This window comes from Salipiger marinus, from assembly GCF_035481585.1.
Lineage (GTDB): Bacteria > Pseudomonadota > Alphaproteobacteria > Rhodobacterales > Rhodobacteraceae > Salipiger > Salipiger marinus.
Window position 1 is genome coordinate 1 of record NZ_JAYKSL010000021.1, and the last position, 55,453, is coordinate 55,453.

Sequence of the window (55,453 nt, forward strand, 5' to 3'; positions counted from 1 at the left end):
ACAAAACGTATCTCTCTACACGATCCAAATTACCGCAATAAACAAAACATCGCGGTAACAAAGCGCATAAGCGCAATCGGCGCGGGATGGAGCAGCCCGGTAGCTCGTCAGGCTCATAACCTGAAGGTCGTAGGTTCAAATCCTACTCCCGCAACCAAAAAACAAAACATATCAGAAGCTTGCATGGCGCCCACGAGGCGTTTTTTGCATTTGCACCGGCTCTGTTGCACAAAAGAGCTGATTGCCGGTGTTCCCCTTTCCCCGGACAAACCTATCCCACGGCCTCTGTGACTGGGATGCCGAGCGCGGTATAGCCGTTCAGCACGGCGATACGGACCTGTGTTTCGGCGTGCAAAACTGGCTCTGACTCAATTTCTGTGACGCCTTCATGCCGAATGCTGGAGACGTGCAAGAAGGAGGTCGATACCAGNACAGGCGGATTCCCCATGCCATCCCAGGGGAATAGCGGGCAGCCACGACGAAGACCCCACAATGCCGCAGCCGGCAGAAGTTGAGCTACTCCCTGGAAATCGGACAGTGACGGAAGCTACGATCTCACGTTTGCTGGTCTCCAAGGACGAGGAGATCAGAAATGCGGAAGCGCAGGAACCATGACGCGGGTTTCAGGGCGCGCGTGGCGCTTGAGGTGAGCTCACTGTGTCGGATCCGGCGGCCGAATACGGCGTGCATTCGACGATGATCCACCAGTGGGAGAAAGTGCTGCTCGACGGGGCCGCGGCTATCTTCGAGCGCGGCGGCAAGACACCCGCGGCGGAGGTGGATGAGGAGTTGGTCCGGTCGCAGCAGGCCAAGATCGGAGAGCTGGCTGTCGCCAACGGTTTTTTGTCACGAAAGCTCAAACCGGGGACCAGCAAGTGAGGCGTGGGATGATTGAGCGGGGCCACCGGCGTTGGCGATCGTGGCGCAATGCCGCCTGCTGTCGATCTCGCGCTCGTCTCTCTGGCATGAATCGGTCGGAGCGACGGAGCAGCACCTCGAGCTGATGCGGGTGATTGACCAGCAGTTCCTCGACACGCCCTTCTACGGCGTCCGGCAGATGACGTGGCAGCTGCGCAAAGATGGGCATGGCGTGAACCAGAAGCGCATCAGGCGTCTGATGCGGCTCATGCGTCTGGTGCCGATCTACCAGAAGCCCGACACCAGCACGCCGAGAAAGGGCCACAAGACCTATCCCGGTCTGCGCGTGGACCGCCCCGGCCAGATCTGGCGCGCTGATATCACCTTCCTGCCGATGCGGCGCGGCTTCCTTTGCCTCGTGGCTGGTTCGCCCGAAAGGTTCTGGCCTGGCGCATCTCGAACACGCTGGAGGCCGACTTCTGCGTCGAGGCGCTGAACAGGGCCATTCGCTGCCTTAAGCGCCTGGGGTCATGAATACGGATCAGGGTTCACAGTTTACATCCTTCGCCTGGACCAACCGCCTGAGGCGGGCCGGCACCCGGATCTCCATGGACGGCAAAGGGAAGTGCATCGACAACGTCTTCATCGAGCGCCTCTGGCGGTCCCTGAAATCCAAATGCGTCTACCTGCACGCTTGGGTAACCGGATCGCAGGCCAAAGCCGCCATCGGCCGCTGGATCATATTCTGCAATCACAAGAGGCCAAACCCCGTCTTGGGCGGGCAGCCGACACTGACGGACGGAACTGAACGCCGTTGCTCGCGCACTGAACACGCGACCCATGAAAACGCTAGGCTTGGCAACACCGGCAGAGGCTCTCGACCGGCTGCTCAATCAGGGCATGATCGAAGGTGGTGCGACGACCGGTTGAAGCCGTCCAATACCTGCCCGTGCGTGACACCGAGCGGCTGAATGACGTCGGCATCGAGCCTTCGTTTGGCAGCGTCGGAGACAGCTACGACAACGCTTTGGCGGAAACGATCAATAGTCTCTTCAAGGCCAATCCACCGCTGCGGACCGATGCGCAGCTTCGACACGGTTGACGACGCCACTCTGGAATGGGGCGACTGGTTCAACGCCCGCCGCGGGAAACATCCCGCCAGCGGAAGCCGAGGCCAGCTTCTACGCGACAGACACTGGAAACTGAAGGCATGGCTGCGTGGCTGACGTCAACCAGCCTCAGGCAAACTTCGTGTCGTCCCGTGCGGGCGGCTGAGCCTTCAGGAGGGGCGTATTCGCCTAGGCCGGGCGGGTTCTGGGGGAGCTGTGCGTGGGCGTGCCGGGGGAGGCGCGGCCTTGGGGGGCCGCGCCCTGTGGGTCTGTCCGGGGGTCAGTCCTGTCCGGCGGTGCTGGCGGCCTGCTGCATCCGCTCTTCGATGTTCAGAACGCTCAGGCCCTTGAGGATGTCGATGGCATAGGCCAGCTGGTAATCCTCTTCGCGCAGGGCTGCGGCCTCTTCGGCCTTGGTGCGCTCTTCTTCGATCTGGCGGATCTCGTCTTCGGACAGGCTGTCATTGTCCAGACGGCCACGCAGTTCCGCCTCGGACCGGCTGAAGCCTGCGGGGGCCTCTTCGCCCTCGTCCTCGGGGTCGGGCAGGCGCTGTTCCACCACGATGTCGGGGGAGACGCCAAGCGCCTGAATCGACCGGCCCGAGGGCGTGTAATAGCGCGCCGTGGTCAGCCGCATGGCGCCGTCGCCGCGCAGCGGCATGACCGTCTGCACCGAACCCTTGCCGAAGCTCTTGGTGCCCACGACCACCGCGCGGCGGTGATCCTTCAGCGCGCCCGCCACGATTTCCGAGGCCGAGGCAGAGCCGCCATTGATCAGCACGACCATGGGTTTGCCTTCGGCCAGATCGCCCGCCTCGGCGTTGAACCTTTCGCCATCGGCAGCATTGCGGCCCCGGGTGGAGACGATTTCGCCCTTGTCGAGGAACGCGTCCGACACCTTGATCGCCTGCGTCAGCAGACCGCCGGGGTTGTTGCGCAGATCGAGCACGATGCCTTCGACATTCTCCATGCCGCCCGCTTCGGCCACCCGCTCTGCCAGACCTTCTTCGAGATTGGGGAAGGTCTGGTCGTTGAAGGTGGTGACGCGCAGCACCACGGTATTGCCTTCAAGCCGGGTGCGCACCGCCGTCAGCTTGATGGTGTCGCGGATGATCGACACCTCGAAGGGCTCGTCGCGGCCTTCGCGCACCACGGTGATGAGGATCTCGGACCCGACCGGCCCGCGCATCATCTCCACCGCCTCGTCAAGGTTGAGGCCCAGCACGGATTCGCCATCGACATGGGTGATGAAATCGCCCGCCTCGATGCCCGCTTCCTGTGCAGGGGTGCCGTCGATGGGCGAGACCACCTTCACGAAGCCGTCTTCCTGCGTGACCTCGATCCCCAGACCGCCGAATTCGCCGCGGGTCTGCACCCGCATGTCTTCGGCGTCATTGGGGGCAAGATAGCTGGAATGCGGATCAAGCGAGGTCAGCATGCCGTTGATCGCGGCCTCGATCAGTTCGCCCTCGTCCACTTCCTCGACATATTGCGACCGGATGCGTTCGAAGATGTCGCCGAACAGGTCAAGCTGTTCATAGACATTTGTGGTTTTTGCGGCTTCCTGCGCCAGCAGCGGCCCCACGAACTGGGTCGTCGCCACCACGCCTGCGATCGTGCCACCCGCGGCGGCCATCAGAAACTTCTTCATGCCCAATTCATCCCTTGTCGCTGGCGAACCACTCTAGCGGGTCCACGGGGGCGTCGCCTTCCCTTACCTCTATATACAGCGTCTCCGTGCGTCCAGCGCCGGAGGCTTCACGTGACGGTGACGGATCCTCGCCCGTGCCGGGCTCGTCGCCGCCCATCAGCCCAACCGGTGCGCCTTCGGGCAGGATCTCGCCGGTCTGCGCATAGGTGGTGTCGAGCCCGGCCAGCACCAGCAGCAGGTCGGGCTGCGGCTCCAGAATGGTGACCAGCCCGTAATCCAGCAGCGGACCGCTGTAGCGCACGGTGGCGGCGGCGGGGGTGGTGACCAGCGCCCGCGACCGGGTGGCCACCACGATGCCGGGGCGGCTGACGCCTGCGGCATCGGCTTCCCCGGCCCGGCGCAGGATTTCGCCCCGCACGGGCAGGGGCAGGCTGCCGCGCCGCGCCGCGACGGGCGGCAGGTCGGCGGGGGTTTCGTTCGTGGCGATCTCCGACAGGCCGGAGGCGAAGCCCTCCAGCGTTTCGGTGGCGGCGATCAGGATGGCGGTGCGCACCGGATCCTCGGTGAACCGCTTCGGCAGGGCGGTGCGGTCGGCCACGGCCTGACTCAGCTCGGTGCGCGCGGTCTGCACCCCCGCCAGCCCGTCGCGCAGGGTGGCGGCGGCGTTTTCCTGCAGGGCGCGCAGATCGGCCACCTCGGTCAGATCGGCGCGCAGCTGCTGCGCCTCCTGCGCCAGACCCGGCGTGACCGAGGCCAGCATCATCCCCGCCCGGGCCGACCCCACCGGCCCGTCGGGATGCAGCAGCGCCTGCGGGCCGGACGCGGTGCCAAGCGCCGACAGCACCCCCAGAAGCTGCGAGATCTCGCCCTCCTGCGCGGCCAGACGGCGGCTGAGTTCGGTTTCGCGGATCGCGGCCTCGCGCAGCCCGTCGCGCAGGGCTGCCAGCCCCTCCTCATAGGCCTGCACCGTCTGGGTCAGCGCCCGCACCTGGTCACGCGCGCTTTCCGCAGCGTCAAGCTGCACCGAGGCTTCTTCCAGCGCGCGGGCGGCGTTGCGCGCCGCCTGCGCCTGATCCTGCGCCACGGCGGGGGCGGCCAGCAGAGCAAGGACCAGCGCTGTGCGGATCATTCCCCGATCAGGCTCTTGCCCGTCATCTCGGCGGGCTGCGGCAGGCCCATCAGCTGCAGCAGCGTCGGCGCCACATCGGCAAGGATGCCGTCGCGCAGCGTCGCGCCCTCGGGCCCGCCGAACAGGATCACCGGCACCGGGTTGGTGGTGTGGGCGGTGTGGGGGCCGTTGGTCTCGTCATCCCACATGGTTTCGCAATTGCCGTGATCGGCGATGACCAGCATCGCGCCGCCCGCCTGTTCCAGCGCGGCCAGAACCTGTCCCAGACCGTCATCCACCGCCTCGCAGGCGCGGATCGCGGCGTCCAGATCGCCGGTATGGCCGACCATGTCGGGATTGGCGAAATTGGTCACGATCAGATCGTATCCCTGTCCGATCACCTCGACGAATTTCGCGGCCACCTCGGGTTCGCTCATCTCCGGCTGCAGGTCATAGGTGGCGACCTTCGGCGATTGCGGCATGAAGCGGTCTTCGCCTTCCTCCGGCTCTTCCTTGCCGCCGTTCAGGAAGAAGGTGACATGGGGGTATTTTTCGGTCTCGGCCAGACGGAACTGCCGCAGCCCGTGCTGCGCCACCCATTCGCCCAGCGTGTTGACCAGCACGCGCTTGGGATAGGCGGTGGTCATGAAGCTGTTGTGGCGGCTGGAATATTCCACCATCCCCAGCAGCGCCGACAGATCCGGCAGATCGCGGGCAAAGCCGTCAAATTCGGCATCACCGATGGCCGACAGGATCTCGCGCGCGCGGTCGGCCCGGAAGTTGAGACAAAAGAGCCCGTCCCCCGCCGCCACCCCGGCATAGTCCCCGATGACGCTGGGCAGGATGAATTCGTCGGTCTTGTCGTCGGCATAGCTCTGGGTCACGGCGGTGACCGCGTCGGGGGCGGCAACGCCCTGACCCCGGATCATCGCATCATAGGCGCGTTCGACCCGCTCCCAGCGGGTATCCCGGTCCATGGCGTAATAGCGCCCGATCACCGTGCCGATGCGGGCGCCTTCGGGCAGGCTGTCGGCCAGATCGGCCACAAACCCCTTGCCCGAACTGGGCGCCACGTCGCGGCCATCGGTGATGGCATGCACCACCACGGGCAGGCCGCGATCGGTCAGCAGGCGCACCGCCGCCTTGATATGGGTGATATGGCCATGCACCCCGCCATCGGACACCACGCCCATCAGATGCGCGGTGCCGCCCGCCGCCTTCACGGTTTCGGCAAAATCCACGATGGCGGCATTGTCGAAAAAGCTGCCATCCTCGATGGCCAGATCGATCTGGCCCAGATCCATCGCCACCACTCGGCCCGCGCCGATATTGGTATGGCCCACCTCGGAATTGCCCATCTGTCCCTTGGGCAGGCCGACATCGGGGCCAAAGGTGGTCAGCGTGGCATGGGGGCAGGTGGCCAGAAGCCGGTCCATGGTCGGCGTCCGGGCCAGCGCGGGCGCGTTATAGGCGGTGTCTTCGCGCAGGCCCCAGCCATCAAGGATGGTCAGGACGACGGGTTTTGGTGCGGTCATGTCAGGCGCCCTTTCTTCGGGAAGTCCCCCAAGCTCTTAGCAGGCCCGTGCCCGCTTGTGGAGAGCGCGCGCCCCCCCCGGTCAGTGCATATGCCCGGCATGGCTGTGGGCGGTGGCATCCGCCGCGCCGATTTCCACATGCGCCTCCAGATGCAGGTCGCCGAAATGCACCTCCAGATCCAGATCGCCGCCGTCTTCCAGCGGCTGCGGCAGATCCGACAGGCGCAGCGCCAGCACCTTTGGCGCCAGCATCAGCTTCTGCCCCGGTCCCAGCGGCAGGGCGGGCAGCACGGTCCATGTCTCGCCCGTGGCGCCATAGCCGAAGCCCACCAGATCCAGCGGCTGGCCAAGCGCCTCGCCGCCGGTCAGCACCACCTCGGATCCGGTGGCGTTTTCGATGTCCATATAGACCAGCGCCGCATCGCCGCGTGGCGTGGCGGCGGCCCAGGCGTGGATGACGCGCAGGCCCTCGGCCTCTGCGACATGGTCGGCATGGTCATGGTTTTCGGCAAGCGCCGGGGCGGCGAGCAGGCACAGGGCAAAAGCAGAAAGGGCGGCGCGCATGGGATACCTCTAGGTGCGAAGGTCGGACAGAAGCGGGCGGCGCACGGCCAGCCACGCGGGCAGCAGGGCCATCAGCAGCGTGACGCTGACAAATCCCGCCACCAGATGCAGTTCCGGCCAGCCAAGGCCTGCGGTCACCAGCACGTCGGTGCGGGCGGTCACCAGCGCCGAAAGACCACGTGCCGCGACAAATCCCAGCGCCAGCCCCAAGGCTGCCCCGCTGAGGATCAGGGCGGCGCAATAGCTCCAGACCACGGCGAAGACAAAGCGCAGCGGCGCCCCGATCGCCCGCAGCAGCGCAAGGCTGCGCGCGATCAGCCGGACAAGGATCATGAGGCCGATCAGCACCGACAGCGCCACCAGCACCTGCGTCAGCCCTGCCATCAGCGACATGGCCGACCGGATGTCGCGCATCAGCCCGTGCAGCTGCGCCAGAACCGTGCCCGGGAAAAACGCCATCATGTCGCTGCGGGTAAAACGCGAGCGCAGCGCGTAATTGCCCCACAGCTCGGTGGCGCGCACCAGCACGGCGGGAGTGCCGGGCATATACTCGGCATCGAAGGGCGGGCCGATGCGGTCGGTGCCGGGCGCGTGGCCGCTGGCAAGGCCATGCACCTCCCACACGCCCTCGACGGGCACAAGGATGGCGCGGTCCCACGGGCTGCCGGTGGCGGCCATGCGCCCCGTCACGGTATAGGCGTGCCCGGCATGGGCGTCGCCTTCGGCCATGGCGCCATGGCCATGCGCCGGGGTGAAACTGTCGCCGACATCCACCGGCGCAAAGGCGCCTGCCACCGCCTCCTGCGCCGTGGCAAAGCTGCGCCCCTCGGCCAGCGGCCCGGCAAGATGGGTCACGAACTCTGCCGTGGTGCCCACGACCGGCGCGCCCGCATGGCTGTCGCCAAAGGCGATGGGGGCGGCCAGCGCCACGCCTTCGGTCGCCGCGATCTCGGCATATTGCGGGCCGGTGATCAGCGCCATGTCCGAAGGCTGCAGATAGACCGAGGCCAGCATCACCGTCACCTCGCTGCCCGGAGCCGCGACGATCAGGTCGAATTTTTCGGCGGCGCGGGCCGATCCCTGCCGCAGCCCGCGCTCCTGCGCCAGCAGCCCGACACCTAGCCCCACCGACACGGCGATCAGCAGCACGAACAGCCCGTTGACCCAAGAGAACCGCCGCAGCATCGCGCCGACCAGCGGCAGCGGGCGCAGCCCGCGCATCACCCAAAGCCCCAGCAGCAGGCCCGGCGCGACCAGCGCCAGCGCCAGGGCTGCATCCTGCGCTGTGGCGGGCAGCGACATCCACAGATCACGCATGGCTGTCCTCCGCGATGCGGCCATCGGCCAGCCGCAGCTGCCGGGTCATGCGCGCGGCAAGGCCTGCATCATGGGTGACCACGATCAGCCCGCGCCCGTCCTGCTGCGCGAGCCGCACCAGATCCGCCCCCAGTGCATCGGCATTGGCCCGGTCCAGCGCGGCGGTCGGCTCATCGGCCAGAATGACCGGCGGATCGCCCGCAAGCGCGCGCGCGACGGCGATGCGCTGCCGTTCGCCGCCCGAAAAGCTGTCCACGGGGCGCGCGCCCGCCTGTCCCAGCCCCAGCCCGGCCAGCCAGCGCGCGGCGGCGGCGCGGATCGGCGCACGGGCGGCGCGCGGCGCAAAGGCGCTGGCCAGTGCGGCATTGCCAAGCGCCGACAGTTCCTCGAACAGGTGGCAGTCCTGAAACACCAGCCCCAGCCGGTCGCGGCGAAAGGCGGCGCGCGCATCTTCGGACAGCGCGGCAATGTCGGTCTCGCCCCAGATCACCCGGCCTGCATGGGGGCGCACCAGCCCCGACAGCACGTGCAGGAAGGTGGATTTGCCCGCCCCCGAGGCGCCGGTCAGCGCAAGGCTCTGCCCGCCGGGCAGCGCCAGATGGTCGATGGCCAGCAGCACCCGGCCTTCGCGGCTTTGCACGCGCAGCCCCTCTACCCGCAGATCCGGGGCCCTCATCGCTCAGATCCGCCGGAAGGTGGCGTCGGTCAGCCGCACCTTGGAATAGAAGCCCAGCTCGGGGTCGACCTCGTCGCCCAGTTCCAGCACGCCTTCGACCACGATGGGCACGTTGAACGGCACCACGTCGACGATGCGCTTGGCATAGACCGCCAGAATGTCATCGGGCCATGGCATCCCCGGCTCGCAGAACGGGCAGACCGCCATGGGGCGCTTGGTCAGCACGAAGAACACCGAATCGGCCTTCAGCGGCGGCGCCATGAATCCTTCGACTGCCAGCCGCCCGCCTTCGGCGGAGAGCGCCGCGTCGGAAAAGCTCAGATCCTTGTTGTAGAGATCGCGCAGGAGGATCGGGCCGTCCTGCGCGACGGCGCGGGGGGCAAGCAGCGCAAGCGGCAGCGCAAGCAGATGGCGTCGGTTCATGGCATGTCCTTTCGCGGCAGATATGGCGCGGGCATGTGACACCCGCATAACGTCCGGCAACGGCACAGGCCCCGGAGATGATCCGGGGCCTGCACATCCGTAACGCAGCGCCGGGATTATTCGGCGGTAACGGCGTGGTTCATCACGTGGAAGATCACGTTCTGCTCGATCACGCCGCCAAACAGATGCGACCAGGGGCCACGGGCAAACACGGCCACGTCTTCGCCCGAATGGGTTTCAGAGGACATGGGGATCAGCGCCTGCTGCAGGTAGTCGGGATCGGTCGCTTCTTCTTCGGTCAGGTCCGGACGGCTGCCCGAGAAGGTGCCATCGGCCTGTTCGATCAGCACCGACCCGGCGCCGTTCAGGTAACCGGCCACGGTGTAGGGCTTGCCATCGGCGCCAAGGTTCGGCGTACCGTTATGTTCGATGCCCGCTTCGTTTTCTTCCATGCAGAGACCGACGATGTTGGAACCGCGCCCGCAATAGCCGTTGAAGGAGATGGCGTGCTCGTGGTCGGCGGTGACGATGATCAGCGTGTCTTCGGCATTGGTCAGTTCCATCGCCTTGGCGATGGCATCGGCAAAGGCCTTGCCGTCAGCCAGCACGCGATAAAGGTTGCCTTCGTGGTTGGCATGGTCGACGCGGCCCGCTTCGATCGACAGGTAGAAGCCTTCGTCATTGGTGGACAGGGCTTCGATCGCGGCTTCGGTCATCTCCGCCAGCGAGGGCTCGCCGGTGCGGTCATGTTCGTATTTCATGTGGCTGGCCTCGAAAAGGCCAAGGATGGGCGCGTTGTTGCCTGCGGTCAGGGCAGAGAAATCCTCTTCGCCGAACACGACCTGCGCGCCGAGCCCGGTGGCTTCTTCCACCAGATTGCGGCCATCGGTCCGCTTGCCGGTCTTGCCTTCCACATCAGTCACGTCGGTCGGCAGGAAATGCGCGCGGCCCCCGCCGAAGGCCACGTCGATCACGCCCGCCTGCATCTGGTCGATCAGCTGTGCGGCGATGTCCTTCTGCTCGCAGCCTTCGGGCAGGGCAGAGTTGTCTTCCCAGTCGCGGCTCACGGTGCGGGCATAGACCGCCGCCGGGGTCGCGTGGGTGATGCGCGCGGTGGAGATGACGCCAACCGACTTGCCCATCTCGGTCGCGATTTCCGAGAACAGCTTGGTCCCGGCATCAGCCCCAGCGGCGCAGTCTTCGACAGCCACGGTGTCCATGATGTTGATCATGCCGTTCTTGCCCTTGACGCCCGAGTTCATCGCCATGGCGGTGGGGGCGGAGTCGGGGGTCTGGCCGTTCGAGGAATAGGTCTTCACCAGCGCGACATGCGGGAAGGTTTCGTGCGGCTGGACATACTCATCCCCCAGACCGCCTTCCTGCTGGCCGGAGAACAGGCGGATGGCGTAGTTGGTGCCCACGCCGTTGCCGTCTGCGGTGAACAGGATCACGTTCTTGGCGGTCGCGGTGTTCGGCTGCACGGCCAGACGCTCGGCGATGGTGTCCTGAGCGGCCTGATACCAGTCGGACCCGGCCTGCGGCAGATCCTGAGCGGAAGCGACAGTGGCAAGGCCGAGGATGGCGGCGGTGGAAAGGAGAATCTGTTTCATGATTGGGCTCCATGACAATCTGCGCGGACCCTAGGAGCGTCAGGTGACAGATATGTGATCCAGCCGGATTTTTCCTTTGATTTTGCGACGTTATAACATTGCATTGAAACCTGCGGGGGCGACCGGAAAGGGCGCCGCGCCCCGCACTCCGGTCCGGAGGCGGGGGCGCGGCCTGTGTCAGTCGGCGCGGTGCCAGTCGGCGATGTTCCAGATCTGGCTGTCCCAGCTGTTCATCCGCACGCCTTCCAGCGTCGCCGCCTTGCCCGAGATGGTGTGGCGGTGGATCAGCGGCAGGATGGAATAGGACTCCACAAGCAGGTCGTTCATGGCCCGCCCGATCCGGCCCCGGTCCTCCAGCGATCCGGCGGTGCGGAATTCCCGGATCAGCGCCTCATAGGGGGCAGAGCAGAAGCGCTGGATGTTGTTGCCCTGCCACTGCGTCGCGGGCGAGGGGATATTGGCGCAGCTCCAGTTGCCAAGGAAGGCTTCGGGATCCTGTCCCTTGGCGTTGTCCGTATACATCTGGACATCGGCAAAGAATTTCTGCCGCGTGTCGGGCGAGCCGGGATCGCCGCCAAAGAACACCGAAGCGTCGATGTTGCGCAGCTCCGTCTCCACGCCGATCTGCCGCCACCAGTCCTTGATCAGCGCCTGACTGTCCTGCCGCACGCCATTGGTCGAGGTCTGGAACAGCAGCGACAGCTTGCGCCCGTCGCGGTCGCGGATGCCGTCCCCATCGCTGTCGGTCCAGCCCGCCTCGTCCAGCAGGGCGGCGGCGCGGTCCAGATCCTGCGTCGCACAGTCCGCATGGGTGTCAGAGGCGTAAAGCGCGGGCGTTGGCACCACCGCGCAGCCCGGCACCCCCGCATCGCCATAAAGCGCCTCGGCGATCACCGCGCGGTCGATGGCCAGCGACAGCGCCTGCCCGACCCGTGGATCGGTAAAGGCCGGATGCGCCCCGCCCGCCACGGTGGCGCGCGCCTCGCCAAGCGCGGGGTCGGGATCGGTCTGGTTCAGGAACAGGAACTCCACCGCCGGACTGTCCGAGGTGATCACCTCGCCCGGGCCGCCGGTCATCTGCGCCAGAATGTCGGGCGACAGCTGCAGGTTCCACGCATAATCCACCTCGCCCGTCTGCAGCACCGCCCGCGCCGCAGAGGCCGGATCGCCGCCGCCCTTGATCGTCACCGTGGCAAAGGCGGGCTTGTCCGCCTCGCGGTATTCGGGGTTGAGCGTGTAGGTGATCACGTCATTGGCGCGGAACTCCTCCACCCGGTAGGGGCCGGTGCCGATGGGATAGGTGTTCTGTTCGGTGCATTGCGCGACGCGGGCGCCGGTGCAGTCGGCAAACTGCGCCTCCTGCAGCAGCGGCGCTTCGGAACTGACAAGGGCGGTATAGGGATAGGGCTTCGGTTCCGAAAAGCGGATTTCAACGCGCCGCTCGTCCAGGGCCACCACCTCCTCCACCCCGTCGAACAGCGACAGCGCGGCGCAGCCGCTTTGGTCATCCGTGCAGTAGCGCCATGTAAAGATCGCGTCCTGCGGCGTGACCGGGCTGCCATCGGCCCATGTCAGCCCCTCGCGCAGGGTCCATGTGATGCGGGTCAGGTCGGCGCTGACCCCGCCGTTTTCCAGCGTGGGAATGCTTTCGGCCAGCACCGGCACCAGCGCGCCGGTCTCGTCGAAACGCGCCAGCGGCTCCAGCACCAGCGAGGCGGCCTCCACCTCCTTGGCGATGCCCGACAGATAGGGGTTCATCGTCGACGCGGCCTGCCAGTACAGAATGCGCAGGTCGCCGTCGCTGCCGCGTTCGGCGGTGGCGGTCATCGGAAGCAGCGTCAGCGCCGTTCCGACCATCCATGAAAAGGTCTTCATCTGGGCTCTCCTGTCGGTGTCTGTGCCGGTCACCTTGCGCGGCCGGTCGGTGTTGGCTCCCGCGATGCGGCGGGCGCAGAGGCGGGGCGGGTGTATTAAATGTTGCGTAGTCTTCATGATTCCGTCAACTTGTATCAAACGGTACACAGGAATTACTGCGTCTTCCCATGACATCCTCCGATGATCTTGCCGCCCGGCTGCGCAATTCGGCTGTATCTCAGGCCGAGCGGAAGCTGGCTGCGGCCTTTGCCGAAAACTTTCCCGCCAGCGCGCTGGGCACGGTCGAGGCACTGGCTGGGCGCGCCGGGGTCAGCGGCCCCACCGTGCTGCGCTATCTGGCCAAGCTGGGCTTTGTCCGCTTCGCCGAATTTCAGGCGGCGGTGAAACAGGAGGTGGACCGGCAGCTAGGCTCGCCGCTGGTGCAGATGGACCACCCCGCAGAGCAGGCGGGCGGGGCAGGGGATCACCTTTATCGCCGGGTGCTGCTGATGCAGGCGGAAAGCTTCCGCCGCATGGCCGAACGGGTGGTGCCCGCCGAATTCGACGCCATCGCCGATCTGCTGGCCGATCCGAAACTGACCATCCGGCCGCTGGGCGGACGCTACAGCCGCAACCTTGCGCAGCGGCTGGCGCTGCAGCTGGGGCAGGTGCGGGCCAATGTGGCGCTGCTGGAGCAGCCGCTGGGCTTTGCCTATGACGCGCTGGTGGATCTGGGGCCGCGCGACGTGATCGTGCTGTTCGATTACCGCCGCTATCAGGAGGATCTGCTGCGCTTTGCCGAAGGCGCCCGGGCGGCGGGGGCGCGGATCGTGCTGCTGACCGATTTCTGGCGCTCTCCGGTGGCCGCGCTGGCAGAGGCGGTGCTGACCGCGCCGGATCAGTCCGCCTCGCCCTTCGGGTCGCGGGTGGTGCCCACGGCGCAGGTCGAGGCGCTGGTGGCGGCGGTGGTCGACCGCGACCGCGACGGCGCCAAGGATCGCCTCGCCCGGCTGGAGGCGCTGCGCCGCAGCGGAGATCCGGCATGATCGAGGCACCCGTCCTGCTGAACCCCGAAGGCCGCTTCCCCGGGCTGATCGTCGTCGATCACGCAGGCACCGCCACGCCCGCCCGCTTTGGCGCGCTGGGTCTGGCCGAGAACTGGCGGCACACCCATCATTTCTGCGATCTGGGCGTGGCGCCGCTGGCCCAAGCGCTGGCGCAGCGGCTGGATGCGCCGGTGCTGCTGGGCACGGTCAGTCGGCTGGTGATCGACCTGAACCGCTGGCTTGACGATCCGCGCTCGATCCTGACGCAGGTGGAGGGCGTGCCCGTGCCCGGCAATGTCACGCTGGACCCAGCAACACGCCGGGCGCGGCAGGACGCGATCTTCTGGCCCTATCATGCCGCGATCACCTCGGTCTGGGACCAGGTCACCCGCCGCCACCGCAATCCGCTGTTTTTTGCCCTGCACAGCTGCACCCGGCAGTTCGGCGGGCAGCGCCGCCCGTGGGATGGCGGCACGATCTGGAACGAGGCGCCGACGCTCGCCCATCCGCTGCTGGAGGCGCTGGGCGCGCGCGGCCTGACGCTGGGCGACAACCAGCCTTATTCCGGGCGCGAAGGCGCCTACACGCTTGACCGGCACACATGGGGCAGCGGCTATCGCGCCTGCGGGTTCGAGGTGTCCAATGACCTGCTGGAGACGCCGCAGGGGCAGGCGGACTGGGCCAACCGGCTGGGCGACGCGCTGTCCACGCTGACACAGACAGGGGCAGAGGCATGACAGACCAGATCTTCCGGATTCCGCCCTATGCGCTGACCGCGCCCTGCGCGCCGCAGGCCGGGCCGCTGCGGGGCAGCCTGCGCGTCGACGTGGCGCTGGTGGGGGCGGGGTTCAGCGGCTGCATCGCCGCGCTGGAGCTGAGCCGCCGTGGCCTGTCGGTGGCGCTGATCGAGGCGGGGGAGGTCGGGCAGGGCGGGTCGGGGCGCAATCATGGCCAGTGCATTCCGGTCTTCGGCTATCTTGACGAAACCCAGCTGCCCCCCGCAGGCTTTGCCCTGCTGCGCGACGCGGGCAGGCTGGTCTTTGACCAGATCGCCGAACTGGGCATCGCCTGCGACCCGGTGCAGAAGGGCTGGCTGCAGGCCGCGCATTCCGCAAAGGGGCTGGAGCGGGCGCGCGCCACCCATGCGAGATATGCCGCCCTTGGCAAGGCAGATGCGTTTCTGGACCCGGAGGAGGTTGCGGCGCTCAGCGGCGTGTCCGGCACCTTTGGCGGCTGGCTGCATCGCGATGGCGGCCATCTGAACCCGCTTGCCTATGTGCGCGGCCTTGCACGGGCGGCGCAGGCGGCGGGCGCGCGGCTTCACACCCGGACCCCTGTGACCGGGCTGCGGCGCGGGCGGGACGGCGCGTGGATCCTTGCCACCCCGGAGGGAGAGATCACCGCCCGCAAGGTCGGGCTGGCCACCAATGCCTATGGCATGGGGGCGGTGCCCGCGCGGATGCGGGCAAGCCTTGTGCCCATGACCTCTTACGCCATTGCCAGCGCACCGCTGCAGCCGCATCAGCGCGCCGCCGTGCTGCCCTCTGGCGTGAATTTCAGCGACACGCGGCGCGATCCGATGTTCTTTCGGGTCGATGCCACGGGGCGCATCATCACCGGCGGGCTGGTGGAACTGCGGCGCGGGCGGTGGACCGCGCCCACCGTCGCCGAACAGGGGGCGCGGCTGGCGCGGCGGTTCCCGGAACTGCAGGGGCTGGTCTGGACCCATCACTGGACCGGCACCGTCGGCATTTCGGCGCGGCAGCGCCCGGCGATCTTTGAACTGGAGGAGGGGCTGTGGGGGCTACTGGGCTATTCCGGGCGCGGCGTGCCCACCTCTGCGGTGCTGGGCCGGGCCTTTGCCGCCACGCTGACCGATCCGGCAGAGGGGGCGCAGCTCTGGCCTGCTGACCCGCCCGCGCGCATCCCTGCGGGGCGGCTGATCGGGCTTGCGGTGCAGAGCCTGCGCGGCCCGGTGAACAAGCTGCGCGACCGGCTGTCCTGATCCGGGGGCGGGAGGGGTCTGCCTGCGGCGGCGCATCGGCATGGCTGGCGCGGCTTCACCTGCGGTCCCCGATGAGCTAAGGGCAGCGCAGACTTCGGGACAGGGACACTGCCATGCTGCCTTGGGAACTTCTGGCCACGGCATCGGCGCCGCAGGGCGACACGCTGCGCCTGCTGCGGCGCGGCACCGAATATTCCATCCGGCTGGAGGGCGGCAACGAGCTGATGAACAGCCGTCTGGGCGGGTCAGAGGAATCGCTGGCCACGCTGACGCTGGACCGGATCGGCGCCCGTCCCGCGCCGCGGCTGCTGATCGGCGGGCTGGGGATGGGCTTTACCCTGCGCGCCGCCCTTGCCGCCACGCCCGCCGCCGCGCAAGTGGTGGTGTCGGAAATCGTGCCCGATCTGATCGGCTGGGCGCACGGCCCGATGGCCGAGGTGTTCGGCGGCTGTCTGGAGGATCCGCGCGTGCTGCTGCGCGCGGGCGATGTGGCGGCAGAGATCCGGACCGCCGCACCGCCCTATGACGCGATCCTGCTGGATGTGGACAACGGGCCCGATGGCCTGACCCGCGCGGGCAATGACGGGCTTTATGGCGAAGCGGGCCTGCGCGCGGCGCATCGCGCGCTTAGCCCCGGCGGCGTGCTGGCGGTCTGGTCCGCCGCCCCCGATCCCGCCTTCACCCGGCGGCTGGGGCGCTGCGGCTTTCAGGCCGAGACGCACAGCGTTCCGGCAGGGCGGGGCAAGCGCGGCCCCCGGCACATCATCTGGACCGCCCGGCGCTAGGTCACAGCAGCGCGCGGATCGGCTCCAGCAGGCCCTTGCTGCGCAGGGTGCGCACCGGATAGGCGTCATCATTCACCAGCCGGTCAAGGCTGAAGCCCGGCTCGATCCGGGCCAGCCGTTCGGCCACGGCGCGCGCCTTCTCCAGCTGTCCGTCCAGCGCGTAAAGCGCCAGCAGATGCCGGTGCGCGGGCCGGAAGGAGGGCGCGGCGCGGGCCGCCGCCTCTCCGGCCTCGATGGCCATATGCGGCTCGTTGCAGGCCACGCTGACGATGCAGTGATACAGATCCCACCAGTGGCGGAACGGGGAATGCCGCGCGATGCTGCGGGCGTGGCGCGACATGTCCAGCGCCTGCCGGTGATCCCCCGCCAGCATCCGCGCCACCGCCAGCGACAGCCAGCCAAAGCCCCCCGCCGGGTTGCGGTCCACCGAGCGTTCCGCCAGTTCAAGCCCGCCCGCCGCATCCCCCATCGCCATGACCCGCACCTGACTGACCAGCGCCTGCACCAGCGCATTGTCGGCGCCCTGTTCCAGCGCCTTGTGGTTCAGCATCTGGGTTTCTTCGTAAAGTGCGGCCAGATCCGGCTCCAGCAGCTCGATCATCTGGATGGTGCGGATCAGGCTGCGCCACGCGATATAGATGCCGTTGCGGTCGACCTCATGCGCCTGCAGCAGCAGGCTGTCGGCCTCGCGCAGCGCGTCCGGCTGGAAGGTGAACATGCGATAAAGCGCCAGCCGCGCCAGCGCCGTGGCCCGGGCTTCGGGGCGGGCATTCTCGATGGCCAGCGGCAGGCGGCCCAGCGTGCGGTCCGCCGCCTCGAAGATCATCGCGCAGATCGCGTCGTCAGAGCCAAGGATGGTCTCTGCCGACACGATGGGCTGCAGCTTGGAATAGAGGATGCGCGCCGAGGGAAGATGCACCACCTTGGCAAAGACATGCAGCCTGCCGTCGCTGTCCATCAGATCGCAGGTGATTTCCAGATCGCCGCGATCCTCGGCGCCCGCATCCACATGCCGTCCGGACTGCCGCCATGCCCGCACCTGTTCGGCGATGTTTTCGCCGATGCGGTTGGCAAGGATGTCGCCCAGCACCTCGGGCAGGCCGGTGCCGTTCAGGCTGGTGCGGCAGCGGATCAGCAGCCCGCCGGGCAGCGCGGGCCGCGCCGCCCCCACCCGGTCGGCAAAGCGCGAGCGTTCGCTGCGCAGCCAGTCCTCGAATTCGGGATCGCGCACGTCCAGCCCTTCGAGCAGGTCGAACCCGTCTTCGATGCGGAACTCGTTTTCCAGCACGTCCACATGCAGGCGAGCCGGATCCAGCCAGACGCTGCTGCGGTCGGCCCCCAGCACATCCTCCCACGGACCCAAGCTCCGGCGCAGCTTGCTGAGCGCCTGCCGCAGATTCGCGCTGGCCTGTTCGGGGGCAAAGCTGGACCACAGCTTGTCTTCCACCCAGCGGCGCGGGCGGCGCATGCCGGGCGACAGCATCAGCAGGGCCAGAACGCCCTGATTCTTGGCGCCCTGCGGGGTGATGTCGACGCAGTCGGGTCCGGTCACGCGCAGCGGACCGATCATCTCCACCCGCAACAGCTGTCCGTCGGTCGTCACACTCCTGTCCCCGCGGCGAGACCTCACCGGGGTTTACGCTAGCACCACCTCACGTTTGCGGCAACGGGCGTGAAATGATCGTTAATTGTTTCGAGGGGGGCTGAAATTCCTTTGACCGAACTTGCGGCAGCCCGATTAGATGCGGGGCGGACAGGGCTGCAGCATACGGGGGCAGGATGACGATTTTTGGCGGGCAGGGAGGCCAGGGCGGCCAAGGCGGTCAGGGCGGCCAAGGCGGTCAGACCGGGCAGGGCGGCCAAGGGGGCCAGGGGGGGCAAGGTGGTCAGGGGGGCCAAGGCGGCCAGACCGGGCAGGGTGGTCAGGGGGGCCAGGGCGGGCAGGCTCATGCCGGTGGCACCGCCTCGCCCTATCTCAGCCTTGCGCTGGCCAATGCGCGGGATGGCACCGTGGGCTACTGGTCGGGGGCGGCCTCGCGCAGCCCGGTGACCACCGGGCAGAGCGCGTGGAAAGCCGTGCAGCGGATGGATGCCTTTCCCCGCCGCGCCGTGGTCGATCAGGCGCTGGGATCTCTGTTTGCCATCGATCTGGCGGACAGCGCCGCCGCCAATGCCGTGGGCCATCTGACCCTGCGCGGCCAGACGCTGGTGACGCTGCACAAACCCGACGACGCTTTGCTGGTGCGCAGCCAGCTGCCGCATCTGCGGGCGGCGGCGGATCTGCGCATGGACCGGCTGGCCGAAATTCAGGTGCAGACCTCTGACATCCTGTCGTTTTTCGGGATGCTGGGCTACATGCACCCCGAAGCCACAAAATGGACCCACTGGTTCGCGGGGGCGGTGCTGCGGCTCTGCACGCTGCTGGAGATGCCGCTGAAGCTGGGCTTCGACGTGGCGCGGCCCATCACGCTGGCCTATGAGGTGCAGCCGATCATCCAGACGCCGGGGCATGGCGCATGGCCCAGCGGTCACGCGACAGAGGCTTTTGCCGTGGCCACGCTGCTGCTGCGGCTGTTCACCGAAGGGCCGTTCGATCCCAAGGCGGCGCTGGCGGCGGGCAGTCCGTTCTACCGCCACGCCGCGCGGATCGCCGCGAACCGCACGGTGGCCGGGGTGCATTACCCCACCGACAGCATGGCGGGCGCGGTGCTGGGGCTGACGCTGGCCGAGGCGCTGGTGCGGCTGTTGGATGGCGCGCTGGCCGATCCGGTGGCAGAGGTCCAGACCGCGAGCCGCACCTATCGCGGCGACACCTATGAGGGCGATTTTACGCTGGGGCGGCTGGCGGCGGAACTGGCGGCGGGACAGCATGTGACCGAAACCGCGATTGCGCTGGATCCGGTCCTTGTGCCGGTCTGGATGCGCGAGATGTGGCGCAGCGCCCTGACAGAGGGATAACGGGTTTGTGTGAGGCCGGAGCCGCTTTGGTGGGGGCTTTGGAGCGTGCGAGTGGGCCGGGGCAGCGATGCTCCGGCCATTGCTTTTGCGGCTCAGTAGACCGGCTGTTCCTCGGGGGCGTGACCGGGCGCCCATGGCGACACCACCCAGACCCCCAGCCGCGCGCTCTGGTCATGCGGCACGCTCCAGAACCCCAGATCAGCGGAAAAATCGCTAAGCTGGGTTGAGCCGGGCACCAGCCGGTTGCGGCACATCCGGTCGGCGGAAAGGCCAAGCGCGCGCGTGATCCGCGCTGCGGCGGCGCTGGTGCCGTTGAAGGCCCGGCTGCTGCCGGAGGTGGTGCCGGTGCCCGCAAGCCCGGTCAGGCCGGGGCCCCGGTCGACCAGCGCCGCCACGGTGGGCATGGGCAGGCACCAGTCCGCCCCTGCCGCGCTATAGGGCGCGGGCCAGAGCGTGCCGCGCACCGGGTCATGCCGCGCCGCGCCCGCCGTGACGATCTGCCGCCCGCTGGCGCTGGCCAGCGCGTTGAGCGTGCCGTCATGGCGGATGGCGCAGTCCGGGGCCAGCGCGCTGTGATCCTGCCGGTCGGGATGCCAGTCATAACCTTCGGGGCTGTCGAAATAGGACTGCCGGGCGCGCGGGCGGTAGCCGGTCAGGCTGTCGTCGCGCTGGATCTGCAGATGCAGCTCCAAGGCTGCCGCGCCGCTGTGGCGGCAGATCACCTGCCAGCGCCCGGCGGGGGCCAGCGGTTCCGGATCGGCGCAGTCGGTCGGCGCCAGCGCCACCACCAGATGCGCGGGCTGGATCACCCCGCCCCCCAGCCTGCGGCGGGCGACATGGCTGATCCGGGCCACGGGGGCGGCACCCTCCAGCAGATCGCGGCAGGTGCCGGGGCGCATCGGCACAAAGCCGGAGGCGGGCCCGCCCGGCGGCACCAGCGCGATCTCCAGCCCGTCCAGCGTCTGGCCGGGGCCGGGGCGCAGTTCCAGATAGCTTTCGGTCTGGTCGCCGGGCTGCACGATCCAGTCGATCTGCTGCTCCGTCTCGGCCCCGGCGGCAAAGCCCAGCCTTGCGGTCAGCCGGTCCTCAAAGCCGTTGCCGAAGGACCAGATCACCCGCACCGGCTGTTCCTTCACCTCTTCCCACAGCCGCGCCTCGCGCGCGATCTGGTATTCGGCAAAGCGGGTGCCGTCCTTGGGCCCGGCGGCGATGCCCATGGACAGGTTGACCAGCACCGGCGCGGTGGGGTCGATTTCGGCGGCGCGGCGCAGGATCCAGCGCATCGCCATCACCATGTAGCTTTCCATCAGGATGCCCGAGGTATCGGCAATGGCCTGCGGCGGCAGCTGCACCGCCAGAAGCGGCCAGTCCCGCACGGGATCCCCGGCATCGAACGGGTCGGCGCCCGCCGCCAGATCCAGCATATGGGTGCCATGGCTTGCGGAATGTTCGGTGGACCGGTGCGCCTCGCGCCGGATCAGACGGCTGTTGATCTCGGCATAGACCGAAGCCTCGTCCATCAGCCCGTCGAGCAGGGCGTCGATCTGCGCGCGGCCCAGCACCTCGCCCGACCGGGCGGTGCCGGGGCTGCCCGCCTGTTCCAGCGCCTGCAGCCAGACCGCGTGGAACCGGGTCGCGCCCTCCTTGCGGAAGCGCGCGTTGAGAAAGGCGATGCCATCGTCGATCAGCGCCACGATGGGCTGGCCGCTGGCGGCGGGGGCTGCGACCGGTGCCGGGGCTGCCGCCATGGCGGGTGCCTCGGTCAGCGCCACCGGAAAGCCGGTGTCGAGCACCTGATAGAACCCCGCCGCGTCCGGGTCGGGCGTGCCCAGCCCCCGATAGAGCGCATATTCGTCGGGCAGGCCCGCATCGGTGGCGGGATCGGCGCAGCGGGCGGTGAGCACGGCAAGCTCATGCGGCTCCATCACCAGCGGATCGGCCGGATCGCTGACGGCGGTCAGCAGGGCGGCGCGCGCCGTCTCGGGCTCGCCGCGCAGGCGGATGAAGATGGGCTCGTGCAGCGGGCCCGTGGGGACGGGATGCCGCCGCTGGCGGGTGAGCCATGCAAAATCCAGACAGGCATCGCGGATCTCCGCGGGGGTGACAGCAGTCCAGCGCAGCGACATGGCCGATCCTTTCTGACGGTGGCGGGCGGGATCAGCAAAGCGGCGCGGCTGGCGCTGCGTCAAGCGCGCTGCGGCGATTTGCGGTCAATTCACGCGCCATCCCATGCAAACCCCTGTGCCACATACGCGGTTTTTGCCGGGAGGTCGCGGACGGGTCACGGTGGGTTCACGCAGTTTGGGCAGTCTTTCCTTACCTTTGGTAAAGAGATGCGGCGCAGCAGGGACCGCAAGCGACGGGGGAACGGCACCATGTCAGGACGAACCGCAAGCGACAGACGGAACTTTCGCGTCATTGACGGCGGGCGCAGCGCCGGAGAGGGGCTGTCAGCCAGTCTTCACCCCCCGGCGGCCCCGCAGCTGTCGGCGGCGGAACTGGCGGCGGACATGGCCGAGCTTTATGCGCTGGCGCTGGTGCGGGATGTGCCGTTCACGGCGCTGCAGGATCCGCATACCGGCGTGTGGATCGACGGGCGCACGCGGTTCACGCTGCATGAACTGCTGTGCGAACTGCGCAGCCTGTCGTGGTTCGATGCCTCTGGCCGCGTGGCGCAGGACACCGATGCCGAGGCAGGCGCGCGCCGCGATCTGCGGCTTAATGGCGATGGCCAGCTGACCCTGCGCAGCCTGTTCCGGGGCGTGGTGGCGCGACCGCTGTCGGGGATCCGCGTCTCGGCCTTTCACGAGGATGACAGCAGCGCCGATCCGGTGGCCGATCCCGGCGCGCGTCCCGCCGCCGAGGCGCCGATGTCGGCTTGGGTGGAATGGCTGGAACGCAGCACCGGCGCCCGGCTGACGCTGCCCGGTCACGCCACCTGTGGCGTGGGGCCCGAGCTGACGCCGCGTCTGCTGACCGACCGGCTGCGGCAGGCGCCGGTGGCGCGGGTGCATTTCAACGCGGCCCTGATGCTTCTGGTGCGCGGCACCGCCTTTGACGAAGGGCTTGACCCGCAGGGCGGGACCGATCCGATCAGCGCGCAGCGCCTGCTGGCCCTGATGGCCGAGGCGGCGGAACGGGCGGCGGCGCTGGCGCTGCGGCGGCAGGCCCGTCTGGACCGGCTGAGCCGCCCCGGCGTGGTGGCGGCGCGGCTGACCGCCCTGCTGGCGCAGGACGAGCCGCGCGGCGGCGATCCGCTGCTGCGCGAAGTGGCCGAGGAACTGCAGACCGGTGCGCCCGGCCTGCTGCACTGGATCACCCGGCTGAATGCGCGCCACGGGCGCACGGGCCGCTTCCATGACATGCTGCTGCTGCCGCCGCTCTGCGGCGAGGGCGGGATGCCGCACCGGGCCGAGGGCGCGGTGCAGGGGGTGGTCACAGGCGCGCTCTGCACGCTGCTGAAGGCGCTGTTCGACACGCGGCGGCAGGCGCGGCTGCGCATGGTGGGGGAGGCGGCAGGCGGGCTCGACATCACCGCCGAGGCGGACCGGCTCGCGGCGGACGTGCTGCTGCAGCGGTCGCTGGCGGGCAGCCATTTTCAGGCGGAGAACCATCAGGATCTGCGCATCGGCGAGGCGGTCGCGCTGCAGGTGCTGCGGGACTGGCTGGAGGGGCTTGATCACGGCGCAAGCCTGAGCTTCTGCAATTTCGACGGCCAGCGCATCAGCCTTGTCAGCCACCGCCGCGCCACCGGCCAGACCGAGGTCGGCTTCTGCCGCGACGGTCGGCCCGCCGCATGGCCGATGCTGCACCGTCCGGGGCAGGGGCATCTTGCCGTGATCTGACACAGGCCCGGGAACCCGGAGGCGGTTTTGCGGGTTGATCCTGCGAAGACAGACCTAGGAGGGTTTTGAAATGAACTGGGATCAAATCGAAGGCAACTGGAAGCAATTCACCGGCAAGGCCCGCGAACAGTGGGGCGATCTGACCGATGACGAAGTGCAGCAGGCCAAAGGCAACCGCGAGCAGCTGGCCGGCGTCATCCAGAAGAAATACGGCATTGCCAAGGAAGAGGCGGAGCGTCAGGTCGACGACTGGCAGCGCACCCTCTGACCGGCCTGTTTCCCTCAGGCACATCAGACAGACGGGGTCCTTCGGGGCCCCGTTCTGCTGTCTGCCTCAGTGACAGATCTTTGCCGTTTCGGCGCCGTCCCATGGCAGGATCAGCGCGGGACGGCTGATCGCCGTCTCCAGCCCGGCCAGCGGCATCGCCTCTGAAATCATGGCGCGCATCCGGCGGGTGCGCGGCGCCTCCGGATCCAGCAGGCGGCAGCAGACATATTCCTCGACCAACGCGCCCTGCTGTTCATAGCCGTAATCCAGAAACCGGCTCTGCCCTTGGGGATCGAAAAGATAGGGATCAGCGGTGCGCCCGTGTTCCGATGCCGCCTTCAGCGGGGTGTAGCCGGTGCGGGCGCGGTTCTGCCATTGCCAGACATGGGTCATCTCATGGGCCATCAGCATGGCGGCATAAAGGTTGATGCGCTCCGGATACTCCGCCATGTAATCGTCCAGATACAGATCCTCGCGATAATAGACATGGTTGAACAGCGCCATGGCGCCGGGCTGCACCGTCACGGTTTCCCCGCGCGAGGGCGGAAAGATCCGTTCCATGCAGGTCAGCCGCGGGCGGATCGGGCGCTGGTAGGTGACGGCGGCGGCCCAGAGCCCTTCGTGAAAGCGCACGCGGCGGGGATCAACCTGATCCCCCTGCACGTCCTGCACGAAAGCCCGTTCGTTGGGCGTCAGCGGGCGCCCGCAGGCGGCGGCCAGACACAGGAACAGGGCAAGACACAAAAACCGCATGGCCAGACTGGAGCCCGGATTCAGCAGAAGATCAAGGCGCTTGACGCGCTTGGGCGACATGCCGCGGCAGCGTGCCGGAGATTTCAAGGATCAGCTTGCGCTTCACCGCCTCGGCAAAGCTGTCACGGCTTTCGGCGGTGACGACAAAAGCGCCGACGCCGCCGATGATGCGCCGCTCATAGACCGCCTCCAGCCCGCCCTGCGCGCGGCCCGGATCGTCGGGGCGCAGGATCGGCAGGGCATTGATGGTCACGCCCTGGGCCACCACCTGATCGCGCGATTCCTCGATCCCCGGACCGGACCAGTTGCCCGCGCTGTCGCCGGAAAAGTCGATGACGCGGCGCCAGCCTTCGATGTCGTTCTGATCCATCAGCCGCAGCCCTTCCAGCAGCGCGGCCCCGATGGCGTTGCGGCCATAGGCCTGCCGGGGCTGGGCCAGCAGCGTGTCGGCAAAGCCCTGCGCCGCCTCCGGCCCGTCGATCAGGGTCCAGTCCACCACCTGCGCCTGATTGGCGGCCCATTCCACATAGGTGACGGCGATATGCCCATAGGCGGTGCCCGTGATCACCGCCAGCACCTCGGGGTCGGTGATGGCCTGCGCGTATCCTTCACGCTGGAACAGCAGTTCCTGCTGGGTTATCGATCCTGAAGCATCGGCCAGCAGCACCAGTTCCAGATCGGTGTCCTGCGCCGCGCCGGGACCTGCGGCGCCCAGCAGGGCCACGAAAGCGGGCAGCACGAGGCGCATGGGCCAGATCCCTTTGCGGTTGCTGGGTCAGTCTGCCGCGCCAACGGACAGTTGGGAACCCCCCGGCCCGCACGCGTCCGTGAACGGGCACTGGATCGTTGCACGCTGGGGCTGTATCAGGCAGATTCATCCCTGTGTGCCCTTGCGGTCTGGCAGGCTGGCGCACAGGTGAAAGGCGTGACCGTGCTGAGTGAAGAGAAGTCGCTTCTGGCTGCGGAGCTGGCCCTTGGGCTTCTGACTCCGGAGGACCATGCCCGCGCCCTGCGCGCGGCAGAAGCGGATCCCGAGCTTCGGGAAGAACTGGCCCGCTGGCAGCACCGCCTTGTCCCCTATCTGGAACCCGCACCCGAAGTGTCACCCCCCGCCCGCAGCTTTGCCGCGATCGAGGCCCGGCTGTTCGAAGAGCCGAAACCGCAGAGCCTTTGGGCGCGGATCATGGCGCCCGAGCTTCGCGGCTGGCTCATGCTGGCGGTGCTGGCCAAGCTGGGGGTGCTGGTCCTGCTGGCTTACGCGCTGTTTTCGCCGTAGGCGCGGTCCTGACAGGGCAGACGGCCAAGCGCGGTCCAGATCGCCAGCGCCGTCACCAGCGTGGCAAGGAACACGACCACGACCATGTCCAGATGGCCGGAAAGCCCTTCCCGATAGGCATAAAGCCCGGTGGCGAGCAGGGGAATGTGCACCAGCAGGAAGCACATGAGCTGAAGCTTGAGGAGGTAAGATCTGGTCATTTTCATTATCAGACGTCTGGCTGAGGGTAGGTTAAAGCAGGGACACTCTGAACTTTACGCCTCAAAAGTCTGACAGGTTCCATTTGCCCGCGCAACGACTGCGGGCAAAAAATGACGCGCTTTCGCGTCATGTCAGTTCCGGTGTTGCAGCGAGGACGCGGCCTCAGACGTCCAGTTCTTCGACGAACCGTGCGTTTTCAGAGATATACTGGAACCGCAGCTCCGGCTTCTTGCCCATCAGCCGTTCCACCAGATCGCTGGTTTCGCCCGGCAGATCTTCGTCGATGGTGACCCGGATCAGCTTGCGGGTGGCGGGATCCATGGTGGTTTCCTTCAGATCCTTGGCGTCCATCTCGCCCAGACCCTTGAAGCGCTGCACGTCGATCTTGCCCTTGCCGCCCAGCCCCTTGGCCATCATCCGCTCTTTTTCCGCGTCATCGGCCACGTAAAGCCGCCGTGCGCCCTGCGTCAGCCGGTAGAGCGGCGGGCAGGCCAGATACAGATGCCCCTGATCGATCAGCGGCCGCATCTGGGTGAAGAAGAACGTCATCAGCAGCGAGGCGATATGCGCCCCGTCCACATCCGCGTCGGTCATGATGATGATCTTTTCATAGCGCAGATCATCCAGATTGAACTTCGTGCCCATGCCCACGCCAAGCGCCTCGCAGAGGTCGCTGATTTCGGCGTTGGACCCCAGCTTGGACGAGGCCGCGCCCAGCACGTTCAGGATCTTGCCCTTCAGCGGCAGCAGCGCCTGCGTTTCGCGGAAGCGCGCGCCCTTGGCCGACCCGCCCGCCGAATCGCCCTCGACGATGAACAGTTCGGTGCCCTCGCGGTTCTTCGCGGTGCAGTCGGTCAGCTTGCCCGGAAGCCGCAGCTTCTTGGTGGCGGATTTGCGCGCGGTTTCCTTTTCCTGACGGCGGCGCAGACGCTCTTCGGCGCGCAGCACGAGGAAATCGAGGATCGCGCCCGCCGATTTGGTGTCGGAGGCCAGCCAGTTGTCGAAATGGTCGCGCACGGCGCCTTCGACCAGACGGGCGGCTTCGGTCGTGGCCAGCCGGTCCTTGGTCTGGCCAACAAATTCCGGCTCCCGGATGAAGCACGACACCAGCGCGCAGCCGCCGGTCAGCAGATCCTCGCGGGTGATCTGCGCGGCCTTGCGGTTGCTGACCAGCTCGCCATAGGCGCGGATGCCCTTCAGGATCGCGGCCCAGAAGCCCGCTTCATGGGTGCCGCCCTCGGGGGTGGGGACCGTGTTGCAGTAGGACTGGATGAACCCGTCGCGCGAGGGCGTCCAGTTGATCGCCCATTCCACCTTGCCCGCCGCGTTGAATTTTTCGCGGAATTCCACCGTGCCCGCAAAGGGACGGTCGGCATAGGTGCGCGAGCCGCCCAGCGTTTCGGTCAGATAGTCGGACAGACCGCCGGGGAAGTGGAACGTGGCCTCGACCGGGGTTTCCTTGTCGTCGATGGCGGATTTCCAGCGGATTTCCACGCCCGAAAACAGATAGGCCTTGGAGCGGACCATTTTGAACAGCCGCGCGGGCCGGAACCGGTGTGCGCCAAAGATCTGCTCGTCGGCGTGGAAGGTCACCGTGGTGCCGCGCCGGTTCGGGGCGGCGCCGACCCGTTCCACCGGCCCCAGCGGATGCCCGCGCGAGAAGCGCTGTTCGAACAGTTCCTTGTTGCGCGCCACCTGCACCACCAGACTGTCGCTCAGCGCGTTGACCACGGAGGCGCCCACGCCATGCAGGCCGCCCGAGGTTTCATAAGCGTCGCCCGAAAACTTGCCGCCCGCGTGCAGGGTGCACAGGATCACCTCCAGCGCGGATTTGCCGGGAAATTTGGGATGCGGATCAATCGGAATGCCACGGCCATTGTCGCGCACCGTCAGCGCGTAATCGGCATGCAGCTCCACCTCGATGCGGGTGGCGTGACCCGCCACCGCCTCGTCCATGGAGTTGTCAAGAATTTCGGCCACCATGTGGTGCAGCGCCCGTTCGTCGGTGCCGCCGATATACATGCCGGGCCGCTTGCGCACCGGTTCCAGCCCCTCGAGCACCTCGATGGAGGAGGCGTCATAGGTTGGGCCTGCGGTTGCGGCAAGAAGATCATCGGCCATATGTGCTGCTCGTTCCCGGATTCTGATTGCGCCCGACTATGACAGAGCGGGCAGGCAGGGAAAAGCCCCGCCCCATGATACGGTGGGTCCGTCCCGGCGTCACGCCGGATCTTGGGGATCCTCCGGGCTGTCCGGAGACAGGGTCGACCAGTGTTCGCCCATGGCCACGATGCAGGAAGTGCCGGAGGCATAGGCGATGACCATGGTCCAGTCGCCCTGCGGGCCGGTCCACAGTTCCATCACCTGATCGGGGCCCTGCAGGCCGGTCGAGGTCAGCCGCGCGCCGAACTGTCGGCTGAGCCGGTCGGTCATGCGGGGCGCGGCGTCGCAGACCACCTCCGCGATGGGGGAGGCGGCGGGAGCCTGTGTCGCAAGCAGCAGGGGAATCACAAAAAGACCGCGCATACACAGGAGTGTAACAGCGGTGTGAAAAATCACCTAGCGCGGCGGCTGTGGCGCAAGAAAAAACGCCCGGCCCTTGGGGGGCCGGGCGCTACGGGCGTCGCTCGATCAGAAGCGGTAGTTCAGCGACACGTTCAGCTGCGTCGCGTCAAGCTCCAGATCGCTGTCGTCGAAGTCCTTGAACTCGTTGTAGGTCAGCTCGGTGCCCAAGGTCCAGTTGTCGGACACGAAGGTTTCAGTCCCGAGACCCACATAGTAGCCGTCGGAATCGCCTGCATCCAGCGTGCCGCCATCGGTGAAGGCCTTGGCATAGCCGCCGGTGCCGTAGATCAGCGTGTTGCCGGCATCATAACCGGCGCGGGCGCCAAGACGGAAGATGCCGTCCAGATCGCCGGCATTGCCCAGATCGGCGTCGGTGCGGTCATACTGCATGCCGGCACCGCCGACCCACGAGCCGAAGTCGTGGTCATAGTTCAGGCGGGCGCCATAGACGCCTTTCTCTTCGTATTCCTCGGAGGATTCATCGGTGTTGAACCCGCCATAGCCCAGCTGGATACCAGCCGAGGGACCGGTCCAGTCGCGGCCCAGCGGGGCGGCGGGAACGGGAGCCGGGGTTGCGATGACGGGCTCGACCGGAGTGGCCTCGAGGTTGCCAGCCAGAGCGGGCGCGGCAAAGCCGCCGATCAGCAGGGCGGGAAGGGCGATACGCGAGAATTTCATAGGTTCTGCTCCTTAGTTTATTTGTCTTCAGGCCCGTTTCGGGGCGTGTGACTGCGGTTGAAACCATATCGGGAGCGGGAATGATCCACACAACAGGGTCACGTCTTTGTGCTGTTGCGGAACCGTCACGAAAGCCGGGGGCAAAGGCCGCGACCGGCCAAAGCCCGCCACCAGTCCAAGCGGATCCGGCGGGATTTGGCTGCCCCGGATCCGCGCATGGAACCTGACGTCAGGGCAGGTGCCGCAGGGGCTGAAAGCGCGTACAGAGCGGGGTTCAGGTGGCCTTGGTCTGGTTCACGCGGGCCGACAGCGCGGCATGGCTTTCCACCCGTTCGGAGTAGCGGTCGACCAGGTGATCGCGGATGTCGCGGGTCAGCAGGGTGAAGCGCACCAGCTCCTCCATCACGTCGACGATGCGGTCGTAATAGGGGGAGGGTTTCATCCGGCCCTCGGCATCGAACTCGTCCCATGCCTTGGCGACGGAGGACTGGTTGGGGATGGTCAGAAGCCGCATCCAGCGCCCGAGGATCCGCAGCTGGTTCACGGTGTTGAACGACTGCGAGCCGCCGCAGACCTGCATCACCGCCAGCGTCTTGCCCTGCGTGGGCCGCACCCCGCCCAAGGACAGCGGGATCCAGTCGATCTGCGTCTTCATCAGCCCGGTCATGGCGCCGTGGCGTTCGGGGGAACACCACACCATGCCGTCGCACCATGTGGTCAGATCGCGCAGTTCGGCGACCTTGGGGTGGTCAGGCTCGGCGCTGTCGACCAGCGGCAGACCGGCAGGATCGTAAAGCCGCGGCTCCGCCCCCATGGCGCGCAGCAGCCGCGCGGCCTCTTCGGCGCAAAGCCGCGAATAGCTGCGGTCGCGCAGCGAGCCATAAAGCAGCAGGATGCGCGGCGGTTCGCTGCTGCGGTCGGGCGCAGCCAGATCGGCGGCGGCGGGGATGCGGAAACAGGCGGTGTCGATATTGGGCAGGTCGGTCATGGGCGGTGGCCTTCTTCGGTCAGGACCAGTTCCCCGTCTTCCTTGTAAAGCGGGCCGGGGGGCAGGGTGTCGAGCAGATCAAGCACGGTTTCCGACGGGCGGCACAGGCGCACGCCGCGCGGGCAGGCCACGATCGGACGGTTCACGAGGATGGGATGGGTCAGCATGGCGTCAAGCAGCGCGTCATCGCTCACCCCGTCCTCCAGCAGGCCCAGCTCTGCGGCGGGGGTGCCACGGCTGCGCAGCGCGTCGCGCGGGCGGAGACCTGCTGCGGCGAACAGCGCCAGAAGCTGCGGGCGGGTCCAGCCTTCGGTCAGGTAGTCGATCACCACGGGGTCGGTGCCGGAGCGGCGGATGAAGTCCAGCACGTTGCGCGACGTGCCGCAGGCGGGGTTGTGAAAGACGACGATCATGCGGGGGTTTCCGGGAAATGGCGGCGGGTGCGGTTGGCGAAGGCCACCAGCGACAGCATCACCGGCACCTCGACCAGCACGCCCACCACGGTGGCCAGCGCCGCGCCGGAGGACAGGCCGAAGAGGCTGATCGCCACCGCTACGGCAAGTTCGAAGAAGTTGGAGGTGCCGATCAGCGCGCAGGGGGCGGCGATGCGGTGCGGCACGCGCAGCAGATGCGCGGCACCATAGGCCAGCGCGAAGATGCCATAGCTCTGGATCAGGATCGGCACCGCGATCAGCGCGATGACCATGGGCCGGTCAAGGATCACCTGACCCTGCAGGCCGAACAGGATGGCGACGGTGGCGATCAGCCCGATGATCGACAGCGGCTTGGCCTGCGCGGCAAAGCGGGCGATGCGCTCGGGGCTGCGCAGCGCGCGGCGGGTCAGCAGCCCGGCCCCCAGCGGCAGCACCACATAAAGCAGCGTCGCCAGCACCAGCGTTTCCCACGGCACCACGATGTCGGTGACCCCCAGAAGCAGCGCCACGATGGGGGCGAAAAGCACGACCATCACCAGATCGTTGACCGACACCTGCACCAGCGTATAGGTCGCGTCGCCCCGGGTCAGCTGCGACCAGACGAAGACCATGGCGGTGCAGGGCGCGGCGCCCAGCAGGATCAGCCCGGCAGTGTATTGCGCCGCATCCTCGGGCGCGATCCACGGCGCGAACACGTAGTCAAAGAACAGCACCGCCAGCAGCGCCATGGTGAAGGGCTTCACCAGCCAGTTGACCGCCAGCGTCACCATCAGCCCGCGCGGCTGCCGCGCCACATTGGCGACGGCGCCCAGATCGACGCTGACCATCATGGGAAACACCATGGCCCAGATCAGCACCGCGACCACAAGGTTGATGGAGGCGACCTCGGCACTGGCGATGGCGGTGACAAGGCCGGGGGCCAGCGTGCCAAGCGCAAGCCCGGCCAGCATCGCCAGCGCCACCCACAGGCTCAGAAGGCGTTCGAAAAGCCCAAGCGGCTGCGGGGCAGGGTCGGTGGCAGAATGGGTCATAAAATCCTCTAAACGTCAGCAGGGGCAGGACAGCTGGTCCAGCATGGGTTGGCACTGTTCTGGCCTGCCGCCGCAACAGTCCTGTATCAGGAAGCCGAGAAGATCGCGCATCTGCTCCATCCGGGCGAAATAGCGGATCGACCGGCCCTCGCGGGCAGAGCGCACCAGCCCGGCGGCGGCCAGAATGGTCAGGTTGTTGGACAGGGTGTTGGCGCGGATCTGCAGCGCCTCGGCGATCTCTCCCGCCGCCATGCCCTCGGGGCCCGCGCGGACCAGCAGGCGGAACGTGTCGAGCCGCAGGTCATGGGCAAGGGCGGAGAGGGAGTCGAGCGCGTCTGTCTTTTCCATGTTTCATGTAATAATGAAATGATGGCGCGCCTGCAAGTCCCGCTCCGCGTGGTGCGACCGATGCGCTCAGGGGCTTCCGCGCTGCGCGGGTCCGGCGCTACAAGAGCGCATGATCCGACGCAGCCGCCAAAGTCTTGTGCTGATCTCGGCCGTGCTGCTGCTGGCGCTGGCCAGCATCGGCTTTGCCGCGCGCATGGCGCCCGAAGCGGCTTCGGCGCAGGGCGAGCTGGGGGCTTACCTCGCCATGGGGGGCAGTCTGGAGGATCTCTGCGCCGACGGGCTGCCCGGTCATGACCATGACTGCCCGCTCTGCCGCCTGCTGTCCGATCCGCCCGACATGGCGCCGCCCGTCCTTGCGCAGCGGCTGCGCTGCGCCTTCGGGGCGGTGCCGCTGGCCGATCTGCGCCTGTCGCCGCGCCGGGGCAATCCGCATGTGGCGCCGCGCGCGCCTCCGGCTCTGGTCTGATCCCGTGGCGCCGGGTGCGGCGCCTGACCAGACCTTTGCGCAGGCCGCTTTGCGTCCGCGCGCCTTTTCCGGAGAAAGACCATGCTGAAAACCACGCTTTGCGTGCTGGCGCTCTGCGCCGCCCCCCTTGTCGCCGCCGCCCAGCACAGCGGCGATGCCTTGCCCAGCCCGACAGGATCGAGCCAGAGCTTGGGCGATCTGGTGCTGACGGACGGGTTTTCCCGCGCCACCCTGCCCAATGCCCCCGTGGCGGGCGGCTTTGTGACCATCACCAATACCGGCAGTGCCGATGACCGGCTGATCGCCGCGCGTTCGGACGTGGCCGGGCATGTGGAGGTGCACGAGATGGCGATGGAGGGGCAGGTGATGCGGATGCGCGGCCTGCCAGAGGGCCTGCCGATCCCGGCGGGGGAAACGGTGACGCTGAAACCCGGCGGCTATCACCTGATGCTCATGGATCTGCGCCAGCCCCTGACCGAAGGCGAAACCGTCTCTGTCACGCTGACCTTCGAACGCGCCGGCACGGTCGAGATGCCGCTGGTCATCGGGGCGTCCAACGCCACCGCCGTGGCGGGGCAGTCTGCCGGGCAGTCCGGCCATGACGGCATGGATCACGGGGCGATGGACCATGGAAAGTAACCCCCGCCGCCGCATCACCCTGCTGCGCGTCGCGCTGTGGGGGCTGGTCCTGCTGGCGCTGCTGGCGCTCCTGTGGGTCCGCGTCATCGCCCCGCGGCTGACGCAGGATCTGACCGACACGCTGGGGCAGGGCAGCTATCAGCTGACCGCCACCGATGGCACCACCTTCACCGAGGACACGCTGCGCGGCGCGCCCTCTGCGGTGTTTTTCGGCTTCACCCATTGCCCCGAGGTCTGCCCGACCACGCTGGGCGACATCGCCACATGGCAGGAGGGGCTGCAGGCCGAAGGGCGCGACCTGCGGGTGTTCTTTGCCACGGTCGATCCCGAACGCGACACGCCGGAGCTGCTGGGCAAGTATGTGTCCTGGGTGCCGGGCGTCACCGGGCTTTCGGGCGATCCGGCAGAGGTGAAAAAGGCCATCGAGGCGTTCCGTATCTTCGCCGCCAAGGTGCCGATGGAGGGCGGTGGCTACACCATGGATCATTCCGCCATGGTGCTGCTGTTCGACGCGCGGGGCCGCTATGCGGGCTTCATCTCCTATCAGGAGGAGTATGACCGTGCGATGGACAAGCTGCGCGGGCTGACTGGCGCCTGAGCCTGACCGGCGGGGAGTCGCCGTGTGATCGGCGGCCCCTTGCCGGGCGCGGTGCGGCGGGCCACTCTGCGCCAAAGCCAGACAAAAGGCAGAGGCAGGCAGATGACCCTTTCAAGACGATCCCTGATGTGGAGCGGTGGCGCGCTGGCGCTGCTGGCGGGCTGTGGCGGCGGCATGGCGCCCATGGGCGGCGGTATGGCGCCGGTCGATGATCCGGGCCTGCGCCCGCAGCCCAATGCGGGCTGGGATGCGTGGGTTGCAGGGTTCCGCGGGCGCGCGCAGCAGGCGGGCATTTCGCCCGGCACCTTCGATGCGGGCTTCCGCGCAGCGGGGTTCCTGCCCGGTGTGGTCGACCGCGACCGCAACCAGACCGAATTCACCCGCACGCTGGAAGATTACCTTGCCATCACCGCCTCTGAAACCAAGGTGCGCGAGGGAAGGGCGAAGCTGGGCCAGTATCTGGCGCTGCTGCAGGAGATCGAAGGCCGCTATGGCGTGCCGCCGCAGGTCGTGGCGGCAGTCTGGGGCATGGAAAGCAATTACGGCAGCCGCCGGGGCGACATTCCGGTGCTGTCGGCCACCTCGACGCTGGCTTATGACGGGCGGCGGGGCGCGTTTTTCGAGGCGCAGGCGCTGTCGGCGCTGCGCATTCTGGAACGGGGCGACGTGACGCCCGCGCGGCTGGTGGGCAGCTGGGCCGGGGCCATGGGCCACACGCAGTTCATCCCCACCACCTATCAGGATTTTGCCGTGGATTTCCGGGGCGACGGGCGGCGCGACATCTGGTCGGAAGATCCGACCGACGGTCTGGCCTCCACCGCCAATTATCTGGCGAAAAGCGGCTGGCGGCGCGGCGAGCCCTGGGGGCTGGAAGTGGTGCTGCCTGCGGGCTTCGACACCGGGCTGGCGGGACGCGGCAGCACGCGGGGCGACTGGGCCGCGCTGGGCGTCCGCGCCGCCTCGGGCGGGGCGCTGCCGGGGGGCGCGTCGTCGCTGATCCTGCCTGCGGGGCCGACCGGCCCGGCCTTTCTGGTCTATCGCAATTTCGGCGTCATCCTGCGTTACAACAATGCCGAGAAATACGGCATCGGCGTCGGGCATCTGTCGGACCGGCTGCTGGGGGCGGGGCCGCTGCGCGGCAGCTTCCCGCCCGACCGCTTCGGCCTGACGCTGGAGGAGCGCAAGGCGCTGCAGGCCCGGCTTAACGCGGGCGGATTCGAGGCGGGCACGCCCGATGGCGTGCTGGGCTCGCGCACCACGGCGGCCATCGAGGCCTATCAGGCGCAGGCCGGGCTCACGGTGACCGGAGAGCCGTCGCCCGCGCTGCTGGCGCGGCTCGGCGGGCGCTGAGCGGCGGGCAGGGGAGGGGGCGCTGCCCCCTCTTGGCCTGCGGCCAATTCACCCCCGGAGTTTAGGGGCAAGATGAAGGGGCGCGCCGCCGGTCAGTGTGGCGGCAGCGTGTGGCGGCGGCGCACCGTCTGCGGGCGCCCGGTCAGGCCGAGCCGCGCGTCGTTGCGCGCCTGCCGCGACACCACCCGGCCCTTGGAGATCACGCAGAGCCGGTCGGGACGCAGCCGCAGCGCCTCGACGGCATCGCCCGCATCCAGCACCACCAGCGAGGCGCGCCTGCCCGGTGCCAGCCCGTAGTCCGGCAGGCCAAGGATGGCGGCATTGTCTTCGGTCACCATGGTGAAGCAGCGCGCCATGTCCTGCGGCGAGGTCATCTGCGCCACATGCAGCCCCATGAAGGCCACGTCCAGCATGTCGCCGGTGCCCAGCGAATACCACGGGTCGCGCACGCAGTCCTGCCCCCAACCGACGCGGATGCCCTGCGCCTGCATCTCGCGCACCCGGGTCAGGCCGCGCCGCTTGGGGTAGCTGTCATGCCGCCCCTGCAGCACGATGTTGATGAGCGGGTTGGGGATGGCGGCGATCTGCGCCTCGGCGATCAGCGGCAGCAGTTTCGAGACATAGTAATTGTCCATGGAATGCATGGAGGTCAGGTGGCTGGCCGCCACCCGCCCGTGCAGGCCAAGCCGCTGCACCTCATAGGCCAGCGTTTCGATATGGCGCGACAGCGGGTCGTCGGTTTCGTCGCAATGGATGTCCACCGGCAGGCCGCGGTCGGCGGCGATCTCGCAGAGCTGGGTCAGCGAGGCCGCGCCCTGTTCCATGCTGCGTTCGAAATGCGGGATGCCGCCCACCACGTCCACGCCCATGTCCAGCGCGCGCAGCAGGTTCTGCCGCCCGGTGGGGCTGCGCAGGAAGCCGTCCTGCGGAAAGGCCACCAGCTGCAGGTCGAGATAGGGTTTCACCCGCTCGCGCACCTCCAGCATGGCGGTGACGGTGTTCAGATGGTCCGGCGTGGTGTCCACATGGGTGCGGATCGCCAGCAGGCCCAGCGACACGGCCCAGTCGCAATAGGTCAGGGCGCGGTCCACCATCTCGTCGACCGTGGCCTGATCGCGCAGTTCGCCCCAGAGGCTGATGCCTTCGAGCAGCGTGCCCGAGGCGTTGATGCGCGGCGTGCCGTAGCTGAGCGTCGCATCCATGTGGAAATGCGGATCGACAAAAGGCGGGCTGACCAGATCGCCCTGCGCGTCGATCACCTCGCCCGCGTCGCTGCCGGAAAGGTCGCCCATGGCGGCGATGCGGTCGCCGGTGATGCCGATGTCCAGCACGCGGCCATCGGGCAGGGTGCCGCCCGTCACAAGAAGGTCAAAGCTGGCCATCAGCGCTCTCCACGGTTGAAAGGGGTCATCAGGGCGGCGGGAATCTCGGCCCGGCGCGACATCAGGATCAGCGCGAGGATCGACAGCAGATAAGGCACCATCAGGAACACCTGATAGGGCACCACCTGTCCCAGCGGCGTCTGCTGCATGCGGATCTGCAGCGCGTCGAAGCCAGCAAACAGCAGCGCCCCCAGCAGCGCCTTGCCCGGGCGCCACGCGCCGAACACCACCAGCGCGATGCAGATCCAGCCGCGACCGTTCACCATTTCGAAGAAGAAGCTGGAAAAGGCCGACATGGTCAGGAAGGCGCCGCCCACGGCCATCAGCCCGGATCCGACGATCACCGCCCCCATGCGCAGCCCGGTCACCGACAGGCCCTGCGCCGCCACCGCCTGCGGGTTTTCCCCCGCCGCGCGCAGCGCCAGCCCCAGCGGCGTGCGGTAGAGCACGAAGGCCACCATCCCGGCCAGCCCAAAGCCTGCCCATGTCAGCGCGGTCTGGGAAAACAGCGCCTCGCCCAGCCATGGCAGATCCGACAGGCCCGGGATGTGCAGCGGCGCAAAGGGCTCGATCCGGGGTGGGCTCGTGACCTCGGGCAGGGCCAGACGGTAGGCGAAGGAGGCGGTGGCGGTGGCCAGCAGCGTGATGCCCAGCCCCACCACATGCTGCGACAGGCCGAAGGGCACGGTCAGCGTGGCATGCAGCGCGCCAAAGGCCATGCCCGCCAGCAGCGCCACGCCCACCCCCGGCCACAGGCCCAGCCCGGCATAGACCGCGATCCAGCCGGTAAAGGCGCCGATCACCATGATCCCCTCGATCCCGAGGTTCAGCACGCCCGCGCGTTCGCAGATCAGCTCGCCCATGGTGGCAAAGATCAGCGGCGAGGCGATGCGCAGCACGGCGGCCCAGAAGCTGGCCTGCATCAGGATGTCGAAAAGCTCGGTCATCCGCGCACCACCCGCATCCGTGTCAGCAGCAGCGCCAGCACCATGAACAGCAGCGCCGTGGCCAGCAGCATGTCGGCGATATAGGTGGGCACCCCCGCCGCGCGCGACATGCTGTCGGCGCCCACGAAGATGCCCGCGACGAACAGCGCCGACACCACCACGCCCAAGGGATGCAGCAGCGCCAGCATGGCGACGATGATGCCGGTATAGCCAAAGCCGGGCGACAGGTCGGCGGTCAGGTTGCCCTTCAGCCCCGCCACCTCGGAAAAGCCCGCAAGGGCGGCAAGCCCGCCCGAGATCAGCGCCGTCTTGACCAGCACCCGGCCCACCGGGATGCCTGCAAACCGCGCCGCCTGCGGGCTGAGCCCCACGGCGCGGATTTCGTATCCCAGCGTGGTGCGGGTCTGCATCAGCCAGATCCCCGCCGCACAGATCAGCGCCAGCGCGAAGCCCCAGTGCAGCCGCAGCCCCTCGGCCAGCCGGGGCAGGCGCGCGTCGCGGGGCAGGGCCGGGGATTTGGGCCAGCCCATGCCCATCGGATCCTTCAGCGGCCCCTCCAGCAGGTAAGAGATCAGCAGCGCCATGATGAAATTCAGCAGCAGCGTGGTCACCACCTCGTCCACGCCCATCCGGGTCTTGAGCAGCACCGGCCCCAGCAGCACCAGCGCCCCGGCCAGCACCGCCGCCCCCGCCATCAGCGGCAGCGCCAGCGGGCCGGGCAGGCCCGCCTGCGTGCCCACCACCACGGTCAGCAGCGCGCCCGCGTAAAGCTGCGCCTCGGCGCCGATGTTCCAAAGCTTGGCGCGGAAGGCCACCGCCACCGCCAGCCCGGTAAAGATCAGCGGCGTCGCGCGGTTCAGCGTTTCCAGCGCCGCGAACTTGCTGCCGACGGCGCCCTGCAGGATCAGCCCCAGCGTGGCCAAGGGATCGGCCCCCGCCAGCATCGCCAGCGCCGAGGCGACCAGCACCGTGGCGGCAAGCGCCAGCGCGGGCAGGCCCAGCCTGCGCGCCAGCGAGGGCGCGGCGATGGGTTCAAGCCGCATGATCGACCCCTGCGCCCGCCATCCATTGCCCCAGTTCGGCGGGTGTCTTGCTGCCGCGGGGAAATTCCGGCGAAAGCCGCCCGTCGCAGATCACCCGCACCACATCCGACAGCGTCAGCACCTCGTCCAGATCCTCCGAAATCAGCAGCACCGCCGCGCCCGCGTCCCGCGCCGCGATCAGCCGGTCCTGCACATAGGTCACCGCGCCGATGTCGAGCCCGCGCACCGGCTGGTTGGCAAGGATCACCACGGGGCCCGCCTCCAGCACGCGGCCAAGGATCAGCTTCTGCATGTTGCCGCCTGACAGCAGGCGGATGCGCGCCTCGGGTCCGGGGCAGCGGATGTCGTAGGCCTCGATCAGATCCTGCGCCGCGCGGCGGGCGGCGCGCCAGTCCATTAGGCCGCGCCGCGCCACGGGCGGGCGGGCATAGGTTTCCAGCACGGCGTTTTCGGTCAGGGTGAAATCCGCGATGGTGCCGGTCCTGTGCCGGTCCTCGGGGATGCGCCCGATCCCGGCGGCCAGCGCCGCGCGCGGCGACCACTGGCGCACCGGCACGCCGTCCAGTTCCATCCGGCCCGCCTGCGGCGCCTCCAGCCCCGAGAGCAGATCGGCCAGCGCGCCCTGACCGTTGCCCGACACGCCCGCAAGGCCAAGGATCTGCCCCGCCCGCAGATCCAGATCGATGCCGCGCAGCCCGGGGCGGGTGCCCTGCGGCGGTGTCACCACGCCCGCCAGCCGCAGCCGCACCGCGCCGGGGCGCGCCGGGCTGGGCGCGGGCGGGGTGATCTCTGCCCCCACCATCATTTCGGCCAGCGCCTCGCGGCTGGTATCGGCTGTCGCCACCTCTCCGGCCAGCCGGCCATGGCGCAGCACCAGCACGCGCTGCGAGGCTGCCATGACCTCGTGCAGCTTGTGGCTGATGAAGATCACCGACAGCCCCTGCGCCACCATCCGGCGCAGCGTGTCGAACAGCGCCTCGCTTTCCTGCGGGGTCAGCACCGCCGTCGGCTCGTCAAGGATCAGGATCCGCGCCTCGCGATACAGCGCCTTGAGGATCTCGACCCGCTGGCGTTCGCCCACCGACAGCGCGCCCACCCGCGCGTCGGGATCGACCGCCAGCCCGAATTCCCGCGACAGCTGCGCCACCCGCCGCCGCGCCGCGCCGCGGCCCAGCGACAGCCGCCACAGCGGTTCGGTGCCCAGCAGGATGTTGTCCAGCACGGTCAGGTTGTCGGCCAGCGTAAAATGCTGATGCACCATGCCCACGCCCGCGCGCAGCGCCGCGCCCGGCAGGCCGGGGGGCAGCTTCTGGCCGAACACCTCCACCTCGCCCTCATCGGCGGTGTAATGGCCAAAGAGGATGTTCATCAGCGTGGTCTTGCCCGCGCCATTCTCCCCCAGCAGCGCCACGACCTCGCCGCGCCGCAGCGCAAGGCTGATGCCGTCATTGGCCAGCAGGGCGCCGAACCGCTTGGTGATGTTGGTCAGGCGCAGGACAATGTCCTGCGCCCCATGGTCTTGCGTCATCAGGAAGAGGTCGGCTCTGTATCGTTGATCTCGACGGTAAAGCTGCCATCCCGGATCGCCGCCTCGCGCGTGGCCACCAGATCCAGCGCCGCCTGCTGCACCTTGCCTTCGAACCTGCCCAGCGGGGCCAGCGAACAGCCCCCCTCCTTCATGAAGGAATAGATGCCGTAATCCTCTGCCGCGAAGCTGCCCGAGGCCACCTTGGCCAGCGCCGCCTGCAGGGTCGGCTCGAAATGCCACAGCGCCGAGGCGACCACGGTGTCGGGGTAATCCGCCTGCGTATCGATCACGTTGCCGATGGCCAGCACGCCGCGTTCCTGCGCCGCATCCGACACGCCGAAGCGTTCGGCATAAAGCAGGTCGGCGCCGCCTTCGATCATGGCAAAGGCGGTTTCCTTGGCCTTGGGCGGATCGAACCACGACCCGATGAAGCTCACCTGAAACGCCGCCTCGGGCTTGCTCTCGCGCACCCCGGCCATGAAGGCATGCATCAGCCGGTTGACCTCGGGGATGGGAAAGCCGCCCACCATGCCGATGGTGCCGGTCTCGCTCATGGCGCCCGCGATGATGCCGGAAAGGTAAGAGGCGTCCTGAATGTAATTGTCGAAGACGCCCAGATTCGGATAGGCCGGATCCGGCGGAAAGCTGGAGCCCAGCAGGAAGGCGGTGTCGGGATAATCCAGCACCACCTCGCGCGCCTCCTGCTCCACGCCAAAGATCTCGCCCACGATCAGCTGCGCGCCGCTTTCGGCATATTCGCGCATCACGCGGGGGTAATCGGTATTGGCGGTGTTCTCGGTGAAGCTGTACTCGATCTGCCCCGCCGCCTTGGCGGCTTCGGCGGCCAGATGGATGCGGCTCACCCATTGCTGTTCCACCGGCACCGTATAGATGCCTGCCACCCGCACCGGGGCCTGCGCCTGCAGCCGCGTCGGCAGACCGCCAAACGCCGCCAGCGCCGCCACCCCGCCCGTGCCCATCAGCATCCGCCGCCGGGTAAGCCCCGGACCGCCGCGTGTCCATGTCGTCATGATCAGACCCATCCCTGTTATGTCTGGCCGGTTTTTGACCATGCGGTAAGGAAGGGCGCGAGTCGCGGCAATCCCATTGGGCCGGTCTGCGGCAGAATTCGCCTGTTTGCCCGGCATTGCCAAGGGTTTTGCCGAAATAAATGGCGCAGGCTTCTTCTGACCGCAAATATCCCGGGGGAGTCCGCGCCCGCGCGGACGGGGGCAGCGCCCCCGCCTTGCGGCGTCCTCCGCAGTTGGAAAGGCCCCGCCTCGCCTCTGCGGCTCAGACCAGCGCGATCACCGATTTGTCGATGGCCAGCATGTAGCCGCGGCGGGTGATGTTCTTGACCAGCAGTTCGCTGACGATCTGGTTGCCCAGCCCGTCGCGCAGCCGCTTGATGCGGGTGGCGCCTGCGGCCTCGTCGCAGTCGGCGGCATCGCGCCCGGAAATCACCGCCTCGATCTGCGCGCCGGTCATCATCTCGTCATCCATGCGCGCCTCGGCCAGAACGGTCAGCGTCTCGATCATCGCCTCGGTCAGCTTGAAACCCATGGTGTTGAGATAGACCATGTTCTCCTCGCGCGAGATCAGCAGCGAATTGACCTGAATCCCGGCGCGTTCGATCTGCGCCATGCGCCGGTTCAGCGTCACCAGCATGACCAGAAACACCAGCGCCGCCACCAGCAGCGCCGTGGCAAAGACCAGCAGCACGAAGATCACCACCCGGTAGCTGACCAGAACCTCGGAAAAGGCGGTGCCCGACTGCGCGAGAATCTCCAGCAGCCGGACCTCGGAGGGCGCGGTCAGCGTGTCATTCTCGACAAAGATCCGCTCCACCCGCGCGTTGAAGGCATTGCCATCGGGCAGGGTCAGCAGCAGCCCGGCCCCGGCAGCCATCAGCAGTGCCACGATGGCCGCGATCCCGAAGACCACGATCCGGGTTCCGGCGCGGCGCGCCTCAGTAGCGGAGATAGAAGTCACCGGCATTCGCCTTCTTCTCGGCAGAAGGTTCCTCTGCCGACAGATGCACCACGTTCAGCAGCGTCCAGCCGTTGCGGTCCAGCCGGATCTCCATCTGGGCGGCGGCGGCATTGGCGGGCGGGCAGGCCGCCCCGGGCAGGGTCGAGATGCCGTAATGCAGGCGCAGCGGGTTGTCCTGCTTGGCCTTGTATTCGACAAAACAGGCCGCCTGTGCCGCCGAAGCGGGCAGGACGGTCAGCAGGAAAAGCGCGCAGGCCATGGGTTTCATGCCGCGACACTGATCGCGCGGCCCGCACAAATCAATAGCGAAGCCCGGACAGGGCGCGGTTATCCGATAACACTTTGGGGATATTGCCCGTTTTCACGAGCTGGCCAAGGCTCGGGCTGGGTGCGGTCCTGCCGCACGATCCCCTTTCAAGGAGCTTTCCCATGTCCCGAACCTTCATCTCTGTCGTTCTTGCCACGGCGCTGTCGCTGGCCGTGGCGCTGCCCGCCCCGGTCCGCGCCGACGAACAGGACATCGCCCGCGCCGTGGGCGTGGCCGCCACGCTTTTTGTGCTGGGCAAGGCGATCCAGAACGCGCGTGACAAGGACGACGACAAAGACCGCAAGGACCGGCACGACGGCTGGCAGGACCGCGCGCCGCATCCCCACGGATCCGCCGCACCGCATCTGCCGCGCCCGTGGCAGCCGCATCTGGACGACCGCCACAAGCCGCTTCCCCGGGTGATCGGGCGCCCGCACGCGCCGCAGCCCGCCGCCCGCCACCTGCTGCCGCGCGCCTGCCTGCTGGCGGTGTCGGGCGCGCGCACGGATCACGTTCTGGCCGAAGGCTGCCTGCGCCAGCACGGCATCCGCCTGAACAGCCTGCCCGACCGCTGCCGGATGCAGGTCGCCACCTCGCGCGGGCGCGCCACCGCCTTTTCCGAACGCTGCCTTGCCGGACAGGGCTACCGCGTGGCGGCGGGCCCGCGACGCTGATCGGCAGCCCTGCCGCCGCCCCGCGCGACAGAACAGCCGACCGCGCGCCGCTGAGGCTCGGCAAACCAGACGCGGCGGCGGCACCCGGATGCCCGCCGCGGCGTGTGTGGCGGCCTCGGATGCCTCCGGCGGGGATATTTGGGGCCGCTGGAAGCGCGGACGTGGTTTCCATTGGCTTTAAATATCCCGGGGGGCCGCGCGGCAGCGCGGTGGGGGCAGCGCCCCCTCGGCCCCACCATCCGCGCGCGCGCCCCGTATGGACAGGGACGCGTGCGCAGCCTATGTCAGCCCATCATGGCACAGACAAAGTCCGACCCGAATTACAAGATCATCGCCGAGAACCGGCGGGCGCGTTTCGATTATGCCATCGAGGACGATCTCGAATGCGGCATCATGCTGACCGGGTCCGAGGTGAAGAGCCTGCGCGAGAACTCCGCCAATGTGGCCGAGAGCTATGCGGCGGTGGAGGAGAGCGAGCTTTGGCTGGTGAACTCCTATATCGCTCCCTATACCCGGGCGATGTTCCCGCATGAGGAACGGCGGCGGCGCAAGCTGCTGGTGTCCAAGAAGGATCTGTCGCGGCTCTGGAACGAGACCCAGCGCAAGGGCATGACGCTTGTCCCGCTGGTCATGTATTTCAACCACAAGGGCATCGTGAAGCTGAAGATCGGCATCGCGCGCGGCAAGAAGAACCACGACAAGCGCGAGACCGAGGCCAAGCGCGACTGGAACCGCCAGAAGCAGCGCCTGCTCAAGCAGGGCGGCTGACCGGCGGAGAATTGCCACAGATCCGGTCAGCTTTCTGCGGCGGGGATTGTCTTTCCTGTTGGAAGGAATAAGCAGCGCCCGACCGCGGCTGCCGCGGGATTTCTGCGTGATCGGGGGATTTACGCATGTTTTTCGGGATGATCGTCGGCGCGGTGTCCATCGTGCTGTGCGGACCATTGTGGCCGCGGCTCAGTCAGGGCCGCACCGTCGATGCCATGTCGGGCACCGTGGGCGGGGGTCTTGGCGGGCTTTGCGCGCTGCTGATCGGCTCGGGCGAGGCGGGGGTGGCCGCCGAGGCACTGGGCGGGCTTGCCGGGGGCGGGCTGGGGCTTCTGCTGGTGGGCATCATCGCCCAGTCCTCGGCGGAGTGAGCGGCGGCGCCCTTGTCAGCGCGGGGTTCCCCGACTAGAGACAGGGCGATGCCGACTGCCCGGGGGGAGCTCATGGCCCTTGACGATCCCAAGACGCTGGTTTCGACCAACTGGCTGGCGCAGCACCTGAAGGATCCCGATCTGCGGGTTCTGGACGCCAGCTGGTATATGCCCGGATCGGGTCGCGATCCGAATGCCGAATATGACGCCGCCCATATCCCCGGCGCGCGGTTCTTCGACATTGACGAGATTTCCGACCTGCGCTCGGACCTGCCGCATATGGTGCCGCCGGTGGACAAGTTCATGTCCCGGATGCGCGCCATGGGGGTGGGTGACGGCCATCAGGTGGTGGTCTATGACGGCGCGGGGCTGTTTTCCGCCGCGCGCGTCTGGTGGCTGTTCAAGCTGATGGGGCAGGATGACGTGGCCGTGCTGGATGGCGGCTTACCCAAATGGCAGGCCGAGGGCCGCGAGGTCGAGGACATGCCGCCCGTCATCCGTGACCGGCACATGATGGTGCGCCGCCAGAACCATCTGGTGAAGGATGTCACGCAGGTTTCTGCCGCCTCCAAGCTGCGCGATCACGAGATCATCGACGCCCGCGCGGCACCGCGGTTTCGCGGCGAGGTGCCGGAGCCGCGGCCCGGCCTGCGGTCGGGGCATATTCCCGGCGCGCGCAACGTGCCCTTTGCCACGCTGCTGGCTCCGGATGGCACGCTGAAGCCGCCGCAAGCCCTGCGCGAGGTGTTTCTGGCCGCAGGGGTGGACCTGTCGAAGCCGGCGATTACCTCCTGCGGGTCCGGCGTGACCGCCGCCATTCTGAACCTTGCCCTGACCCGCATGGGCAAAAGCGACCATTCCCTGTATGACGGGTCGTGGAGCGAGTGGGGGCAATTCCCCACGCTGCCCGTCGCCACCGGAGAGGACTGATGTTCGAGACCCTCAAGGAACAACCCGCCGACAAGATCCTGATGCTGATGCAGGCCTACCGCGAAGACCCGCGCGAGCAGAAGATCGACCTTGGCGTCGGCGTCTACAAGGATGCCAGCGGCAACACGCCGGTGATGCGCGCCATCAAGGCCGCCGAAAAGCAGCTGTGGGAGCGTGAGACCACCAAGACCTATACCGGGCTTGCGGGCGATCCGGTCTTTGCCGATGCCATGGTGGATCTGGTGCTGGGCGATGCCGTGCCGCGTGAAAACGTGGCCGCCGCCGCCACCCCCGGGGGCACCGGCGCGGTGCGTCAGGGGTTCGACATGATCCGCATGGCGAACCGCAAGGCGCGGATTTTTGTCTCTGACCCGACATGGCCGAACCATCTGTCCATCCTCAAGCACATGGACATGGAGGTGGTGACCTACCGCTATTTCGACGCCGAGACGCGGGGCGTGGATTTTGTCGGCATGATCGCGGATCTGCATCAGGTGCTGCCGGGCGACGTTGTGCTGCTGCATGGCTGCTGCCACAACCCCACCGGCGCCAACCTGAACATTTCGCAGTGGAAGGCCGTGGCGGATCTGCTTCTTGAAAAAGAAGGCACGCCGATGATCGACATCGCCTATCAGGGCTTTGGCGACGGGCTGGATGCGGATGCGGCGGGCGTGCGGCTGATGGCGTCGAAGATGCCGGAATGCCTGATCGCGGCCTCCTGCTCCAAGAATTTTGGCATCTATCGCGAACGCACCGGCCTGCTGATGGCGGTCAGCCGGGATGCGGGGGCGAAGAAGCTCAACCAAGGCACGCTCAACTACCTGAACCGGCAGAATTTCTCGTTCCCGCCGGATCATGGCGCGCGGCTGGTTGGCATGGTGCTGACCGATCCCGAGCTGCGGGCCGACTGGATGGCGGAACTGGAAGAGGTGCGGCTGTCGATGCTGGGCCTGCGCGAACAGCTGGCCTCGGAACTGCAGCGTCTGTCCGGGTCGGACCGCTTCGGCTTTCTGGCGCAGCATCGCGGCATGTTCTCGCGGCTGGGGGCCACGCCCGAACAGGTGGAGACGCTGCGCAGCAAGCACGGCATCTACATGGTCGGTGATTCGCGGCTGAACATTGCCGGGCTGAACAGCGCCACCGTGCCGGTTCTGGCCGAAGCCATCGTGAAATCGGGCATCTGAGCCTGAAAGGGGGCGGGACGCCCGCCCCCTGACCCCTAGCCATGTTCGGCCAGACTGTCCTGAGGGGCCTCGTCGCGGTCGAACATGCCGTAATCCCGCAGCACATGGCAGACCTTTAGCCGGTAATCGCTGAACACGCCCTCGCGCCCGCGCCGCTGCGCGCCCCGGTGACCGGAAAGCGCGCGCCAGCGGTCCACGGCGGCCTCATCCTCGAAAAAGCTGATGGACAGCAGCTTGCCGGGGTTGGTCAGGCTTTCGAACCGTTCCACGGAAATGAAGCCTTCGACCTGTTCCACCATGGGGCGCATGGTGGCGGCAATGTCGAGATATTCGTCCCGGCGCCCCTCGGCGGGGATGACTTCGAAGATGATGGCGATCATGGCTGGCTCCTCCGTTCCGGGCAGCATGGCGGGAATGCCGCGCTTTGCAAGCCGCCGCTGCTACGGATTTACACGGGCGCCGCACGCGCCTATGTGCGGGGCAGCAGCGGAGAATGGCATGACGCAGAACAGGCAGAGCCGACGGGGCGTGGTCTATGTGGCTTGGGGCCGCGACCATGTTGACGTGGCACGCCGGTCTGCGGCCAGCGTGAAACGGTCCAACCCCGGACTGGGCACCGCGATCTGGTGCAAGCCCGGCGATGACGTCAGCGGATTCGATCAGGCGCTGTATATCCCCGAGGGGCTGAAACGGCCCAAGGTCAATGTGCTGGGCGAAAGCCCGTTCGAGGAAACGCTGTTTCTGGACAATGACACGCTGGTGCGCGCCGATCTGTCCTCGCTCTTCGATCTGCTCGACAAATACGAGATGTGCGGCGCGCAGGTGATCCTGTGGCACCGCCCGCGCCATCTGAAGAAGATCGCGCTGGACCTGCCCGAGACCTTCCCCGAGATCAACACCGGCGTGCTGCTGTATCGCAAGACGCCCGCCGTGCTGGACTTCTTCCGCGACTGGGCCGAAACCTTTGCCGTCTCCGGCATGGGGATCGACCAGCCCTCGTTCCGCGAGGTGCTGTGGCGGTCGGAGGTGAAATTCTACGTCTTCCCGCCGCAGTTCAACAAACGGGTGTTCGAGGCGTCGGAACTGCTGTGGTCGGATGCGCCCAAGCCGCGCATCCTGCATCTGGAACTGCTGAGGCCACAGAAAAACGCGCTGCTGCGCTGGCTGTCGGACCGGATCCGGTAGCGAAAGGGGCGCAAAACGGGCCCGAGTCGCGGCGGTTGCGGCGGTTTGGGCAAAAAGGAAATCAAGTCAGATCAATCCCATGGGGCGGCAGCCGGAGGCTTTGTCCGGGCTGCCGTTGAGATATGGCCCTTGCGGTGTTATCTTTTTCCCATGCCCTGCGCCGGGGTGACATTCGGCGCGTGTCATGAAGGAGGACAATGTCCTGTCACTTACTGCCGATGCGGCCACTGCCGCTGATGCGGGCCTGCCCATGACCGGGCTGACCCAACCCGAGGTCACCAGCGAGTCCATTCTTGCGCTGATCTTGCGGAGCCTTGACGACAACAAGGCCGAAGAGGTCGTGCAGATCGATCTGCGCGGCAAGACGTCTGTCTGCGACCATATGGTCATCTGTTCGGGGCGCTCGTCCCGTCAGGTGTCTGCGCTGTCGCAGAAGCTGGTCGAAGACCTCAAGCACGAGCTGGGTGTCCCTTCGAAGATCGAGGGGCAGGAAACCGGCGACTGGGTGCTGATCGACACGGGCGATGTGGTCGTCCATGTGTTCCGTCCCGAGGTGCGCGAGTTCTACCAGCTGGAAAAGATGTGGATGCCGATGGGCAAGGTGGCCCAGAGCCCGGCCTGACCTTTCGTCATGCGGGTGCATCTTTGCGTGGTGGGCCGCCTTCGGGCGGGCCCCGAACGCGATCTGATCGACGACTATCTGAAGCGGTTCGACCGAACCGGGCGGGCGATGGCGCTTGGCCCTGTCACTGTGCATGAGGTGGAGGACCGCAAGGGCGGCGGCATGGCGGCAGAGGCCGACCTGCTGCGCCGGGCGCTGCCGTCCGGTGCCAAGATCTGCGTGCTGGACGAACGCGGGCGGGTGATGAGCTCGCCCGAATTTTCCGACACGCTGGCCCGGCTGCGCGACGAGGGCGCGCCGGATCTGGCCTTTGTCATCGGCGGGGCCGACGGGATCGACCCCGCCCTGCGGGCTCAGGCGGACATGGCGCTGTCCTTTGGCGCCATGGTCTGGCCGCATATGCTGGTGCGGGTGATGCTGGCCGAGCAGCTTTACCGCGCGGCCTCTATCCTAGCCGGCAGCCCCTATCACCGCGTCTGAGCCGGCATAGCCATAGGCATAGACCAGCAGGATGATGCCAAGGATCACCCGGTAGATCACATAGGGCGTGAAGCTGACCGACCGCAGCAGCCGCATCATCAGCGTCAGCGCCAGCAGCGCCGAGATGAAGGCGAATCCGGCGGCAATGGCACCGTCCACCGCAGCCTGCCTGTTGGCGGTTTCCACCACTTCCAGCCCCAGCAGCGTGCCGGAGGCGATGATTGTGGGTATCGACATCAGCATGGACAGCTTGGCCGCGTCATGCCGGGTGTAGCCCATGAAGCGGGCGCCGGTGATGGTGATGCCCGACCGAGAGGTGCCGGGAATCAGCGCCACCGCCTGCCACAGGCCAAGCATGACCGCGTCGCGGAAGCTCCAGTCGGTTTCGGTGCGGATTTCGGGGTTCTTCTGGTCGGCCCACCACAGCACGATGCCGAAGATCAGCATGGTCCAGCCGATCAGCGCGACCGACCGCATCATGTCGGCAAGCCCGGTGACCTTGAGGATCAGGCCCACGACGATCACCGGCACGGTGGCCAGCGCAAGGCACAGGGCCAGCTTGGCCCCGGGCGTGTCGACACGGCCCGTGAGCAGGCGCAGGGTGCCGATGGCAGCCTCGCGCACGTCGGACCAGAAATACAGGATCACCGCGAACAGCGTGCCCACATGCACGGCCACGTCGATGACCTGCCCCTGATCTGCCATTCCAGTGAGATTCGGCAGAAGAATCAGGTGGCCCGAGGAAGAAATCGGCAGAAATTCGGTGATGCCCTGGATCAGGGCGAGTATAATGAGTTGGGACAGTGGCATCGCAGCGCCTCTCCGGGGGACTATCGGCGTCTGCTATATCCCCTTGGTTTTCTGGGGAAAAGAGGTAAATGGTTCCGGTTCGATACCTATTTTGACGCGATTTTCGCGACCGGGGAGGGCGTGTCTCCAAAATAAACGCATAATAGGTCAGTAAGAGTGACTTTTCTTCCGGCGCGGCTTTGAGTAAACACGCGCCACCGACTGATCTGCTTGGAGACAAGGCGTCATGGCAAAGCAACCCATGCTGAAATTCGTGAAGATCGCCCGCGACATGCCCGAGAAACGCTCGGCGGATGTGCGCAAGGAGGATTTCCACGAAATCTACGCCGAGTTCGCGGCGGCGAAGGCGGCGGAACAGGCCAGCCGCTGCAGTCAGTGCGGCGTGCCCTATTGTCAGAGCCATTGCCCGCTGCACAACAACATCCCCGACTGGCTGAACCTGACCGCCACCGGGCGGCTGCGCGAAGCCTATGAAATCAGCCAGTCCACCAACACCTTCCCCGAAATCTGTGGCCGCATCTGCCCGCAGGACCGGCTTTGCGAAGGCAATTGCGTGATCGAACAGTCGGGCCATGGCACCGTGACCATCGGCTCGGTCGAAAAATACATCACCGACACCGCTTGGGAAAACGGCTGGGTCACCCCCGCTGCCCCTGCGGTGGAACGGCCCGAAAGCGTGGGCATCATCGGCGCGGGCCCCGGCGGGCTGGCGGCGGCGGACATGCTGCGCCGTGCAGGCGTGCAGGTCACGGTCTATGACCGGTATGACCGCGCGGGCGGGCTGATGACCTATGGCATCCCCGGCTTCAAGCTGGAGAAAGAAGTGGTGATGCGCCGCAATGCCCAGCTGGAAGCGGGCGGCGTGCGCTTCGTGCTGAACTGCGCCGTGGGCGAGGACATCACCTTTGACGAGATCCGGTCGCAGCATGATGCGGTCATCATCGCCACCGGCGTCTACAAGTCCCGCGATCTGGGCGGGCCGGGCGCGGGCGCGCGCGGCATCGTGCGGGCCATCGATTATCTCACCGCCTCCAACCGCGCGGCCAACTTTGGCGACAGCGTGCCGGAGTTCGAAAGCGGCGAGCTGAATGCCGACGGCAAGAAGGTCGTGGTCATCGGCGGCGGCGACACTGCAATGGACTGCGTGCGCACCGCGATCCGGCAGGGGGCTACGTCGGTCAAATGCCTCTATCGCCGCGACCGCGCCAACATGCCGGGCAGCCAGCGCGAGACCCAGAACGCCGAAGAAGAAGGCGTGGTCTTCGAATGGCTGACAGCACCCAAGGGCTTCAAGGGCGACGCGGCGGTCGAAGCGGTGGTGGTGCAGAAGATGCGGCTGGGCCTGCCCGACGCGTCGGGGCGCCAGACGCCGGAACTGATCGACGGCAGCGACTATGACGAACCCGCCGATCTGGTCATCAAGGCGCTGGGGTTCGAACCCGAGGAACTGCCGACGCTCTGGGGCTGCCCCGAGCTGGAAGTGACGCGCTGGGGCACGGTGAAGGCCGAATTCACCAGCGGGCGCACCTCGCTGCCCGGCGTCTATGCCGTGGGCGACATCGTGCGCGGCGCTTCGCTGGTGGTCTGGGCGATCCGCGACGGTCGCGACTGCGCCGAGGCGGTGCTGAAGGATTTCCAGTCCGCGGCGGCGATTGCCGCGGAGTGAGGCCACGGCCTCTGTCCGTTTCCCTGGGTCGGCCCCGCTGACCCGCACCCAGAAAGGTCCAAGCCATGACACGCAGAAGCGGTCATTGTCTGTGCGGCGCGGTGCGATTCACCGCGACGAATTGGGGCAGCTTCGGCGTCTGTCATTGCGAACAGTGCCGTCGCTGGGCGGGATCCGCGCTGTTTGCGGTGGATGTGGCCGAGGGCGATCTGGACGTGCAGGGCGCCGAGCACATCCGCAGCTTCCGCAGCTCCGACTGGGCGACGCGGTCGTTCTGCGGGACCTGCGGTTCGGTGCTGTGGTATCGTTACGACAAAGGCGTGGACGGTGCCGGGGCCTATGAGGTCTGCCTTGGCCTGCTGGACGACGCCAATGGCTTCGCGCTGAAGCGCGAGATTTTTGCCGATGAGAAACCGGACAGCTGGGCGCTGGACGGGCAGCACGACCGGCTGACCCGTTCCGAATGCCTCGCGATGTTCGGATCGCAAAGCGACGGGGCCTGAGCCCCGGTCCCGAAGACCGAAGAATACCGGCGCACCCGCGCCACCCGAGATTCCGGCGCAGTCGCGCCGAACCACGCTAGTCCGGCCGCATCACGGCCCCGCCATGGAGGTATCAAGCCATGACCACTTTCGACGCCAACTGGGCTGCCGCCGAAGAGACCAAACGCAAGTGGATGGAAGAGAACAGCCTGTTCCGCGACGAGCACGAGCATTCGTCCTGCGGCGTGGGTCTTGTTGTTTCCATCGACGGCAAGCCGTCGCGCAAGGTGGTCGAGGCGGGGATCACCGCGCTCAAGGCGATCTGGCACCGTGGTGCCGTGGATGCCGATGGCAAGACCGGTGACGGCGCGGGGATCCATGTGCAGATCCCGGTCAGCTTCTTTTACGACCAGATCGACCGCACCGGCCACGCGCCGCGCAAGGACGAGCTGATGGCGGTGGGGCAGGTGTTCCTGCCGCGCACGGATTTTGCCGCACAGGAAACCTGCCGGACCATCGTGGAAACCGAAGTGCTGCGCATGGGCCATTACATCTATGGCTGGCGGCATGTGCCGGTGAATGTCGACTGCCTTGGCGAAAAGGCCAATTCGACGCGCCCCGAGATCGAGCAGATCCTGATCTCCAACGCCAAGGGCATCGACGAAGAGACCTTTGAACGCGAACTGTATGTGATCCGGCGCCGCATCGAAAAGGCGGCGACGGCGGCGGGGATCAACGGGCTTTACATCGCTTCGCTGTCCTGCCGGTCGATCATCTACAAGGGCATGATGCTGGCCGAACAGGTGGCGGTGTTCTACCCTGACCTGATGGATGCGCGGTTCGAATCCGCCTTCGCGATCTATCACCAGCGCTATTCCACCAACACCTTCCCGCAATGGTGGCTGGCCCAGCCGTTCCGCATGCTGGCGCATAACGGCGAGATCAACACGATCAAGGGCAACACCAACTGGATGAAAAGCCACGAAATCCGCATGGCCTCGGCCACGTTCGGAGAGATGGCCGAAGACATCAAGCCGATCATCGCGTCGGGGGCGTCGGATTCCGCAGCCCTGGATGCGGTGTTCGAGGTGCTGGTGCGCGCGGGCCGCAACGCCCCCATGGCCAAGACCATGCTGATCCCCGAAGCGTGGTCCAAGCAGGCGGTGGAACTGCCGCAGGCGTGGCTCGACATGTATTCCTACGTCAACTCGGTGATGGAACCGTGGGACGGCCCGGCGGCGCTGGCCATGACCGATGGCCGCTGGGTCTGCGGCGGGCTTGACCGCAACGGCCTGCGTCCCATGCGCTATGTCGTGACCGGCGACGGCCTGCTGATCGCGGGATCCGAGGCGGGCATGGTGCCGGTGGACGAAGGCTCGGTGCGCGAAAAGGGCGCGCTTGGGCCGGGCCAGATGATCGCCGTGGATATGGAAGAGGGCAAGCTTTACCACGATACCGAGATCAAGGACCGTCTGGCTGCCAGTCAGCCCTTCGGCGAATGGGTGGGCAAGATCGTCGAACTGGACGACGTGCTGGGCAAGGTGTCGGAAAAGCCGCTGTTTGCCGGATCCGAACTGCGCCGCCGCCAGATCGCCGCAGGCTACACGATCGAGGAACTGGAACAGGCGCTGGCGCCGATGGCGGAGGACGGCAAGGAGATGCTCGCCTCCATGGGCGATGACACGCCTTCGGCGGTGCTGTCGAAGAAATACCGCCCGCTGTCGCATTTCTTCCGCCAGAACTTCAGCCAGGTGACCAACCCGCCCATCGACTCCCTGCGCGAATTCCGCGTGATGTCGCTGAAGACGCGGTTCGGCAACCTCAAGAACGTGCTGGACGAATCCTCCTCCCAGACCGAGATCCTCGTGCTGGACAGCCCCTTTGTCGCCAACACGCAGTTCGACGAGCTGGTGAAGCATTTCAACGCCGGTCTGGTGGAAATCGACTGCACCTTCCCCGCCAATGGCGGCGAGGGCGCGCTGCGCGACGGGCTGGCGCGGATCCGGGCCGAGGCCGAGGATGCCGTGCGCTCCGGCGGCGGTCACATCGTGCTGACCGATCACCACCAGTCCGAGGACAAGGTGGCGATGCCGATGATCCTTGCCACCTCGGCGGTGCATTCGTGGCTGACCAAGAAGGGCCTGCGCACCTTCTGTTCGCTGGGCGTGCGCTCGGCGGAATGTATCGATCCGCATTATTTCGCGGTGCTGGTGGGCTGTGGCGCGACCATCGTGAACCCCTATCTGGCCGAAGACAGCCTTGCCGACCGCATCGACCGTGGCCTGCTGGACGGGTCGCTGACCGACAATGTCGCGCGCTACCGCGAGGCCATCGACGCCGGCCTGCTGAAGATCATGTCGAAGATGGGGATCTCTGTCATCTCCTCCTATCGTGGCGGCCTGAACTTCGAGGCGGTGGGGCTGAGCCGTGCCATGGTGGCGGAATATTTCCCCGGCATGCTGAGCCGGATTTCCGGCATCGGCGTGCATGGCATCCAGCAGAAGGCCGAAGAGGTGCACGGGCTTGGCTTCCGGGGCGGGCGCGACGTGCTGCCCATCGGCGGCTTCTACAAGGCGCGCAAGTCCGGCGAGACCCATGCCTGGGGCGCGCAGAACATGCATCTGCTGCAGGCGGCCTGCAACAAGGCCAGCTACGAGCTGTGGAAGACCTATTCCAAGGCGATGCGGGCCAACCCGCCGATCCATCTGCGCGACCTTCTGGATTTCAAGCCGCTGGCAGAACCCGTGCCGCTGGAAGAGGTGGAAAGCATCACCTCCATCCGCAAGCGTTTCGTGACGCCGGGGATGAGCCTTGGCGCGCTGAGCCCGGAGGCGCACAAGACGCTGAACGTCGCCATGAACCGCATCGGCGCCAAGTCCGACAGCGGCGAGGGCGGCGAGGATCCGGCGCATTTTGTGCCCGAACCCAATGGCGACAACCCCTCGGCCAAGATCAAGCAGGTGGCGTCGGGCCGGTTCGGCGTGACGGCGGAATATCTCAACCACTGCGAAGAGCTTGAGATCAAGGTCGCGCAGGGCGCCAAGCCCGGCGAGGGTGGCCAGCTGCCCGGCATGAAGGTCACCAAGCTGATCGCGCGTCTGCGTCATTCCACCGAAGGCGTGACGCTGATTTCGCCGCCGCCGCATCACGACATCTATTCGATCGAAGATCTGGCGCAGCTGATCTACGACCTGAAGCAGATCAACCCGCGCTGCAAGGTGACGGTCAAGCTGGTGGCCTCCTCCGGGGTCGGCACCATCGCGGCGGGCGTGGCCAAGGCCAAGGCGGACATCATCCTGATTTCCGGCCATAACGGCGGCACCGGCGCGTCGCCCGCCACCTCGATCAAACATGCGGGCCTGCCTTGGGAAATGGGCCTGACCGAGGCGCATCAGGTTCTGGCGATGAACAAGCTGCGCGACCGCGTGACGCTGCGCACCGATGGTGGCCTGCGCACCGGGCGCGACATCGTGATGGCCGCGATGCTGGGGGCAGAGGAATATGGCATCGGCACCGCCGCGCTGATCGCCATGGGCTGCATCATGGTGCGCCAGTGCCAGTCCAACACCTGCCCCGTGGGCGTCTGCACGCAGGATGAAAGCCTGCGCGCCAAGTTCACCGGCAATGCGGAAAAGGTGGTGAACCTCATCACCTTCTACGCCACCGAGGTGCGCGAGATCCTCGCCTCCATCGGGGCGCGCAGCCTGAATGACGTGATCGGCCGCGCCGATCTGCTGCGGCAGGTCAGCCGTGGGGCGGAGCATCTGGACGATCTCGACCTCAACCCGCTGCTGATCCGCGTCGATGGCGCAGATGACATCGTCTACAACCGCGACAAGCCGCGCAACATGGTGCCCGACACGCTGGATGCCGAGATCGTGCGCGATGCCGCGCGCTTCCTTGAAGATGGCGAGAAGATGCAGCTGAGCTATGCGGTGCAGAACACCCACCGCACCGTCGGCACCCGCACCTCCAGCCATATCGTGCGCAAGTTCGGGATGCGCAACGCGCTGCAGCCCGACCACCTGCATGTGAAGCTGACCGGCTCTGCGGGTCAGTCGCTGGGCGCGTTCGCGGCGCCGGGCCTGAAGATCGAGGTGTCGGGCGATGCCAATGACTACGTGGCCAAGGGGCTGTCCGGCG

At 67.3% G+C, this 55,453-nt stretch carries 53 protein-coding genes, 1 tRNA gene and 2 pseudogenes (1 of these 56 cut by a window edge); 26 read left to right on the forward strand and 30 right to left on the reverse strand.

The features are described from left to right. Positions 1-80: 80 nt before the first annotated feature. The 3 genes and pseudogenes from VK682_RS21345 to VK682_RS21355 form a co-directional block, all read left to right on the forward strand. Positions 81-157, forward strand: a tRNA-Met gene (locus tag VK682_RS21345). 435 nt (positions 158-592) lie between these two features. After that, a pseudogene (locus VK682_RS21350) lies at positions 593-1,643 on the forward strand (IS3 family transposase); the annotation flags it as partial. Positions 1,644-1,795: 152 nt separating this feature from the next. Further along, positions 1,796-2,064, forward strand: a pseudogene (locus tag VK682_RS21355) (integrase core domain-containing protein); the annotation flags it as partial. A 183-nt stretch (positions 2,065-2,247) separates the two neighbouring features. Here the strand turns inward: VK682_RS21355 and VK682_RS21360 are convergent. The 9 genes from VK682_RS21360 to VK682_RS21400 form a co-directional block, all read right to left on the reverse strand. Next, complete coding sequence (locus VK682_RS21360; protein WP_089850560.1) at positions 2,248-3,618, reverse strand: S41 family peptidase; 1,371 nt, start codon at positions 3,616-3,618, stop codon at positions 2,248-2,250. A 7-nt stretch (positions 3,619-3,625) separates the two neighbouring features. Beyond that, a complete protein-coding gene (locus VK682_RS21365) occupies positions 3,626-4,747 on the reverse strand; it encodes a murein hydrolase activator EnvC family protein (protein WP_230797633.1) in 1,122 nt (373 codons plus the stop codon). Continuing rightward, a complete protein-coding gene (gene gpmI / locus VK682_RS21370; protein WP_089850564.1) occupies positions 4,744-6,261 on the reverse strand; it encodes a 2,3-bisphosphoglycerate-independent phosphoglycerate mutase in 1,518 nt (505 codons plus the stop codon). The genes VK682_RS21365 and gpmI overlap by 4 nt, the downstream gene beginning before the upstream one ends. 81 nt (positions 6,262-6,342) lie before the next feature. Further along, on the reverse strand, positions 6,343-6,825 hold the full coding sequence (locus VK682_RS21375; protein WP_230797632.1) for a copper chaperone PCu(A)C domain-containing protein: 483 nt from the start codon (positions 6,823-6,825) through the stop codon (positions 6,343-6,345). Between the two features lie 9 nt (positions 6,826-6,834). Then, entirely contained in the window at positions 6,835-8,142 is a 1,308-nt protein-coding gene (locus VK682_RS21380) for an ABC transporter permease (RefSeq protein WP_230797631.1), read from the reverse strand. Beyond that, complete coding sequence (locus VK682_RS21385) at positions 8,135-8,818, reverse strand: ABC transporter ATP-binding protein (RefSeq protein WP_230797630.1); 684 nt, start codon at positions 8,816-8,818, stop codon at positions 8,135-8,137. Before VK682_RS21385 ends, VK682_RS21380 begins: the two co-directional genes overlap by 8 nt. 3 nt (positions 8,819-8,821) lie before the next feature. After that, positions 8,822-9,241: a hypothetical protein gene (locus VK682_RS21390; protein WP_089850570.1), complete on the reverse strand. Its 420-nt coding sequence runs from the start codon at positions 9,239-9,241 to the stop codon at positions 8,822-8,824. Between the two features lie 116 nt (positions 9,242-9,357). Then, entirely contained in the window at positions 9,358-10,851 is a 1,494-nt protein-coding gene (locus VK682_RS21395; RefSeq protein ID WP_230797629.1) for an alkaline phosphatase, read from the reverse strand. A 177-nt stretch (positions 10,852-11,028) separates the two neighbouring features. Beyond that, positions 11,029-12,726 (reverse strand): peptide ABC transporter substrate-binding protein, encoded by a 1,698-nt coding sequence (locus VK682_RS21400; protein WP_230797628.1) that lies wholly within the window; start codon positions 12,724-12,726, stop codon positions 11,029-11,031. A 167-nt stretch (positions 12,727-12,893) separates the two neighbouring features. On the opposite strand from VK682_RS21400, the gene VK682_RS21405 reads away from it, so the two are divergent. From VK682_RS21405 to VK682_RS21420, 4 genes are all read left to right on the forward strand, one after another. Beyond that, positions 12,894-13,751 carry a MurR/RpiR family transcriptional regulator gene (locus VK682_RS21405; protein WP_324782532.1) on the forward strand — a complete coding sequence of 286 codons (858 nt, stop codon included), beginning with the start codon at positions 12,894-12,896 and terminating at the stop codon, positions 13,749-13,751. Continuing rightward, positions 13,748-14,488, forward strand: a complete 741-nt coding sequence (locus VK682_RS21410; RefSeq protein ID WP_324782533.1) for an N-formylglutamate amidohydrolase — start codon at positions 13,748-13,750, stop codon at positions 14,486-14,488. Before VK682_RS21405 ends, VK682_RS21410 begins: the two co-directional genes overlap by 4 nt. Further along, positions 14,485-15,756 carry an NAD(P)/FAD-dependent oxidoreductase gene (locus VK682_RS21415; protein WP_324782534.1) on the forward strand — a complete coding sequence of 424 codons (1,272 nt, stop codon included), beginning with the start codon at positions 14,485-14,487 and terminating at the stop codon, positions 15,754-15,756. The genes VK682_RS21410 and VK682_RS21415 overlap by 4 nt, the downstream gene beginning before the upstream one ends. Positions 15,757-15,869: 113 nt before the next feature. Then, positions 15,870-16,541 carry a spermidine synthase gene (locus VK682_RS21420; protein WP_230797624.1) on the forward strand — a complete coding sequence of 224 codons (672 nt, stop codon included), beginning with the start codon at positions 15,870-15,872 and terminating at the stop codon, positions 16,539-16,541. Position 16,542: 1 nt separating this feature from the next. On the opposite strand, the gene VK682_RS21425 is transcribed toward VK682_RS21420, so the two are convergent. Further along, positions 16,543-18,144 (reverse strand): AfsR/SARP family transcriptional regulator, encoded by a 1,602-nt coding sequence (locus VK682_RS21425; RefSeq protein ID WP_230797623.1) that lies wholly within the window; start codon positions 18,142-18,144, stop codon positions 16,543-16,545. A gap of 176 nt (positions 18,145-18,320) precedes the next feature. On the opposite strand from VK682_RS21425, the gene VK682_RS21430 reads away from it, so the two are divergent. Next, positions 18,321-19,499, forward strand: a complete 1,179-nt coding sequence (locus VK682_RS21430) for a phosphatase PAP2 family protein (protein WP_230797622.1) — start codon at positions 18,321-18,323, stop codon at positions 19,497-19,499. A gap of 92 nt (positions 19,500-19,591) precedes the next feature. Here VK682_RS21430 and VK682_RS21435 read toward each other — a convergent pair whose 3' ends face one another. Beyond that, positions 19,592-21,625, reverse strand: coding sequence for a S8/S53 family peptidase (locus VK682_RS21435; RefSeq protein WP_324782535.1), 2,034 nt, complete (start codon positions 21,623-21,625; stop codon positions 19,592-19,594). Positions 21,626-21,874: 249 nt separating this feature from the next. Here VK682_RS21435 and VK682_RS21440 point away from each other — a divergent pair, with 249 nt between their 5' ends. Continuing rightward, positions 21,875-23,344 carry a phosphatase PAP2 family protein gene (locus VK682_RS21440; RefSeq protein WP_230797620.1) on the forward strand — a complete coding sequence of 490 codons (1,470 nt, stop codon included), beginning with the start codon at positions 21,875-21,877 and terminating at the stop codon, positions 23,342-23,344. Positions 23,345-23,414: 70 nt separating this feature from the next. Then, positions 23,415-23,612: a CsbD family protein gene (locus tag VK682_RS21445; protein ID WP_089850589.1), complete on the forward strand. Its 198-nt coding sequence runs from the start codon at positions 23,415-23,417 to the stop codon at positions 23,610-23,612. Positions 23,613-23,678: 66 nt separating this feature from the next. Here the strand turns inward: VK682_RS21445 and VK682_RS21450 are convergent, their stop codons facing one another. Both VK682_RS21450 and VK682_RS21455 read right to left on the reverse strand, forming a co-directional pair. Beyond that, positions 23,679-24,365: a hypothetical protein gene (locus VK682_RS21450; protein ID WP_089850728.1), complete on the reverse strand. Its 687-nt coding sequence runs from the start codon at positions 24,363-24,365 to the stop codon at positions 23,679-23,681. A 31-nt stretch (positions 24,366-24,396) separates the two neighbouring features. Then, on the reverse strand, positions 24,397-25,113 hold the full coding sequence (locus tag VK682_RS21455) for a DUF1194 domain-containing protein (RefSeq protein ID WP_089850591.1): 717 nt from the start codon (positions 25,111-25,113) through the stop codon (positions 24,397-24,399). Between the two features lie 177 nt (positions 25,114-25,290). Between VK682_RS21455 and VK682_RS21460 the strand changes: the two genes are divergently transcribed. Continuing rightward, positions 25,291-25,641: a hypothetical protein gene (locus VK682_RS21460; protein ID WP_230797619.1), complete on the forward strand. Its 351-nt coding sequence runs from the start codon at positions 25,291-25,293 to the stop codon at positions 25,639-25,641. Here the strand turns inward: VK682_RS21460 and VK682_RS21465 are convergent. The 8 genes from VK682_RS21465 to VK682_RS21500 form a co-directional block, all read right to left on the reverse strand. After that, positions 25,620-25,841: a hypothetical protein gene (locus VK682_RS21465; RefSeq protein ID WP_131821857.1), complete on the reverse strand. Its 222-nt coding sequence runs from the start codon at positions 25,839-25,841 to the stop codon at positions 25,620-25,622. The genes VK682_RS21460 and VK682_RS21465 overlap by 22 nt on opposite strands. A gap of 163 nt (positions 25,842-26,004) precedes the next feature. Beyond that, positions 26,005-27,963 (reverse strand): DNA topoisomerase IV subunit B, encoded by a 1,959-nt coding sequence (parE, locus tag VK682_RS21470; RefSeq protein WP_230797618.1) that lies wholly within the window; start codon positions 27,961-27,963, stop codon positions 26,005-26,007. A gap of 99 nt (positions 27,964-28,062) precedes the next feature. Then, entirely contained in the window at positions 28,063-28,353 is a 291-nt protein-coding gene (locus VK682_RS21475; RefSeq protein ID WP_230797617.1) for a hypothetical protein, read from the reverse strand. A gap of 120 nt (positions 28,354-28,473) precedes the next feature. After that, positions 28,474-29,085, reverse strand: a complete 612-nt coding sequence (locus VK682_RS21480) for an outer membrane protein (RefSeq protein WP_230797616.1) — start codon at positions 29,083-29,085, stop codon at positions 28,474-28,476. A 274-nt stretch (positions 29,086-29,359) separates the two neighbouring features. Then, positions 29,360-30,073: an arsenical resistance protein ArsH gene (arsH, locus tag VK682_RS21485; protein WP_230797615.1), complete on the reverse strand. Its 714-nt coding sequence runs from the start codon at positions 30,071-30,073 to the stop codon at positions 29,360-29,362. Then, entirely contained in the window at positions 30,070-30,486 is a 417-nt protein-coding gene (gene arsC, locus VK682_RS21490) for an arsenate reductase (glutaredoxin) (protein ID WP_089850601.1), read from the reverse strand. Before arsC ends, arsH begins: the two co-directional genes overlap by 4 nt. Then, positions 30,483-31,538, reverse strand: a complete 1,056-nt coding sequence (arsB, locus tag VK682_RS21495; protein ID WP_089850603.1) for an ACR3 family arsenite efflux transporter — start codon at positions 31,536-31,538, stop codon at positions 30,483-30,485. Before arsB ends, arsC begins: the two co-directional genes overlap by 4 nt. Positions 31,539-31,553: 15 nt before the next feature. Further along, the gene (locus tag VK682_RS21500) at positions 31,554-31,886 is read right to left on the reverse strand and encodes an ArsR/SmtB family transcription factor (RefSeq protein WP_089850605.1); all 333 of its coding nucleotides are present in this window, start codon (positions 31,884-31,886) and stop codon (positions 31,554-31,556) included. Between the two features lie 109 nt (positions 31,887-31,995). On the opposite strand from VK682_RS21500, the gene VK682_RS21505 reads away from it, so the two are divergent. The 4 genes from VK682_RS21505 (at position 31,996) to VK682_RS21520 (ending at position 34,939) form a co-directional block, all read left to right on the forward strand. Then, complete coding sequence (locus tag VK682_RS21505; protein WP_324782536.1) at positions 31,996-32,352, forward strand: hypothetical protein; 357 nt, start codon at positions 31,996-31,998, stop codon at positions 32,350-32,352. A gap of 81 nt (positions 32,353-32,433) precedes the next feature. Beyond that, entirely contained in the window at positions 32,434-32,991 is a 558-nt protein-coding gene (locus VK682_RS21510; protein WP_230797613.1) for a copper chaperone PCu(A)C, read from the forward strand. After that, a complete protein-coding gene (locus VK682_RS21515) occupies positions 32,981-33,589 on the forward strand; it encodes an SCO family protein (RefSeq protein ID WP_230797612.1) in 609 nt (202 codons plus the stop codon). Before VK682_RS21510 ends, VK682_RS21515 begins: the two co-directional genes overlap by 11 nt. 102 nt (positions 33,590-33,691) lie before the next feature. Further along, on the forward strand, positions 33,692-34,939 hold the full coding sequence (locus tag VK682_RS21520; protein ID WP_230797611.1) for a lytic murein transglycosylase: 1,248 nt from the start codon (positions 33,692-33,694) through the stop codon (positions 34,937-34,939). A 92-nt stretch (positions 34,940-35,031) separates the two neighbouring features. Here VK682_RS21520 and VK682_RS21525 read toward each other — a convergent pair whose 3' ends face one another. The 7 genes from VK682_RS21525 to VK682_RS21555 all read right to left on the reverse strand — a co-directional run bounded on the left by VK682_RS21525 (position 35,032) and on the right by VK682_RS21555 (position 42,099). Further along, entirely contained in the window at positions 35,032-36,321 is a 1,290-nt protein-coding gene (locus VK682_RS21525; RefSeq protein WP_230797610.1) for an amidohydrolase family protein, read from the reverse strand. Further along, positions 36,321-37,268: an ABC transporter permease gene (locus VK682_RS21530; protein WP_230797609.1), complete on the reverse strand. Its 948-nt coding sequence runs from the start codon at positions 37,266-37,268 to the stop codon at positions 36,321-36,323. The genes VK682_RS21525 and VK682_RS21530 overlap by 1 nt, the downstream gene beginning before the upstream one ends. Then, a complete protein-coding gene (locus tag VK682_RS21535; RefSeq protein ID WP_089850619.1) occupies positions 37,265-38,311 on the reverse strand; it encodes an ABC transporter permease in 1,047 nt (348 codons plus the stop codon). Before VK682_RS21535 ends, VK682_RS21530 begins: the two co-directional genes overlap by 4 nt. Further along, positions 38,301-39,839, reverse strand: coding sequence for an ABC transporter ATP-binding protein (locus tag VK682_RS21540; RefSeq protein WP_324782537.1), 1,539 nt, complete (start codon positions 39,837-39,839; stop codon positions 38,301-38,303). The genes VK682_RS21535 and VK682_RS21540 overlap by 11 nt, the downstream gene beginning before the upstream one ends. Further along, complete coding sequence (locus tag VK682_RS21545; RefSeq protein ID WP_324782538.1) at positions 39,839-40,870, reverse strand: BMP family protein; 1,032 nt, start codon at positions 40,868-40,870, stop codon at positions 39,839-39,841. The genes VK682_RS21540 and VK682_RS21545 overlap by 1 nt, the downstream gene beginning before the upstream one ends. 262 nt (positions 40,871-41,132) lie before the next feature. Then, the gene (locus VK682_RS21550; protein ID WP_230797606.1) at positions 41,133-41,837 is read right to left on the reverse strand and encodes a winged helix-turn-helix domain-containing protein; all 705 of its coding nucleotides are present in this window, start codon (positions 41,835-41,837) and stop codon (positions 41,133-41,135) included. Continuing rightward, complete coding sequence (locus VK682_RS21555; protein ID WP_089850625.1) at positions 41,809-42,099, reverse strand: hypothetical protein; 291 nt, start codon at positions 42,097-42,099, stop codon at positions 41,809-41,811. Before VK682_RS21555 ends, VK682_RS21550 begins: the two co-directional genes overlap by 29 nt. 161 nt (positions 42,100-42,260) lie before the next feature. Between VK682_RS21555 and VK682_RS21560 the strand changes: the two genes are divergently transcribed. The 5 genes from VK682_RS21560 (at position 42,261) to VK682_RS21580 (ending at position 46,065) form a co-directional block, all read left to right on the forward strand. Then, positions 42,261-42,812, forward strand: coding sequence for a hypothetical protein (locus tag VK682_RS21560; RefSeq protein WP_230797605.1), 552 nt, complete (start codon positions 42,261-42,263; stop codon positions 42,810-42,812). Between the two features lie 294 nt (positions 42,813-43,106). Continuing rightward, positions 43,107-43,580, forward strand: a complete 474-nt coding sequence (gene smpB, locus VK682_RS21565; RefSeq protein ID WP_089850629.1) for an SsrA-binding protein SmpB — start codon at positions 43,107-43,109, stop codon at positions 43,578-43,580. 125 nt (positions 43,581-43,705) lie between these two features. Further along, positions 43,706-43,951, forward strand: coding sequence for a hypothetical protein (locus tag VK682_RS21570; RefSeq protein WP_089850631.1), 246 nt, complete (start codon positions 43,706-43,708; stop codon positions 43,949-43,951). 72 nt (positions 43,952-44,023) lie between these two features. Next, positions 44,024-44,881: a 3-mercaptopyruvate sulfurtransferase gene (gene sseA, locus VK682_RS21575; protein WP_230797604.1), complete on the forward strand. Its 858-nt coding sequence runs from the start codon at positions 44,024-44,026 to the stop codon at positions 44,879-44,881. Beyond that, positions 44,881-46,065, forward strand: a complete 1,185-nt coding sequence (locus VK682_RS21580) for an amino acid aminotransferase (RefSeq protein WP_089850634.1) — start codon at positions 44,881-44,883, stop codon at positions 46,063-46,065. Before sseA ends, VK682_RS21580 begins: the two co-directional genes overlap by 1 nt. 35 nt (positions 46,066-46,100) lie before the next feature. Here the strand turns inward: VK682_RS21580 and VK682_RS21585 are convergent, their stop codons facing one another. Further along, entirely contained in the window at positions 46,101-46,445 is a 345-nt protein-coding gene (locus VK682_RS21585; protein ID WP_089850636.1) for an antibiotic biosynthesis monooxygenase family protein, read from the reverse strand. A gap of 118 nt (positions 46,446-46,563) precedes the next feature. Here VK682_RS21585 and VK682_RS21590 point away from each other — a divergent pair, with 118 nt between their 5' ends. From VK682_RS21590 to rlmH, 3 genes are all read left to right on the forward strand, one after another. Then, entirely contained in the window at positions 46,564-47,250 is a 687-nt protein-coding gene (locus tag VK682_RS21590; protein ID WP_230797603.1) for a glycosyltransferase family protein, read from the forward strand. 184 nt (positions 47,251-47,434) lie between these two features. Further along, a complete protein-coding gene (gene rsfS, locus VK682_RS21595; RefSeq protein ID WP_230797602.1) occupies positions 47,435-47,872 on the forward strand; it encodes a ribosome silencing factor in 438 nt (145 codons plus the stop codon). Between the two features lie 9 nt (positions 47,873-47,881). Continuing rightward, positions 47,882-48,352, forward strand: a complete 471-nt coding sequence (gene rlmH, locus VK682_RS21600; RefSeq protein WP_089850641.1) for a 23S rRNA (pseudouridine(1915)-N(3))-methyltransferase RlmH — start codon at positions 47,882-47,884, stop codon at positions 48,350-48,352. Here the strand turns inward: rlmH and VK682_RS21605 are convergent. Then, the gene (locus tag VK682_RS21605; RefSeq protein ID WP_230797601.1) at positions 48,323-49,162 is read right to left on the reverse strand and encodes an undecaprenyl-diphosphate phosphatase; all 840 of its coding nucleotides are present in this window, start codon (positions 49,160-49,162) and stop codon (positions 48,323-48,325) included. The genes rlmH and VK682_RS21605 overlap by 30 nt on opposite strands. A gap of 226 nt (positions 49,163-49,388) precedes the next feature. On the opposite strand from VK682_RS21605, the gene VK682_RS21610 reads away from it, so the two are divergent. From VK682_RS21610 to gltB, 3 genes are all read left to right on the forward strand, one after another. Further along, positions 49,389-50,828 carry an NAD(P)-dependent oxidoreductase gene (locus VK682_RS21610; RefSeq protein WP_324782541.1) on the forward strand — a complete coding sequence of 480 codons (1,440 nt, stop codon included), beginning with the start codon at positions 49,389-49,391 and terminating at the stop codon, positions 50,826-50,828. A gap of 65 nt (positions 50,829-50,893) precedes the next feature. Further along, positions 50,894-51,331: a GFA family protein gene (locus VK682_RS21615; RefSeq protein ID WP_230797599.1), complete on the forward strand. Its 438-nt coding sequence runs from the start codon at positions 50,894-50,896 to the stop codon at positions 51,329-51,331. Positions 51,332-51,450: 119 nt separating this feature from the next. Next, positions 51,451-55,453: the 5' portion of a glutamate synthase large subunit gene (gene gltB, locus VK682_RS21620; RefSeq protein ID WP_230797598.1), read on the forward strand. The gene runs 539 nt beyond the window's last position; 4,003 of the gene's 4,542 nt are visible here — the first part of the coding sequence; its start codon is at positions 51,451-51,453; its stop codon lies off the right edge, out of view.

Bases quoted from the DNA above. Each gene is read 5' to 3' on its own strand.
- rlmH (WP_089850641.1), top strand. From the start codon at position 47,882: ATGCGGGTGCATCTTTGCGTGGTGGGCCGCCTTCGGGCGGGCCCCGAA.
- VK682_RS21360 (WP_089850560.1), bottom strand. From the start codon at position 3,618: ATGAAGAAGTTTCTGATGGCCGCCGCGGGTGGCACGATCGCAGGCGTG.
- sseA (WP_230797604.1), top strand. From the start codon at position 44,024: ATGGCCCTTGACGATCCCAAGACGCTGGTTTCGACCAACTGGCTGGCG.
- VK682_RS21440 (WP_230797620.1), top strand. From the start codon at position 21,875: ATGTCAGGACGAACCGCAAGCGACAGACGGAACTTTCGCGTCATTGAC.
- VK682_RS21430 (WP_230797622.1), top strand. From the start codon at position 18,321: ATGACGATTTTTGGCGGGCAGGGAGGCCAGGGCGGCCAAGGCGGTCAG.
- VK682_RS21585 (WP_089850636.1), bottom strand. From the start codon at position 46,445: ATGATCGCCATCATCTTCGAAGTCATCCCCGCCGAGGGGCGCCGGGAC.
- VK682_RS21525 (WP_230797610.1), bottom strand. From the start codon at position 36,321: ATGGCCAGCTTTGACCTTCTTGTGACGGGCGGCACCCTGCCCGATGGC.
- VK682_RS21505 (WP_324782536.1), top strand. From the start codon at position 31,996: ATGATCCGACGCAGCCGCCAAAGTCTTGTGCTGATCTCGGCCGTGCTG.
- VK682_RS21465 (WP_131821857.1), bottom strand. From the start codon at position 25,841: ATGACCAGATCTTACCTCCTCAAGCTTCAGCTCATGTGCTTCCTGCTG.
- VK682_RS21445 (WP_089850589.1), top strand. From the start codon at position 23,415: ATGAACTGGGATCAAATCGAAGGCAACTGGAAGCAATTCACCGGCAAG.
- VK682_RS21405 (WP_324782532.1), top strand. From the start codon at position 12,894: ATGACATCCTCCGATGATCTTGCCGCCCGGCTGCGCAATTCGGCTGTA.
- VK682_RS21480 (WP_230797616.1), bottom strand. From the start codon at position 29,085: ATGAAATTCTCGCGTATCGCCCTTCCCGCCCTGCTGATCGGCGGCTTT.
- VK682_RS21410 (WP_324782533.1), top strand. From the start codon at position 13,748: ATGATCGAGGCACCCGTCCTGCTGAACCCCGAAGGCCGCTTCCCCGGG.
- VK682_RS21390 (WP_089850570.1), bottom strand. From the start codon at position 9,241: ATGAACCGACGCCATCTGCTTGCGCTGCCGCTTGCGCTGCTTGCCCCC.
- parE (WP_230797618.1), bottom strand. From the start codon at position 27,963: ATGGCCGATGATCTTCTTGCCGCAACCGCAGGCCCAACCTATGACGCC.
- VK682_RS21570 (WP_089850631.1), top strand. From the start codon at position 43,706: ATGTTTTTCGGGATGATCGTCGGCGCGGTGTCCATCGTGCTGTGCGGA.
- VK682_RS21530 (WP_230797609.1), bottom strand. From the start codon at position 37,268: ATGACCGAGCTTTTCGACATCCTGATGCAGGCCAGCTTCTGGGCCGCC.
- VK682_RS21500 (WP_089850605.1), bottom strand. From the start codon at position 31,886: ATGGAAAAGACAGACGCGCTCGACTCCCTCTCCGCCCTTGCCCATGAC.
- VK682_RS21375 (WP_230797632.1), bottom strand. From the start codon at position 6,825: ATGCGCGCCGCCCTTTCTGCTTTTGCCCTGTGCCTGCTCGCCGCCCCG.
- arsB (WP_089850603.1), bottom strand. From the start codon at position 31,538: ATGACCCATTCTGCCACCGACCCTGCCCCGCAGCCGCTTGGGCTTTTC.
- VK682_RS21605 (WP_230797601.1), bottom strand. From the start codon at position 49,162: ATGCCACTGTCCCAACTCATTATACTCGCCCTGATCCAGGGCATCACC.
- VK682_RS21560 (WP_230797605.1), top strand. From the start codon at position 42,261: ATGTCCCGAACCTTCATCTCTGTCGTTCTTGCCACGGCGCTGTCGCTG.
- VK682_RS21555 (WP_089850625.1), bottom strand. From the start codon at position 42,099: ATGAAACCCATGGCCTGCGCGCTTTTCCTGCTGACCGTCCTGCCCGCT.
- VK682_RS21450 (WP_089850728.1), bottom strand. From the start codon at position 24,365: ATGCGGTTTTTGTGTCTTGCCCTGTTCCTGTGTCTGGCCGCCGCCTGC.
- VK682_RS21510 (WP_230797613.1), top strand. From the start codon at position 32,434: ATGCTGAAAACCACGCTTTGCGTGCTGGCGCTCTGCGCCGCCCCCCTT.
- VK682_RS21380 (WP_230797631.1), bottom strand. From the start codon at position 8,142: ATGCGTGATCTGTGGATGTCGCTGCCCGCCACAGCGCAGGATGCAGCC.
- VK682_RS21385 (WP_230797630.1), bottom strand. From the start codon at position 8,818: ATGAGGGCCCCGGATCTGCGGGTAGAGGGGCTGCGCGTGCAAAGCCGC.
- VK682_RS21400 (WP_230797628.1), bottom strand. From the start codon at position 12,726: ATGAAGACCTTTTCATGGATGGTCGGAACGGCGCTGACGCTGCTTCCG.
- VK682_RS21515 (WP_230797612.1), top strand. From the start codon at position 32,981: ATGGAAAGTAACCCCCGCCGCCGCATCACCCTGCTGCGCGTCGCGCTG.
- VK682_RS21520 (WP_230797611.1), top strand. From the start codon at position 33,692: ATGACCCTTTCAAGACGATCCCTGATGTGGAGCGGTGGCGCGCTGGCG.
- rsfS (WP_230797602.1), top strand. From the start codon at position 47,435: ATGAAGGAGGACAATGTCCTGTCACTTACTGCCGATGCGGCCACTGCC.
- arsH (WP_230797615.1), bottom strand. From the start codon at position 30,073: ATGACCGACCTGCCCAATATCGACACCGCCTGTTTCCGCATCCCCGCC.
- VK682_RS21455 (WP_089850591.1), bottom strand. From the start codon at position 25,113: ATGCGCCTCGTGCTGCCCGCTTTCGTGGCCCTGCTGGGCGCCGCAGGT.
- VK682_RS21580 (WP_089850634.1), top strand. From the start codon at position 44,881: ATGTTCGAGACCCTCAAGGAACAACCCGCCGACAAGATCCTGATGCTG.
- VK682_RS21540 (WP_324782537.1), bottom strand. From the start codon at position 39,839: ATGACGCAAGACCATGGGGCGCAGGACATTGTCCTGCGCCTGACCAAC.
- VK682_RS21365 (WP_230797633.1), bottom strand. From the start codon at position 4,747: ATGATCCGCACAGCGCTGGTCCTTGCTCTGCTGGCCGCCCCCGCCGTG.
- VK682_RS21590 (WP_230797603.1), top strand. From the start codon at position 46,564: ATGACGCAGAACAGGCAGAGCCGACGGGGCGTGGTCTATGTGGCTTGG.
- smpB (WP_089850629.1), top strand. From the start codon at position 43,107: ATGGCACAGACAAAGTCCGACCCGAATTACAAGATCATCGCCGAGAAC.
- arsC (WP_089850601.1), bottom strand. From the start codon at position 30,486: ATGATCGTCGTCTTTCACAACCCCGCCTGCGGCACGTCGCGCAACGTG.
- VK682_RS21415 (WP_324782534.1), top strand. From the start codon at position 14,485: ATGACAGACCAGATCTTCCGGATTCCGCCCTATGCGCTGACCGCGCCC.
- VK682_RS21395 (WP_230797629.1), bottom strand. From the start codon at position 10,851: ATGAAACAGATTCTCCTTTCCACCGCCGCCATCCTCGGCCTTGCCACT.
- VK682_RS21615 (WP_230797599.1), top strand. From the start codon at position 50,894: ATGACACGCAGAAGCGGTCATTGTCTGTGCGGCGCGGTGCGATTCACC.
- VK682_RS21610 (WP_324782541.1), top strand. From the start codon at position 49,389: ATGGCAAAGCAACCCATGCTGAAATTCGTGAAGATCGCCCGCGACATG.
- VK682_RS21435 (WP_324782535.1), bottom strand. From the start codon at position 21,625: ATGTCGCTGCGCTGGACTGCTGTCACCCCCGCGGAGATCCGCGATGCC.
- VK682_RS21420 (WP_230797624.1), top strand. From the start codon at position 15,870: ATGCTGCCTTGGGAACTTCTGGCCACGGCATCGGCGCCGCAGGGCGAC.
- gpmI (WP_089850564.1), bottom strand. From the start codon at position 6,261: ATGACCGCACCAAAACCCGTCGTCCTGACCATCCTTGATGGCTGGGGC.
- VK682_RS21535 (WP_089850619.1), bottom strand. From the start codon at position 38,311: ATGCGGCTTGAACCCATCGCCGCGCCCTCGCTGGCGCGCAGGCTGGGC.
- VK682_RS21550 (WP_230797606.1), bottom strand. From the start codon at position 41,837: ATGCCGGTGACTTCTATCTCCGCTACTGAGGCGCGCCGCGCCGGAACC.
- VK682_RS21545 (WP_324782538.1), bottom strand. From the start codon at position 40,870: ATGACGACATGGACACGCGGCGGTCCGGGGCTTACCCGGCGGCGGATG.